A 57,671-nucleotide genomic window follows, 5' to 3' on the forward strand; every position below is an offset into this window, starting at 1 on the left:
ATGCCGACCACCATCTCATCGAGGTAGGCGCTCAGCGCCTCATCCAGCTTGCGCAGATGTGCGGGTGTCATCCCGACCGTAGATCATGACCGCTACCTGGATTCAAGTGACCGGGTAGTATTAGGCGTGCTATACAGGTTTGCCTGGAAGGCGAGACGCCCGCGGGGCGAGACAACCCCGCGAGCGAATACACCCACTCCAGTCTCAACACCGTTCACGGTCGGGGGTCCTTCTGGTCGACCCAAGGAATATCCATGTTCACGAAAAGTCTTGTCATTGCAGTGGGATGCAGTGCGTTGATGTTCGGATGTGCCGGACAGCCAGACGAGACGCAGGAGATTGTCGACAACCTGGTCGAGGCCGGGTTTCCAGCCGATGACATCATGGTCGTCGACGGGAAGGTGTACGTCGGCCGAGACGCCGAGGTCTCCCTGGTCGCGTCGCGCGAGATGCTCGCGCGGGACAACAGCACCGAGGAGCAGTACCGCACGACGAACCTCGTCAGCACGGCGGTGACGAAGATCTGCATCAACGGCTCGACGTTCACCGGCGCGTTCAGCACGGCGCTCGACCTGGCCATCCAGAACTATGACGAGCTGCCGCTCAGCTTCGCCATGGCGCGCACGCCGAGCTCCGACTGCAGCTTCACCATCAACGCGGTCATCCAGCCGGGTGTCGTCGGAGGCTCGGCGGGATTCCCCGCGGGCGGGCTGCCGTACGGCACCATCAATATCGGCGGCGGGCTTTCCTCTTACAGCGTCGACGTCATCGAGCACGTCATCACGCACGAGCTTGGCCACACCATCGGCTTCCGCCACACGGACTACTACAATCGCGTCATCAGTTGCGGCAGTGGCGGCAACGAAGGTGACGCGGGCGTCGGCGCCATCCACATCCCGGGCACGCCGACGACGGCGACCATCGGCGGCTCGCTCATGAACTCCTGCTTCCGCTCGGCCGAGACGGGGGAGTTCGCCTCCAGCGACCTCAGCGCGCTGACCTATCTGTACTCAGCGCAGGGCTACGCGTCGTTGAACTTCGAGTCCTCAGATGCGCGCCGCACCGCCTCCACCGGTGATTGGGCCTACGGCGACTTCAAGGCCGAGTGCGCCAGCGGTGAGTCGCTGACGGGTGTGTCCCTCAGCCCCACCTCGCGGAACAGCCGCATCGCGCTCTGCCGCGCCGACGGCGACGCCTGGCGCTACCCGCACGCCGGCTGCTACTCCCGGTTCTTCTCCACCTCCGACAGCCGAGGCACCACGGCCACCGGCGACTGGGATGTCGGCAGCTTGAAGGGAGAGTGCGGCACCAACGAGTTCGTCGCCGGTGTGGCCCAGAACACCGTGCATGAAGTCACCGCGTTGCTTTGCTGCCCTGGCAACGTCGCCCACAACTCCTGCACCCCTCGCGTCTTCGACGGCCAGGACTCACGCGAGTCCTCCACCTCGGGTGACTGGGACGTCGGCAATTGGAAGGGCGAGTGCGGTCCCGGCCGGTACATCGGAGGGATCTCCCGCAACGTCTCCGGTGGCGCGCCCCACGCGCTGCTCTGCTGCAGCCCGTGACGCAGCCCCGGTAGCACGGAGTCGATGAACAGACGCGGGCCGGCACCGGTGAGCTCCGGAGCCGGCCCGTGCTGTCTTTCCAGACAGTCTCGGCCTTGCGCCGCGGGACGAGGCTCGTCGCCGCCCGGGAAACCCACGAGCGGCGCAAGGGACGGCGACTACATGGCGCCGGAGCAGCTCCCGGTGTGGGCGCCCGGCGGGCACCAGTAGTTGGTGATGTTCAGCTGGGCCTTGGTGCCGGTGCGCGCGTCGCAGGCGCTGCCGCTGCTCCAGTTGGACTCATGAAGGGTGATGCGGTTGGGCTCAGCGGCGGTGTTCACGCTGTGCACGAACGCGGTGTGGCCGGCCGGATTCGACCCGAGGATCATTGCCACGCAGCCCACGTGCGCGTGGTTGCTGTTGATGATGGCCCTCTTGTCGGCCCAGGTGAACAAGCCGTAGGGCAGATTGATGCCGTAGGCATCCTGCTCCGTCCGACAGCGTGCGTAGAGGACGCATTCGTCGTCACAGGAAGCGGCGCAGGCACCGTCGAAGGCCATGGACGACACTTCGCCGTCGACCACCTCCGCCGCGATGGGCTCCGGCTGCGCGGGCACCTGCTCTTCGCTGGGGCCACAGCCGGTGAAGGACAGGCAAAGGGTGAGGGCGACCAGCTTGGACTTGAACGTCATGGGACTGCCTCCGTGAGGGAACGATGCGGAGCCAGCCTATCAGAGTATTTGCTGGATTGTCTTGAATTGATTGGTTGGCTGCTTGGTGTGCCCGACGTGTAGGACGTCAGGTCGTGTTGGCCAGGAGGGCGCGCAGTCGCGACTCTGCTTCCTTTGCCCTGCCCACCATCCCCCAATGTTGGAAGGAGCGATGCGCAAGTTCATAGGCTGCGCGGGCACCCGCGACATCTCCCTGCATCTGCCTGGCCTCCCCCAGAAGCATGCGACAAACCGCGGCCTCCCGGCGGGCGCTCTCCAGAGCAATGGCGTCAAGTGAGGTAAGTGCCTTGTCCAGCCACTCGACGGCCCGGACGGGCTGCCCTCGCCTCAGTGCAATTTCAGCAAGACTTTTCGCCAGCGAGGAGAGTGCCAAACGCGACTGCGAATGCGGGAGAAGCCTCCATGCCTTCAGGTAGTGCGTCTCGGCAGTGTCCACGTCGGCGCGGACATACACTGCGATTCGGCCCAGGGTGCCATGGCACCAAAGAGCGAATTCGGCATACGGACTTTCCTCCTTGCCCTCCAGCAACAGAAGGGCTGCCCGGTAGAAACCTTCCGCATCATCCTCAGCGGAGTCTGAGCAAGCCTCCGCAGCCCAGTAGAGCGCGACGCCCTCGTCTCCCCGTAGGCCCAACCCCCTGAAGCCCTCCGCGGCTTCTGTGGCATCCTTCAGGGCTTCCCTTCTCTCTTGAAGGTCTCCTGTCCTGGCGCCAATGCCGGCGAGCTCAACAAGGCACTCGCATGTGTGCCGGACGTCCCCCCGCTGGCGATAGAGGCGGACGGCCTCGCGGAGGGCCTGCGCCGCAGCAACAGAGTGCCAGTGCTTCAGGTGGTGGCTTGCCTGAGCGACAAGTTCGTCGGGATTGGATGTCGAATTGTCTTTCATTCAGGCGGAGCGCCTCGGCCCCGCTCAGCTTGGCGATAATTTCAGCCCTCGCGCAAGGGCCGCCCGGCGGGGAGCGACCAACGACTCCTTCCCAGGGGGGGCGCAGCAGGGGCCCTCGGTGTGTCGAGGGCCCGGCCTGTCCGCTCATCGAGAGGGCCCGAGTGGCCCCGAGAGCGCTCGCTCCAGCCGCGCCAGGAAGTCCTCGAGGCTTCCCTGCGCCAGCCGGGGGTATTCCCGCGCGAAGTTCGGCCAGTCCGCGCGGCTCGCCTCATGGAGCCACACGGCCTTGAGCGACTCGGTCGAGTCGCCCTGCTTCTCGGTGAACACACGTTCGAGGAAATCCAGGGACACCCTCACGTTCTCCGCGAGCAGGACCGCGTCGTAGAGGTCCTTGCCCTGGGGCCACATGTCGCTGACGAGCCAGACGCGCTGGACGGAGCGCCGCCAGCGGGGTTCGTCGCCCGATTTCGCGCCTCCCCGAGGCTGCGGCTTTCGTGGGCATGCCAGACGATTTGAAAGGAGGGGAATGACCCATCGCCTTCTCATGGCCTCCCTGTTGTGGGGGACTCTCGGCGGGCTGCTCACTGGCGCCGCCCCTGCCTCGGGGCTGGACGTGGAGCGCCCCACGCCTGTCGAGCTCCGGTGGAAGGTGCCCGCGGCGGCGCCGCTGCGCTACACCCTGACGGCGACGAGCCTGCCCGGGCGCGAGGGGCTGACGCAGTGGGACTCCACGCGCCCCGGGCTCTGGGGACTGTTGCCCCGCACGAGCAATCCGGGGCCCGAGCTGGTGCTCCTTCCTCGCGAGGTCGTGATGACGGCGGAGCTCGCGCGGGTGGCTGCGGATTGGAGAGATGGGATTCGAATGGCATGGCGCGCGTGAGCGCTTCGACCAGGCGCGGCTGACGACGCTCGAGCGCGATGCCGCCGGGAGGACCGTGGCCATCATCGACTTCACCCTCACGATTCGGGATGAGGGGTACTACGCCCCCCTGTTGTCGCGTCGGAGGTTCCCCGCCTCCGACACGGCGTCCTACGTGGGGCGCGGGGAGTTCCTCGTCGAGGAAGGCCGCTGGAAGCGCCTGTCGGGGGAGATATCCATCCAGGCCAAGGGTGTTGTCAGGGTGGACTCGGCCTACCGGTTCGTCCTGGAGCCGCTGGAGCCCGCACGCTTCCTGCCGTTGGCCGCGGAGTGAGGCGCGGAGGGTGCGAACGCCTCTGACGAGCTCGTCGGCTCGCGCGGTTCCGACTTGAGCGATCTTCGGCTCCGGCATCCTGGAGCGCGTGCCACAGCGCCCCTGTGGCGGCGCGGAGGGCAGGCAAGGGTAGAGTGGCCTCGGAGGTGGCATGCCCCTTCGTCTTCTCCATCACGCGTCGTGGGTCCTGTCGGTCCTGCTCCTGACGTCCGCGGTGGCCGAGGAGCCCTCGGCCAAGGGCCCCCATTTCATCGAGGGGCTCGTCGTCTCCTCCTCGGGGCCTGCGCCCGGCGTGGAGGTGCGAGCCACCTTCCGTGAGCACGTCGTGAGCACCCGCACCGACGCGCGGGGCCACTTCGTGTTCCGAGGCCTGGCCAGCGCGCCATGGGTCCTGACAGCGACGCGTGGCTCCGAACTGGGGACCCAGACAGTGACGATGGTGTCGGGCAACGAGCGCTCCGTGGGAATCGAGCTGGCACCGCCCCGGGTCGTGAAGGGCCGCGTGCGCGGAGCGGCCGGCACTTCCCTGAAGGGCGTTCGGGTCCGAGCAGGAATCCAGCAGCAACTCGGGCTGCTGAAGTATCAGGAGGTGCTCACCGGCGAGGACGGCGGGTTCGAGGTGCCTGTGCCCGGGTTCTCGCCCATCGCGGTCCTGGTGAAGGCCCCCGAGCACGTGTCCCGCTACATCGCCCCCGTCTCGGCGGTGGCCCCGCTGGACGTGGTCCTGGAGCGTTCGGAGACGCTGCGGGGCGAGGTCGTCGACAGTGAGGGGAAGCCCGTGGTCGGCGCCTGGATTCGCCTCAAGCACTACGGCCGGGTGGGCTTCCCCTCGACGTGTTTCTGGCCACCGCCGCTCTCGGCCCAGACGCGGGCCGATGGCTCCTTCGAGCTGCCGGAGCTGGAGCGGGGCCGCTATTCCTTCTGGGTCGAGCCCAAGGATCGGCTCTCCGCGCTGGGCGAGGTGGTGATTCCCTCACAGAAGGTGCGCTGGGAGGTGCCCGCGGGTGGGCGATTGACTGTCGCCGTCGTGCTCCCCAAGGGATTGATTCATCCGAGACGGGTGCACGTGGACGGGCCGCTCGGGCACCGCGACGTCCGAAGCGCCTCCAGGGCTCAGCGTCCGGATGAAGCAGGCAGCGCGAGCTTCGATGGGATGGTTCCCGGCCGGTACCACGTGTCCTTGAGCTTCGACACGCTGGAGGAGTATCGGACGGTCTCCCGTGAGTTTCGCTTCGAGGGCGAAGCGCGGACGCTCACGTTGGACCTCCTGGGCGCTCGCCACTTTCGTGGCCGGCTCGTCGACGAGCGCGGCGTGGCCATCCAGGGCGGGCACGCGGAACTCAACCTGGAGCTGACAGGAGGGACGAAGCTGCTGATTCGCCGGACGACGTCGCGCAACGGGAGCTTCGCGTTCGAGCACGTTCCGCCGGGCGAGGCGAGTGTGTTCGCGGACGCGCAGGGCCATGACGAGTCGCAGCGGGTGAAGGTCCTGGATGAGCAGCCCGAGCCGGTCCGGCTCGTATCGAAGCGCGCGGTGAGCGTCCGCGACGCGGTCCGGGCAAGTGGCCGGGTGGTGGATGCTCGGGGCCGCCCCATCCCGTCCTTCCAGGTGGCGCACCAGTCATTCAAGAACGCGCAGGGGCGCTTCTCCTTGTCCATTCCCGCCGAAGGGAACAAGCCCCTGTTCGTGAGCATCTCCGCGGAGGGGTTCGCTCCCGTGCTCCGGAAGCTCGAGCCTCGGGCCGGGGCGACAGTCCGTATCGGTGACGTCAAGCTGGGGATGGGGCGGCTGCTCACGGGGCGCGTGGAGGCACCGAACGGGCAGGGGCTCTGGGAGGCAACGGTGCGGTGCAAATGGCCCGAGCTGCCCGGACGTGACGGGCCGGATGTCTGCTTCGGAGCCACCTATCCGGATGGAAGTCTCCATCTCTCAGGCGTTCCCGATGAGCCCTTCCTGCTGGAGATCCAACATCACGAGTGGCCGAGGACGCGGCGGCTCATCCCCGCGGGTGTCGACGCCGCGCACGTGCGTCTGTCGCCCGGGCTCACGCTGGAAGGCGTGGTGAGGGATGCCCGGGGATTGCCACTGGAGTCGGGCGGCGTGCTCGCGCGAAGCGATGGAGAGGTCCACTTCGGGACGCTCTCGACGGACGGGACCTATGTCCTGCGGGTCCCGCCCGGGGCGGGTGCCATCGAGGTGCTCAATCGCCCCAGTGAGCCCGTTCCCTTCGAGGGCGCTGAAGGCCAGACGGTGCGCGCGAACCTGGTGGTGCTGACGGGAAATTGAGGTGGGGAAGGATGCATCCCCTGAACGCCGGCCGTCGGTCGCTTACCGCGAACGAGCCATGGCGCTGGGGGCAAGGCCCATGGCGGACCGTGCCCCAGAGAGAGCGGCGCGGCCCACGCATGGCACGAGGGTGAAACGGAAGGCCCGCACCGTTCGGCTCATGTCTTGTGCGCACTACGGGCTTTCCGTAGTGTTCATGAGTTTATGGAATTCGGCGAGACGGGAGTTCGTATGCACCCGCGGGTACGCAGGCGCTTCATGGAGACCCTGGCAGTGCTTGGGATCATCGCGACGACGCTCTTTGGCGCGTCGCCGGCTCGGGCTGACTACGCGGCGATGATGCAGCCGGCCTCGGGGAGGGTCACGTATGTCGTTGGCGGCTGTCCCTCCGACCCCAGGCCGACGCACATGGGAATCGACATCGCGGGCCCGGGGGGCGCGCCCATCGTGGCCGCGTACGACGGCGTCGTCACCACGCGCGTCGTCAACTTCGGCACGTCAGGCTATGGAAACCATGTGCTCATCACACACGCGTCCGGCTACACGACGCTCTACGCGCACATGCAGCAGGCTCCGGCCGTCGTCTTGAACCAGTTCGTGACGAAGGGCCAGACGATAGGCCTCATCGGCCACACTGGTAACTCCTTCGGAGATCACCTGCATTTCGAGCTCAAGCGGAACGGGGCGAACATCGCGAACCAGGGTTACTCGTGCGGCCAGACAGTCACGAGGGGGCATGCGATTGCCATGGACTTTCCCGGGCTCCAGTCCAACGCGACCAGGACGATCCACGAGACGGCGGTACACGGTGTCGCGTGGAAGAGGATGAGCACGGGGCAGCAGATCTCCTCGAGTGTCTTCACGACCGTGAACATGGGGACGGGATGGGGTGACATCCTCAGCAGCTCCGGCGGCTACCTCTGGCACACGCTCGTGAGCGGTGGACGGTGGGTCACCCTCAACTCCGGGCTCTCCTTGAACGCCACGAGCATGTCCGCTGTGAATGTCGGGCAGGCTTCGCCGCAGATCCTCGCGGTGGAGGATGGCCGGCTCATGCACATCTGGGGCGATTCGAACGGATGGCACAAGGGTTGGACCGGCATCCACACGACGGGCAAGGTCTCCGCTGTCGTGATGGCGAACAACTCCATCCAGGCGATGATCAATCAGGGTGGGACGCTGTACCAGGTGTGGACCGGCGGCGGCGCCTGGCACATCGCGTCCAGCGGACAGCCGGTCGGCGACGCGTTCGAGGCGGTGTACATGGGGGGCAGCGCACCTCAGGTGATGACCGTGTTGAACGGGCAACTCCATCAGATCTGGGCCACGAGCACGGAGTGGGTGACGATGTCGACGGGTATCGTGATTGCGCCCGGCGCGTCTTTGACGGCACTGAACATGGGCGGTGGGTGGCCGCAGGTGTTCACCGCTGAAGCCGGGAACCTGTACCAGACGGCCGTCATGAATGGCAGCTGGACGAGGATGGCGACCGGGACCCAGGCTTCCGGGCCCATTGACGCCGTCTACCTCGGAGGAGGTGAACAGCCCCGCGTGTATGCCGCGGAGTGAATCCTCCGGGAGCGCCAGCTCCTGGGCGATCCTGTCCGTGGACACACCGGAGGGCGCCTCCCGGATGACCGAGCTCGCGCTGCCGTGGGAGGGGAACGGGCTTCGGAGCAAGACATGACGTGGACGCGCCAGGCTGTGCAGACCCGTTCACGTCGACCTCTGGAATGTGCAAGGAATTGCACAGCCGTGACATGGGCGCCGTCGAGGACGAGGAGAATGGGACAGGGGCAAGCTTCTTGCTGTGTGACGGCGCATGAAAACCCTCAAGCAGCTGTCGACCTGGTCGTGGCTCGTGGCGCTCGGATGGGGCCTCCTCACCCCAGGGGTCGGCCTTGCATCGGAAGCCGAGGCGTCGCCCGGTGCGATGACGTCAAGCCCACAGCCTCTCAGCGCGGCCCCGCTGGTGGACGCGCCTCGGGGGGAGAGTGCTGGACGGCAGGTGGGGCGCATCGCGGCTGAGTTGGGACTCATGGCCGCGACATCGGTGGCGGCGGGCTTCCCCGGGATGCTCATCGGCGCAACGAGCTGGCGGGAGGACTCACAGTCCCGCTTCGACTTCCTGAACCTTGATGGAGCAGGGCGTGGGTTTCTCGTGGGGGCCGCGATAGGTGCTCCGCTGGGCGTCTGGCTGGGTGGGCGGGCCGTACAGGGGCAAGGGACCTTCGGGGGCGTATTGCTGGGAGCTGGAACCGGGGGCGGCCTTGGGCTGCTGGCCTCGACGCTGGTTCCACAGAAGCACGCGGATATCGCGCCGTTTCTCTTTCCGGCATTCGCCATGGCCGGCTCACTCATCGGCTACGAGGTGTCCCACGCCTCGAACATGGCGCCCCCTGCTCCCGCCGACGAGGTGACCCTCCTGCCGGTGCTGGCCCTCGACACGAAGGGAAGCGTGCTCGGCCTGTCGGGCCGGTTCTGACGACCACGACGAGCATGGGAAGGAAAGGGCGCTTCGACATGGATGGGCGCGTGGCGGTACAGCTCTTCGAGCGCAGCTTGGAAGTGGCGTTGAAGGGGCTCGCCGTCGGTGCTGGAAAGCCGGGCGCGCGCTACCTGGGGGCGGCGGAAGTCCGCTGGCGATTCCTGGGCGGGAAGCTCTATGCGATGGGGACGGGCGGCACCCTGTTGTTCCCGACAGCGGAAGGGGCATTGCGGCCGGGCGCCTGCGCCTCGATGGGGCTGGGGGTGGACAATTCGCGCTAACCGGCCCTGCAACGCGGGAGGGTTCGCACCCTGAAAGGGAGGCTCCGAGGCATGTCGGAGTGACGTTGCAAGATTCCTCCGCGCAGTCGGTTGCCATCCGTTTGTCAGACGGGAATGCCAGCATTCAACCCACTTGCCTTCCTTGGAGAGAGGCAGGGGGGTGAAGAATGCGTGGTGGCCTCTGGATACTGTGCGCCGTTCTCTTCGTCACGGGATGCTCTGGCGTTGAGCCCTCGACTCGCAGGAGGGGCACCTTCCAGCAGCGTTCCGCACTACTCGGGGAAGAGGGGCACTCCCGAGGACAGAGGACCGATGCGTTCGATGCGCTGCTTCGTGACGCGGGACTTGGGGACCAAGACGAGCGTCCCGTGGCAGGCAGTTCGCTCACGCCGACACACTCCGCGCGACTGCTGAAGGCGCTGAGCGTCAAGGACGTGACGCTGGGGCAGTTCCCGGCACGCGTCGCGGTGGGCTTCATGCTGCGCGAGGTGCTCGACGCGGGCGAAGTGTCGCGCGCCGAGTTGGTGCGGCGAGTCGGGCGCTTCACGCAACTGGCGGTCCTCCGTCCTGACGGTTGCCTCGCGTGGGTGCGCAGCGGGCAGACCCAGCAGCGCGTGGGCGCCGTGGAGTGGAAGGACGGCGCCTTTCGGGCGGGCGAGTTCGAGTTGGGCGTCTTCTACTCGGGCAAGGGCGGTGTCTTCCGGCAGTTGAACGCACGGCTGGAGGAGACGGGAGGAGGCGCCTTCGCGGACGTCCACGACGATGCCGACTACCTGAGCCGCACACTGGACGGAGCCGAAGAGGCTTTCGTCGGCCTGGCCTTGGCGGTGGGGCAGTTCTTCGCCACGTCCCCATCCGACAACCTCGCAGCGCTCCGACAGATGCCTGCCGCCGTGGCGGCGCTGCTGGCTTCGTCGCCTGAGTACCTGGAGCGCTTCCAGTACATGACGAGGGGCGAGCAGGTGCAAGCCGTCTCCAAGCTGGTGACGAACCTCATCGCCACCTGGGGCACGGCGTCGGCTGCAACTCGCACGCTGACAGGTGCGACGCTCGCTACAGCCGAGGTGCCGGTGCTGTCGCTCTCTGCCCAAGGCGCGCTCGTAATGGGTCGCGTCGCGGTGCCGGTGGGGCGAGCGGCGGCGGTACTGCGCGGTGGGCCTGGAGCGGCCATAATCCTTCAGCGGGTGGGGGGAGGGGGCGGTTCGGCCTCGACGCCGTCCACGGGTCCCAGCGGAGGGAAGTCCTATTCGTCGTTCAAGTCCTTCAAACGAGCGATGGGCCCAGCAGGACCGGGGAAGGAGTGGCACCACATCGTTGAGCAGACGGACGGCAATGTGGGGAAGTTCGGCCCGAAGGCGATCCACAACACGGAGAACATCGTCGCGCTCGATAAGGACCTTCACTCCAAGGTCAGTGCGTTCTATTCCTCCAAGCGATTCGACATCACCAACACGACGAAGACGGTAAGAGAGTGGCTGAGCACTCAGCCCTTTGATGCTCAGCGGGACTTTGGAATGAGGGCCATCGAGAACGTGAGGAAGGGGAATTGGTGATGAACCTTGACGAGCTTGTGGAGCAGTTCGCCCAGAGCATCGCCGCTCAGACCGATTGCATCCTTCGAGGAGACGCGAAGACCGGCAACAAGCATGCGGACAAGGCTCTTGCGGCCTTCTCGAAGCTGCGAAAGCACGGGGATGTAGGTCGCGATGCACTAGCCGCCCTGTTCTCGGCCCCTCGGATGGATGTCCGCGTAACTGCTGCGGCCTTCCTACTGAGGTACAGGACGGAGGAGGCGAGAGCGGTACTTGAGGACGCTGCCAAGGGAGAGGGCATGGCAGCCATGGGGGCCCAGCAGACCCTTAAGAACTGGGAGAATGGTGTCTGGGCCCTCGACCTGCCCGAGTAGGGCGGTTGCCCCTATAGCCCTACACTCGGGAGCAATTCTCAGCGAGGCCCTTCGGGGGCACCTAACTCCCCCCGTCCGCCATGTTGCACGTATGTCGCGCGAGCCTGCGGAATGGACTGGAACAGGGCGGGAGGAGACGGGACGCGGAGGGATACCGAAGTTGAGTCGCTCCGGACGGTTACGAGGTTGGGGCGCGACTCTGCTGGGTTTTCGCACCGTCCATACAGGGTTCGATTCCCGCGGCCTCATAGGCACGCGAAACCTCGCCCAACGCCCGCAATCAGTTCATCCACTCCGTCGAAACCATCACCTCCGCCCGACGGTTCTTCTCCAGCTCCGTCGTCGACAGGGGCCGTTCCTCGCCATACGACAGCGTCGACAGCCGCGCCGGTTCCACACCCAGTCGCCGCAGGTAATCCCGCACCACGGAAGCACGGCGCTGGCCCAGGGCCAGGTTGTACTCCGTCGTCCCCAATTCACAGGTGTGCCCGGTGATGTTGACGCGGGCCTGTGGCCTCTTGCGCAGCGCGTCCGCGAGCTGCGTCAACGTGTCCCGGAACTCCGGGCGCAGCGTCGTCGAGTCGAGCTCGAAATAGACAGGCTCCAACGCCAGGGGGAGCAGGTCCTTGTCTGGGTTCTCGGTCATGGAGGAGGGGCGCTCCGGCTCCGGCCTCACTGCCACCGGAGCATGGGGTGTTTGCGTATCCGTGGACGCGGTGGGGGTGGGCTGCCGCGCGGCACAACCCGCGAGTCCAACGACGACGAGAAGAGAGAAGAGGAGAGGGCGCATGCGCTCCTCACAGAGCACGTGCCATGCCGGGAGCCCGTTCCGTCGAGAGCCCCGCGAGTCCTCTCCGCGCGGCCTTGCAGAACGCCCAGGCACCTCTGGCTATTTGCCTTCCGAACGCTCCCGACGGTGGATGGTGGAGACGTCAATCCCGAGCAGCTCCGCCGCTCGCGTCTTGTTTCCGCCGCACCGCGCGACGGCCCATGCGATGTACTCGCTTTCCAGCCGGCGCAGGGGAATCACTTCCCGCTGGGCCTCCAGCAACGGGTGCTGCTCCGCGCCACCCTCGCTGACGTGTGGGCGCAGCTGCTCCAGGTCCACTGTGTCCCGGGTCCCCAGCACCACCAGCCGCTCCACCAGGTTCTCCAGCTCGCGCACATTCCCCGGCCACCGCTGCGCACACAGCGCCGACACCGCCTCCTGCGCGAAGCGCTGCACCGGTGACCTCGGATTCCGAGCCCGCGCCTGCTGGAGGAAGTGCTCCGCCAACGCCGGAATGTCCTCGGGCCGCTCCCTCAACGGCGGCGCCTGCAACGTCACGACATTCAACCGGTAGAACAAGTCCGCCCGGAAGCGGCCCTCCTTCACCCGGGCCTCCAAATCCTGGTGCGTCGCGGCCACCACCCGCACGTCCACCGTCCGCGAGCCGTCCGCCCCCACCGCCCGCACCTCGCCATCCGCCAGCACTCGCAACAACCGAGCCTGCAGCTCCGGCGCCATGTCCCCGATTTCATCCAGGAACAGCGTGCCCCCATCCGCCTCCACGAAGAGGCCACGCCGGGCGCTCGTCGCCCCGGAGAAGGCCCCCTTCACGTGGCCAAACAGCTCGCTCTCCAGCAGCGAGTGGGGCAGGGCGGTGCAGTTGACCGCCACGAATGGCCCCGCGCGCCGCGTCCCCTCGAAGTGCAGGGCCCGGGCAATCAGCTCCTTGCCACTGCCGCTCTCTCCTCGTACCAGCACCGGCGCGCTGGACCAGGCCACGCGCTCCACCAACGCATACAGCGCTCGCATCGCCGCGCTGCGCCCCACCATCGCCCCCAGCCGGCCCCGGTCCTCCGCCTGCGCCTTCAGCGTGCGGTGCTCGGAGCGCACCCGCCGCTCCTCCAGCGCGCGGCCCACGTACAGCCGCACTTCGTCCAGCCGGAAGGGCTTGGCGAAGTAGTGCCACGCCCCACGCTTCATCGCCTCCACGGCGTTCTCCACGCCGCCGAACGCAGTCATCATCAGCACCGGCAGGTCCGGGTCCAGCTTGCGCGCCGTCTCCAGCACGTCGAAGCCATCCACGTCCTGCATCCGCAAGTCGCAGATGACGGCGTCGTACACCCCGCCCCGGAGCTGCGCGATGGCATCCGCGCCTCCCGAGGCCACATCCACCGCGTAGCCCGCATCCGACAAGGGCTCGCGCAGCATCTGTCCCATCTCGACGTGGTCATCGACGACGAGAACCCGGGCTCTAACCGACATGTTGCTCCTCTCGCGCGGGGGCCGCGGCGGGCCATTGCAGCATCACACGCGTGCCCTGTCCGGGCGCGCTGTCCAGCTCGATGCGCCCGCCATGGTTCCGCACGATGTGCGCCACCATGGTCAGTCCCAGGCCCGTGCCCAGTCCGCGCTTCTTGGTGGTGAAGAATGGGTCGAACACTTGATGCAGATGTCTCGCGGCGATGCCGCACCCGTCGTCCTCGACGGTGATGCGCACCCGACCCCAGGCCCCCGAGGCATCCGCCTCGCCCGGCGTCGCCGTCAGCCGCACCTGTCCCCCCGGCTCACACGCATCACACGCGTTGAGCAGCAGGTTGACGAGCACCTGCTGGAGCTGGTCCGCGTCCGCCGCCAGCGCCGGCAACGGCTGTGACACGTCCAGGTGAAGGTCCACGCGCCGCCGCTCCACCTCGACGCGCAAGAGCTCCTGCACGCTCTTCACGACGGACGGCAGCGTCACCGCTCGCGACTCGGCGGGCTGCAGCCGCGAGAAGTCCAGCAACTGGCGGATGGTGCGGCTCACGCGGTCTATCTGCTCGACGATGGTCCCCAGCCCCGCGGACTGCGGATGCTCGGGGCCCAGCTTGTCCTGCACGTACTCGGCCCGGCCCCGGATGACTCCCAGCGGCGTGCCAATCTCATGCGCGATTCCCGCCGCCAGCACGCCCACCGTCGCCAGCTTCTCCGCGCGCAGCAGCTGTCCCTCCAGCGCGCGCAGGTTGCTCAGGTCCTCCAGCACCAGCAGCGTGCGCACGTCGGGCTGGAGAGGCTCCAGCGGCACCGCGTGGACGTTGTACTGCCCTTCCTCCGCGAAGAGCCGCAGCGGCTCGCCGTGCAGGCTGCGCACCCGGTTGTCTCCGCCCGCCGCGTTCACCAGCTCCTCCAGCCGCTGGATGACAGGCGCATGCGCCTGCGGAAACGCTGTCGCCAGCGTCGAGCCCACCACGTCCGGCGGCATCTTCGTGCTCAGCGCGCGATTCGCGGAGGTGATGCGGCCCGACGTCGACAGGGCCAGCACCCCCGTGGGGATGTGGTCGAGAATCTTCTGCGTCTTGTCATGCAGGTGGGCCAGGCGGCTCGCGTGGCGCAAGCTCTCCTGGAGCGCCACGGCGCGACTGCGCGCCAGCACCACGTACACGCCGAACGCGATGAGGAAGGACGAGAAGAGGAGGGCCGCGAACGACAGCCGCAGCACCAGGCTCCGCTCGTGCGAGCGCAGCCCGCGCGTGGAGGACAGCGTGGCGAGCGGCCACAGCGCGCCGTTCTTGATGCGCACCGGCACGAAGCTGGCCACCACCTCCGCGTCTCCCAGCCCCAGCTTCACCGCCTCCATCCGCTCAATCACCAGCGAGCCCGCTTCTCCGTCGAGCATCCGCCGTGACAGCGCCGCGAGCCCCGGAGTGGCGCTCGCATCCGTGCCGAGCCGCTGGTAGCGGGCCGCCAGCGTCGGGGCGCTCAACGCAGTGGGTGAGCCATGCGCGCCGAGCAGCAAGAGGTGCGTGTCGCTCTCCGCGGTGAGCAGCTTCAGCGGCGCGAACAAGGGCTCGGCGTCCACCAGTACGACTACGGCCCCGCCGCCGTCGGGCGCATCCTCCGGCAGCGCGGTGGCGAAGGCCCTCAGCCACCCTGTCGCATCTCCCGACAGGGGCGGCGAGGACGCGATGTGTCCCGAGGCTCCCTCCAGCACGCTCCTCGCGGTGCGGGCCAGCTCCTCCCCTGGATACTGCTTCGCGAGCGACGCGCCGGTGCGCTTGTCCAGGAGCCGCAGGCGCTCCTTCCCATCCGGCCCGAAGACGACGATGGCCTTGTACTGCCCCACGGCCTCGAGCAGCGCGCGCAGCTCACGCCGGTGCTCCTCGGCCGTGCCCGGCTGCGACAACAGCTCACCTGTGAAGCGCAGGTCCTCGCCCACGTCCTCCAGGGCCTCGGACACACCTCGGGCGGCCTCCTGGAGCTGGGCCTGTCGCTCGCGGGCGAACTGGTCCACCAGCGCCTGCCTGTCCCGCTGGATGAAATACACGGCGCCACCGATGACGCCGGTGAGCGCCGTGCACAGCAGCAACACGGGCAGGAGGGAGGAGCGCATGAGGGCAGATACCAACATCCCGGCGCGAGGAGGGGAGGGAAGCACTTCCCGCGCCTCGGGGGCCCGCCTGGGGGGCTGACGGGGCCTCAGGGCCTCGATGCCTGCTGGTTGAGCTTCTGGGACACCTCGCGGACCTTGCCCTGGATGTGGCGCAGGTTCGAAGGCCCCATCCGCAAGAGGTGCTTCTGCGCGGGCGTGAGTGCCTCCAGCGCCGGGTCCGCGTAGACATACAGCGCGCCCTTCGCCACCACCTCCACGTCACCGTCGATCACCGGCACCGCCAGCACCTGCTCGAAGGCGCGCCGCAGCGTCGCCTCGAAGGAGCTGCCCGGCGGGGCGCTCTCCTGATGGAGCCGCTCGGCCAGCCGGTGCACCTCGCGGTACGTGTCCACCAGCAGCGTGGAGTCGAGGCTGCCCACCACCCGGCCCAGGGTGTCGTATCGGGTGTACCCCTTCTTCGCGACGAGCGTACGGCCCTCGCGGGTGCTGCTCACCTGGAAGTCTCCGGACGGCGCCAGGAAGGCGACCACGGCCCGAGGGCTGTCGCCGTTGGCCATGTTGGAGACGACGGCGACGAAGCGGCGCAGGAGGTCCGCCTCCCGCAGCCAGGCGCCGAACTGCGACAGCGACGAGGCCCCGGCGAGCCGCGAGCGCAACAGCGCGTCCACCTCCGCCGCGGGCGGCAGGGGCGCGTCCGGTGCCCGGTCCACCACCGAGGGCGCCACCGGCACCTGGGCGATGGCCGTGGGTGCGTCCGGCGCTCCATGGAGCAGGCCGTGCCAGACGCCGGCTCCCGCCAGCACCGCCGCCACCAGAATCACCAGCCCCCAACCCCAGAGCGCGCCCCGTTCGAGCTTCACCATCGCACCGCCGCTGTCGTTGTCCATGTGTCCTCCGCGTCCGGACCCAGGGATTGCAGCGGCGATGCCAGCGACAGGGAGCAGGGTGGGCCGCGAGGCTTCACTCGGGAGCGCGTGCCCCCGGAGCCGTCAGCGTGCCCGCTCGCAAGCTTCGCGAGCATGGCGTTCCGCGCGCCACCCTGGCGGATTGCGCCGGGGGCGCGCGGGACTCACTCACGCACGCGGACGGGATGCGCCCGCGGAGCCGTCTTCAGGCGGCGGCATGGCCGACTCGGCCGTGACTTCCGCCCACCGGATGTGGAACGTCGCCGAAGTCCCGTCGAACTCCTCGGGTAGTGCAACCACCCGGAAGCCTCCACACAGCTCCACCGCCCGAGCCAGCAGCCCCGCCGAGAAGGTCGGCACGTCCGCCAGCACGTCATTCATTCGCAGCTCCAAGAAGGTGGGGCTGCGCTCAACGATTTCGACCACACTGAAGTTGTTGCCGGCACGAAAGCCCATCCCCGCGCGCAGCAGCATCCGCCGGGGGCCGGCCAGCCGGACGACGCCCAGGAGCGCGCGGCCGAAGAAGGTCCCGAAGTAGGCATCCATGAACCGCTCGCCCAGCGAGTAGTACGCGGCTTCGGCGGGAACTCCGCCGTAGACGTGCCCAGCGGCGATGCGGAGGAACTCCTTCCACTGCTCCAGCGAGTACGTCCTCCCAAGCTTCTGGTCGAGGTCCAGACCCGCACGGCGCAGGTGCTCCCGACACGCTGGCGTGAGGCGGTTCTCGAGGGCGCGCACGAAGAGCGCTTCCACGGTTTGCGTGAAAATCAGCTTCTCGGAAGAAGTCATAGGGTCGCACCCTACACCGGTCGGCCCATCGGATGCTCGCCTACAGGTGAATCGACGTTCAGTGCCTCTGTCGGTGATCGACAGCCGGGCTGTTTCGTCGGAAAAACCGTTGGACTCTCCAGGGGTTAGCGGGTGTTGCGCGGTGCGGCGGCGACGCGGGCGACCACGCCGCGCAGCCAGCGGTGGGCGGATTCGTCGTCGAAACGCTCGTGCCAGACCTGGAGGACGTCGAACGGGCGCAGGGGCACGGGCGGGGGGAGGAGGCGCAGGGGGAGGTGGTCGACGAACAGCTCGGCCAGCCGGCGAGGGGCGGTGAGGACGTGGTTGGAGCGGACCAACGAGAGGACGGCGGTGAGGAAGTAGGGCAGCCGCAGGCCGATGCGTCGGCTGCGCCCCACCCGTTCGAGCGCCATGTCCACCGTGCCTGCGCCCTCGCCCCGAGGGCTGACGAGGACATGCGGCAGGCTCAGGTACGTCTCCAGGTCCAGCTCCCGCTTCACCTGGGGGTTGTCGCGCCGGACGACGCAGACGAAGTCCTCGGTGAACAGCTTCACCTGGCGCAGCGCGGGGCTGGGGTCCGGGTAGGCGGCGATGACCAGGTCCACCTCGCCGCTCTCCAGTTGGGCTTCCACCTGGGAGATGACGAGGGGGCGGATGGTGAGGTCCACCCGGGGGGCCTCGTTGTCGAACAGCTCCAGCAGGGCGGGCAGGAACGCGGCGGCGAAGTAGTCACCCGAGGCGATGGTGAAGCGCCGCGCCGAGGTGCGGGCGTCGAAGACGGACTCGTTGCGCAGCGCTCGTTGGACCTCCAGCAGTCCCCGGTGGAGGGGGGCGGCCAGTTGCTCGGCGCGCGGGGTCCGAATCATCCCACCCCGGCCCCGGATGAGCAGGGCATCTCCGAGCTGCTCCCGGAGCTGCCGCAGGGCGTGGCTCATGGCGGACTGGGTGATGCCCACGCGCGTGGCAGCCCGGGTGACGTTGCCTTCCGTGAGCAGCGCATCCAGGGCCACGACGAGGTTGAGGTTGATGCCGGACAGGTCCAACCCCGTGCTCGACGGCTGGCTCGGCGCCGGAGCGGGGCGAGGTTTCCGTCGCGCGGGGACGCGGCCCTTGCCTTTGGCGACATGCGATTTGCTCATGGGTTCATGAGTAACATGCAGTGGCCTCATGTTGGGGGTGGGGACACTCTTGGCCCATCTCGAAGTCACTGGAGGCGTCCATGAGCGTCGTCATCAACACCCCGAATGGAAACATTGGCCGGAACCTCGCCCTGCGGTTGCTGGATGCGGGGCAGTCCATCACCGTCATCAGCCGGAGCGCGGACAAGGTGGCGGACCTGGCGAAGCGGGGCGCGAAGGTGGTGGAGGGGTCCTCCGACGACGCGGCCGTGCTGGACAAGGCCTTCGTGGGAGCCTCGGCGGTCTTCTGGCTGACGCCGCCCGCCATGCGGCCGGACTTCGCCGAGTGGACCCAGGGCATGGCGCGACTGGCGGCCGAGAAGGCGAAGCAGCACGGCGTGAAGCGGGTGGTGGTGCTGTCCAGCGTCGGGGCGCAGTCGGGTCCGGGGACGGGGCCGGTGGGGGTGCTGAAGGGAGTGGAGGAGGCCTTCAAGGCCGCCGTCGCCGACGTCACCATCCTGCGCCCGGGCTACTTCATGGAAAATCTCCTGCGCGACTTGCCGTCGCTCTTGAACGCGGGCTCCCTCTTCCAGACCACCTCCCCCGAGCGCAGGGCGCCCTTCGTCGCGACGGCGGACATCGCGCACAAGGCGGCGGACGTGCTGCTGGACGCGGGCTGGAAGGGGCATCGGTATGTCGGCGTCCACGGGCCCCAGGACCTCAATTACGCGGAGGTGGTGGACATCCTCTCGCGAGAGCTGGGGCGTCCCGTGCGCTACGTGCAGGTCTCCTTCGACGACGCGCGCAAGGCGATGCTGGGCATGGGCCTGCCCGGGTTCATGGTCGACCTCTACGTGCAGATGTACGAGGCCATCCCCAAGGGGCTGATGGACGCGGCCGAGCCCCGGTCGGCGGAGACCACCACGTCCACCACGCTGGCGCAGTGGACGCGCGAGGTCCTCAAGCCCGCACTGGAGCAGGCGCGCACGGCCGCGGCGTAACCGCCGAAGTGCCTGTCCTGTGTGTGTGGCTTCACACTTCGCCTTCACACTTCTTCATGGGCGCGTCATCTCAGTTCATCCCCAAGGGGGAGGGGGTGGAGTGAGAATGCGGCTGTCACCACACGTGGAGAAAGAAGCATGGCGTCGGGGCAGGCAATCATCGGCGGGCTGCTGGGGCGGTTCTTCTTCAGGGAGGCGCGAGTGGGGCAGGTCCGCGACGTGTCCCCCCACTTCCGTTGGATGGAGCTGGTGGGCGAGGGCCTTCGGGACATCGAATGGAGCCCTGGCGACAAGGTGCAGGTCTTCATCCCGGACGTGGGGATGCGGACGTACACGCCGCTGGGCTGGGACTCGACGCTGGGGTCCACGCGCTTCCTCGTCTACATGCACGGGGACGGCCCCGGTGCGCGGTGGGGGCGCGGCGTGAAGGTGGGGGACCGCTGCCAGTTCTTCGGGCCGCGAGGCTCCATCTCGCTCCCGTCGCTTCCCGGGCCGGTGGTCCTCTTCGGGGACGAGACGTCGTTCGCCGTCGCTCACGCCCTGAAGAACCTGAAGGCGGGCTCGGCGGACGTCGAGTACGTGTTCGAGGTCTCCTCGCGCACGGAGTCGGAGACGGTGCTGGGAGAGCTGGGCCTCGCGGGGGCTTCCGTGGTGGAGAAGCAGTCGGGTGAGGCGCACCTCGCGGACGTGGAGGCCCGGCTGCGGGCGGCGCTGGAGCGGCGGCGTGGCGCGCACCTGGTCCTGACAGGGCGGGCGCACGCCATCCAGGCCGTGAGGACCCGGCTCCGCGCGAGTGGAGTCCCTCACGCCGGGCAGAAGGTGAAGGCGTACTGGGCCGAGGGCAAGAGCGGCCTCGACTGAGCAATGGGGCAGGGGGGATGATGGCTGCCGCACGGTTGCCGGGCGAAGCGCTTGCGCGCGAGCGCGCGTCGTTTCAAAGACGATGCCCTCATGGACGAGCGCGCGCCTGGCCCCCGGAAGTCGGACCCTTCCTACAACGTGCTGCACCAGCAGGGCACCCGGCAGCCGCTGGATGTCCTCTTCAAGCCGCGCAGCGTGGCGGTGGTGGGGGCCAGTGAGCGTCCGGGCAGCGTGGGGCGCACCGTCCTCTGGAACCTCATCAGCAATCCCTTCGGCGGCACCGTCTATCCCATCAACCCGAAGCGCCCCAACGTGCTGGGCATTCGCGCGTGGCCGTCGCTGCGCTCGCTGCCGGAGCCGGTGGATCTGGCCGTCGTCGTCACCCCCGCGCCCGCCGTGCCCGACGTCATCCGCGAGTGCGCGGAGCTGGGCGTGCAGGGCGCCATCATCATCTCCGCGGGCTTCAAGGAGACGGGCGAGGCGGGCGCGAAGCTGGAGCAGGAGATTCTCCAGATTGCCCAGGCGGCGCGGATGCGCATCATCGGCCCCAACTGCCTGGGGGTGATGCGTCCGCCCACGGGCTTCAACGCGACGTTCGCCGGGTCGATGGCGCGGCCGGGCAACGTGGCCTTCATCAGCCAGAGCGGCGCGCTGCTCACCGCCATCCTCGACTGGAGCCTGCGCGAGTCGGTGGGCTTCAGCGCCTTCGTCTCCGTGGGCTCCATGCTGGACGTGGGCTGGGGCGACCTCATCGACTACCTGGCCGATGACCCGATGACGCGCTCCATCCTCATCTACATGGAGTCCATCGGCGACGCGCGGGCCTTCCTCTCGGCCGCGCGCGAGGTGGCGCTCACCAAGCCCATCATCGTCATCAAGGCGGGGCGCACGGCGCAGGCCGCGCAGGCCGCCGCGTCGCACACGGGCACGCTGACGGGCAGCGACGAGGTGCTCACCGCCGCGTTCCGCCGCACCGGCGTGCTGCGCGTGGACTCCATCTCCGACCTCTTCTACATGGCGGAGACGCTGGCCAAGCAGCCGCGCCCCGCGGGGCGTCGCCTCACCGTCGTCACCAACGCGGGCGGGCCGGGGGTGCTCGCCACGGATGCGCTGGTGTCGGGCGGCGGTGAGCTGGCGGTGCTCGGCGACGAGACGCGCAAGGCGCTGGATGGCTTCCTGCCGCCCCAGTGGAGTCACGGCAATCCGGTGGACGTATTGGGCGACGCGGACCCGGAGCGCTACGCGAAGGCGCTGGAGGTGGCGGGGAAGGACCCGAACAGCGACGGGCTCCTGGTCATCCTCACACCGCAGGACATGACGGAGCCCACGCAGACGGCGGACCGGCTCAAGCCCTACGCGAAGCTCTCCGGCAAGCCGGTGCTGGCGAGCTGGATGGGCGGCTCGGAAGTCGTGGCGGGCGAGCGCATCCTCAACGACGCGGGAATCCCCACGTTCGGCTATCCCGACACGGCCGCGCGCATCTTCAATTACATGTGGCGCTACTCGTACAACCTCGCGGGCCTGTACGAGACGCCGACGCTGGCGGAGGAGCCCACGGGCGGGCGGGACGTGGCCCGGCGACTGGTGGACGCGGCGCGCGCGCAAGGGCGCACGCTGCTGACGGAGCACGAGTCCAAGCAGCTCCTGGCCGCCTATGGCATCCCCACCGTGGAGACCCGGCTGGCGACGACGGAGGAGGGCGCGGTGGCCGAGGCCGAGGCGCTCGGCTATCCCGTGGTCCTCAAGCTCCACTCCTTCACCGTGACGCACAAGACGGACGTCGGGGGCGTGCGGCTCGACCTGCCGGACGCGGAGGCGGTGCGCGCGGCGTTCCAAGGCATCCGCGAGCGACTGGTGGAGTTGGGGCAGGGCGAGGCCTTCGACGGCGTCACCGTCCAGCCGATGGTGAAGCTGGGCGGCTACGAGCTGATTGTAGGCAGCAGCCTGGACCCCCAGTTCGGCCCGGTGCTGCTCTTCGGCGCGGGCGGGACGCTGGTGGAGGTGTTCAAGGACCGGGCGCTGGGGCTGCCGCCGCTGAACACGACGCTCGCGCGGCGGATGATGGAGCAGACCCGCATCCTCCAGGCGCTGCGCGGGGTGCGTGGCGCGAAGCCGGTGGACCTGCCGGCGCTGGAGCGGCTGCTCGTGCGCTTCGGGCAGCTCGTCGTCGAGCAACGGCTGGTGAAGGAGGTGGACATCAACCCGTTGCTGGCCTCGTCGGAGCGGTTGCTCGCGCTGGATGCGCGCGTGGTGTTGCACCCTCCGGACGTGACGGAAGCGGAGCTGCCCCGGCTGGCCATCGAGCCCTATCCGCAGCAGTACGTGGCCCCGTTCCGGATGAAGAGTGGCGAGGAGCTGATGCTCAGGCCCATCCGTCCGGAGGATGAGCCGAAGATGGAGCGCTTCCACCGGACGCTCTCCGAGCAGACGGTGTTCCTGCGCTATGCGGGGCTGATGCAGTTGAGCACGCGCGTGGCGCACGAGCGACTGGCTCGCATCTGCTTCAACGACTACGCGCGGGAGATGGCGCTGGTGGCCGAGCGGAGTGGCGGGGAGATTCTGGGGGTGGGGCGGCTGACGCGGCTGCGGGGAACTCGCGACGCGGAGTTCGCCATCCTCATCAGCGACCAGGTGCAGCACCAGGGCCTGGGCTCGGAGATGCTGCGGCGACTGGTGGAGGTGGGCCGCGCGTGGGGCATGCAGCGAATCGTCGCGGACATCCTCGCGGGCAACCGCGCCATGCAGAACGTCAGCAAGCGGCTGGGGTTCTCCATCCTCGCTCACGAGGAGCTGGCCCCGGACATGGTCAAAGCGGTGAGGGTGCTCTGACGCACATCCGGGACCGGGGGCGACGGCTAACGGGCTTCCAGGTTCAGCTCCAGGTCGAACGCCACGTCGCTCGACTCGGCGTTGGCCTGCTTCACCATCACCGCGATGATGTTCTCCCCGATGACGAAGGCGGAGCCGTCGAAGCTGGCGGTGCTGATGGCGGCGTCCTTCAGCACGCCGCTGGCGAAGGCGCCATGGCCGAGGCCGTTGTCGGCGTACCGGGAGTAGACGAGCTTCCCGTTCACCCAGATGGCCACGCCGTCGTCATGCAGCACGCGGAGGTTGGCGGTGCGGATGGCCTCGCCGAGCGTGAGCTTCTTGCGGAAGTAGACGCTGGACTGCAGGGGCGTCGTCTTGTTGAGCACGGTGTGCTCGTCCCCGTCGCCATAGCCGAGCTTCGCGGGGCCCGAGCGCCACTCGCTGTCATCGAAGTTGTTCGAGGTCCATGAGGTGCCCGGGTTCACGTTGCGGTCATCGAACTTCCAGTACTCGCCGAAGGCGATGGCCCGGAACTGGGGCGTCCGGCTGATGGTGAAGGGCAGGTCGGTGCGGTCCTCGACGTCCTGCCGCGAGGCATCCGAGACGCGCAGCACGCCGTTGGACGTCTCGGTGCCCGGCACCGTCCACTCGTAGAAGCCGATGTTGGGGACGCTCGGGTCGACCAGCGTCCAGTGGGCTCCGTTGTCGGGCGAGAACTGCACCTGCACGTTGTCGACCCCCGAGCCGTGGGTCATCCACTGGACCATCTGCACGTTGCCCGGGCGCAGCGTCTCGCCTCCGTTGGGGCTCTCCAGGAAGAGGGCGTCGTGCTGCATGCCGTCGGTGGTCACCTTCAGCTCCAGGTCGAAGGACAGGTCGCTGGAGGTGGCGTTCGCCTGCTTCACCATGACGGCCAGCGTGTTGTCTCCCATCATGAAGCGGGAGCCGGGGATGGTCGTCGTGCTCAGGGTGTTGTCTGCGCTGGTGCCGGAGGCGTAGGCGCCGTGCGCGGTGGAGCCGACGTACTTGGAGAACACCTGGGTGCCGTTGAGGAACACCGCCACGCCGTCGTCGTGAATCACCTGGAGCGTGGCCTGCTCCACCATGCCGTGGATGGTGAACTTGCGGCGGAAGTAGACGGAGGGCTGGGCGGGCGTCGTCTTCGTCATCACCGTCCGCTCGTCCGTCTCGCCGTAGCCGAGGTGCGCGAGGCCCTTCTTCCACGCCGCGTCATTGAAGCCCGGCGACGTCCACGTCGCGCCCGGGTCGACGTTGCGGTCGTCGTACTTCCACTCGGAGCCGAAGGCCACGGCGGTGAAGCCGGTGTTGGGAGGAGGGTCCGTCGGGCCCGGCGTGGTGCCCCCACCGCCGATGCGGATGATCTTCGCCACCGACGGCACCTTCTTCGAGTTGAGCAGGAACAGCATGTAGTGGCCGGGCGGCGCGACGTTCGGGTTGGGCGGCGCGACGACGTTGAGCCCACCGCCGCTGGCGGTGAAGCGCAGCTTCATGAAGCGCTGGTTCTCGTCGAAGGCGTGGGTGACGGAGCCCAGGCGAATCCAGGACGCCAGGGTGATGCTGGCCGCGTCGGGGGTGTTGACGCGGAACGTCTCGCCATAGGCGATGGCCTCCGGCGCGGACGAGATGACGGGGCGTGGGCCGTTGAAGAGGTAGGGCGGGGAGAAGACCTGCATCGTCTTCACGTTGCGGCTGCCCGCGGAGAGCACCCGGCCGTCCGGCAGCAGCAGGGTGGTGGAGTGGTAGCCGCGATAGGCGGAGGCCGGCGCCAGCAGGGACCACTGCTCGGTGACAGGGTTCCACAGCTCCGTCTCCAGCCGGGGGAACTTGGGGTTGTCCGTGCCGGGCCCGCTGTGGCCACCGGTGACGAGCACCGAGCCATCCGGCATCACGGTGCTGTTGTGCTGGCGGCGCACGTAACGCATGGGCGCCACCGAGCGCCAGGCGGGCTTCGCGGCGTTGAGGTCCAGAATCTCGACGTTGTTGGTGGGGGGATTGTCGCCGCCGGTGATGAGCACCTTGCCGTCGTCGTACATCACCGCGCTGCCCGCGTTGCGGCTGTTCGCGTAGGTGGTGCGCGGGCCGGAGGACCAGGCGCCGGTGCCCTCCGTGTCGAGGAACCGCGTGGGCTTCCAGTACCCCGCCATCAGCGTCTTGCCCGTGTTCGTCACGAACATCCACGGGTAGTACATGAGCTCCAGGCTCGCGCCCGTGAGGTTGCGCCAGGAGTTCTTCGACGACTGCCAGACCTGGGGAATCAGGTTCTTGGTCCGGTCCTCCTTGGCGCCGCCAATCACCAGCATGTCCCCGTTGGGGAGCGTGGTGACGGTGGGGTACCAGCGGCCGGCGTTCATGTTCGGCAGCCGCGTCCAGGTGAGCTTGAACGGGTCGAAGATGGCGGCGTAGGGCAGGCCGGAGTCATCCGTGATGTGGCCCCCGGCCACGAACAGCCGGCCGTCCGCCATGAAGGCGTGGCCCGCGCAGAAGATGTTGAAGCCCGCCTTGGGCAGCGTGGTGAGGACGTTGGTCGCCGGGTCCCAGAGCGTGGGGGTGTCTCCGTCGCCGAACTCGGAGAAGAACATCACCTTGCCCGTGGGCAGCAGGTGGGTGTGGACGGCGGAGTACGGCCACTGCTGGACCGGGGTCCATTGGCCCACGGAGGCGGGTTGGGCCTGGGCGACCGATAGCGAAGCCCAGACAGCGAGGAAGGCAAGACGCCACGGATGGAACATCACGCTGCCCCTTTGTTGGTCGAAAGGTCGCGCAACGGTAGGCACGGGCCCTGCGAGCCACATCGTTCCGGCGTGCGTGGACAATGACGCGGGGTGGACCGAGCCCCGGCGCCCGCGTCCGGGTCGGGACTGTTCGTGGGGCACGGGTGTCTGATTTCGCAGCGGACTCGAACCGATGGCTGCTCTAGAGTCCGCCGGGTGATGGACACCCCTGAGTCCCAAGCGCCGCTCGCCGCCCTGCTTCCCAAGAAAGGGGAGCCCCCGCTCGACGCTGACAGCATCCTGGACCGCTTCGTCGGCTACGTCTCCACGAACGGTCTCAGCCTCTACCCGGCCCAGGAGGAAGCCATCCTGGAACTGCTGGCGGGCAAGCACCTGTTCCTCAAGACACCCACCGGCTCGGGCAAGTCCCTGGTGGCCACCGCCCTCCACTTCAAGGCCATGGCCGAGGGCAAGGTCTCCTTCTACACCTGCCCCATCAAGGCGCTGGTGAACGAGAAGTTCTTCGCGCTCTGTGATGCCTTCGGCGCGGAGAACGTGGGCATGCTCACCGGCGACGCGAGCATCAACCGCGACGCGCCCATCATCTGCTGCACCGCCGAAATCCTCGCCAACCTGGCGCTGCGCGACGCGGGCGCCCGGGTCGACTACGTGGTGATGGACGAGTTCCATTACTACTCGGACAAGGAGCGTGGCGTGGCGTGGCAGATTCCGCTCATCGCCCTGCCCAAGGCGACGTTCCTCCTGATGTCGGCCACGCTGGGGCCCACTCACATCATTGAAGAGAGCCTCCAGAAGCTCACCGGCCGCGAAGTGGCGACGGTGCGCAGCACCCAGCGCCCGGTGCCGCTGGACTTCGACTACCGCGAGTCCGCGCTGCACGAGACGATTGAGGACCTCATCGCGCGCAAGAAGTACCCCATCTACCTGGTGAACTTCACCCAGCGCGCCGCCGCCGAGCAGGCGCAGAACCTCATGAGCGTGGACTTCTCCACCAAGGAGGAGAAGGAGGCCATCCGCCTGGCGCTGATGGACGCGCCCTTCGACACGCCCTACGGCAAGGACTTCCAGCGCTACCTGCGCCACGGCATCGGCATGCACCACGCGGGCTTGTTGCCCAAGTACCGCCTGCTGGTGGAGAAGCTGGCCCAGGGCGGCCACCTCAAGGTCATCAGCGGCACGGACACCCTGGGCGTGGGCGTCAACATCCCCATCCGCACGGTGCTCTTCACGCAGCTCTTCAAGTTCAACGGCGAGAAGCTCACCACGCTGAGCGTGCGCGACTTCCTGCAGATTTCAGGTCGCGCGGGCCGCAAGGGGTTCGACAACGAGGGCAGCGTCGTCGCCCAGGCGCCCGAGTACGTCGTCGAGAACGTCAAGCAGGCCGCCAAGGAAGCCGCGGGCAAGAAGAAGACGCCCAAGGCGAAGCCGCCGCAGAAGAACTTCGTCCAGTACGACAAGAGCACCTTCGAGCGGCTGCAGACGGGCATGCCCGAGCCGCTGGAGTCACGCTTCGCCGTGTCCCACGGCATGATTCTCAACCTGCTCCAGAGCGACCACGTCCGGGGCACCGGGGGCTACCACCGGCTGGTGGAGCTCATCCAGCGCTGCCATGACTCGGACTTCCTGAAGCGGAGGCACTTGAGGGAGGCGGCGCGGGACTTCCGCACGCTGCGCGGCGCGGGAATCGTGGAGGTGACGCGCGGCGAGGGTGGCTCGGGGGCCGCGGTGAAGGTGGCGCAGGAGCTCCAGTACGACTTCAGCCTCAACCACACGCTGTCGCTGTACCTGCTGGAGACGCTGGAGCTGTTGGACCCCACCACGGAGACGTACGCGCTGGACGTGGTGACGCTGGTGGAGTCCATCCTGGAGAACCCGGAGGTGGTGCTCTACGCGCAGTTGCACCAGCTCAAGGGCGAGAAGATCCAAGAGATGAAGGCGCGCGGCGTCGAATACGACGACCGGATGGAGGAGCTGGAGAAGCTGGAGTGGCCGAAGCCGAACCGCGAGTTCATCTACGGCACCTTCAACGCCTTCGCGCGCAAGCACCCGTGGGTGGGCGAGGAGAACATCCGTCCCAAGGCCGTGGTGCGCGACATGTTCGAGCGCTTCATGTCCTTCCACGACTACGTGCGCGAGTACGGGCTGCAGCGCAGCGAGGGCGTGCTGCTGCGCTACGTCAGCGACGTGTACAAGACGCTGTCGCAGACGGTGCCGGAGCGCTTCCGCACGGAGGAGGTGGAGGACATCATCGACCACCTGCGGGCCACGATTCGTCAGGTGGACTCCAGCCTGGTGGACGAGTGGGAGCGGATGAAGAACCCGGGCGCCGTCGTCGAGGCGAAGCCGGCCGTGGAGCTCAAGCCGAAGGAGCTCACCGAGGACCCTCGCGCCTTCGCGGCCCGCGTGCGCGAGGAGCTGCACCGGCTGCTGCGCGCGCTGGGGCAGAAGCGCTACGCGGATGCGCTGTCGCTCCTGGACAACGCGCTGGGAGAGTGGACCGCGCCGAAGCTGGAGCAGGCCATGGTGCCGTACCACGAGGAGCACAAAATCGTGGTGCTCACGCCCCAGGCTCGCAAGCCGGCCAACACGTTCCTCAAGGAGTCGGGGAAGCGGCTCTGGGAGGTCCAACAGCGCATCATGGACCCCGAGGGCCATGGCGACTGGATGATCGACTGCGAGATTGATTTGAGGGACAGGCGGCTGGACGAGGGCCCCATCCTCATCCTGCGCCGCATCGGCCCGTGAGGTTCAGCTCTCGGAGGCGGGCTTGGACAGCTCGCCTCCGGCCAGGGGGGCTTCTTCTTCGCCCAGGGTGGACTCCTCGACGTCGAAGTCGCCCTTGCCGTCGGGGATGAGGACCATCCTCCAGTCGTGGGTGGAGAGGATGACGTGCTCGGCGTCGCACTGGACGTTGACCTCCACGTCCTCGACGGTCCACGAGCCGACAAAGACGGTCATCTTGTCGATGCACTCGTTGTCGCCGCACTCCTCGGTGGAGGCGACCCACAGGCGGCCCTCCGGCGCGGCGATGCAGGACACGGGCTCGGCGTGGCGGAGGCGGGGCGGGGCCATCTCGTCGGGTGCGCCGGCGAAGTGGTCATCGAGTTCCGGCGTCCCCGCGTCGAAGAGGGACGGAGTCGTGTCTGCCTGCTCGGAGGGCTGAGCGAGCGTCGTCGGCTTCGCCAGGGCCCCGGGCGCGGCCAGAAAACCGCACATCGCCGCCACCTTCCAACACCGTGTCATCCACATGACCTTGTGCTCCTGAGCGGCACTGTCGGCCGCGTCTCGTGCACAGGGGTTTTGCAAGGCGCGGACCGAGGCTGGGTGCGGGCGCGGAGACACACCGTGGGCCTGTGTCTGGGGGGCGTTCAAGCCGCCAATCCGCTCCCGTGGTTCCGCTCGAGGCGACTGTCGCAGGCGAGGACTTCTCTCCGCCGACCGTGCTCCGTGGTTCCTCACGCGGCGGCCTTCGGGCCCTTCGCTCCGATTCAGGGGCTCGTTGAGGAGCGGGACTGCGGCGGGGCGGGTGGGGGCGGAATGGGGACTCCGGCGGGGCGCGCCTCGGCCAGCTCCTTGGCGAGCCTCGCGAGGGCCTCGTCATTCGGGGCGAGGGTGCTCGCGCGCGTCGCCAGCTCGCGTGCGAGTTCCAGGCGCCCCGCGCGGAGGTGATGCTCGGTGGCCACATTCAGCATGGCTTGAGCGTTGGGAGTCGCCGCGAGTCCCGCCGCCACCGCTTTCTCCAGGGGTGCGGTCTCGAAGTTGAATCCCGGAAGGGTCTGAAGCGCCCGTGCGTAGGCTCGAAGCGCATCGGGATATCGGCCAATGCCCGCGAGTGCGACGGCTCGCAGATGGTGGGTGACGGCGAGGTCGGGAACGGCGGCGAGCACCGCGTCCGCATCCTCCAGCGCGCCCGCGTACAGGCCCCAGCGCACGCGCGCCAGTCCTCGCGCATGTCGTGCGCTCAACAGGTCGTGCATCGCGAAGAGCTTCGACTCCCAGCGCACGCGTTGCTCGCCCGCTGCCTCGGGCAGCACCTCGGCTCCGACTACCGCGAAGGCCAGCGCATCCAGCGTTCCGCCTCGTTGCTCCAGGGACTCCTTCGCTGCCCTGAGTGCCCCCGCGCCGTCGCCCCGTGCGAGCAGGCAGTCCGCTATCACCAGGGCCGGGTCCAGGGAGGTGTCATAGAGCGCGCCCCGGTAGCCTGCGGCCTGGGCCGCCCTCGCCGCTTCTAGCGCCTGCTCACAGTGGCCCGCGCGCCGCGCCAGCTCCGAGGCGAAGTAGAGGTCCATGGGGGTGTCTACTCCGAGCTTCTCCACGGACAGCGCCCCGGAATGTTCGGCGACGGCAGGTGACTCGAAGGGGACGCCGCGCAAGGGACGGCCGAGCGCGGTGAATGGATGCGCCGCCTGGAGCTGCTCGAAGGCTCGGGTTGCCTCGTCATAGTGGCCCGCGCGCAGGGCCTCGCTCATCGCGGCGCCCGGGCTGCCGACGGCCTCAGTGCGCTCCAGCATCCGGTCCACGTCACGGACGAAGGGGAAGAACGACGGAAGCGCGAGGCACAGCACCACGGCCATCGCGATGGCGCCCAGCACTCGAGGCTGGCGCCGCGACTCGAACATCGTGACGGCGAGCGCGCTCGCGAGCAGGGCCCACGCGGGCAGGGCGGCCAGCCGGTAACGACTCACCACGTAGAAGCCCACGGCCAGCGCGGTGCTCGCCGCGAGGTACAGCACGATGAGCCCGATGGGACGTCGCCGCGCGAACAACACACCGAGCCCCGCCAGTCCCAGCAGCCCGAGGGCCTGGGCATTCAGGAGCGGCAGGCCCGCGAGTCCCGCCTCGGCCCGGCGCACTTCGACCAGGTCATGTCCCTCTGGGCCAAAGAGGAAGAACGCCAGCTTGCGGCCGACGAGACCCAGGAAGGTTCCCGGCTCCTCCAACGCGAAGTTCAGCGTCTTGCGCATCCAGTACAGCTCGGTGCGCGTGGGGGAGAGCTCCTCACCGGCCTCCGCGCGCGCGAACTGGCGGTAGAGGCTGTGGGCATGGTCGGGTCGCTCCGGAGAGCGGAGCTGGGCCTCGTATTGCTTGATGAGCGTGGGGGGCTGGGCGCCCAGGCCGGTGCCCTCGGGGCGGTTGCCCATGTGCAGCACCGCCCCCGCGCTCATGGTCGCGCCGAGATGCGAGCCGACTGTCGCGCGGATGACCTGCGCGGGCAGCCAGGAGGAGAAGAGCCCCGTGAGGAGCAACACCCCGGCCACCTTGAGGCCCGTGCGCCGCGCCGTGTGCCGGGTCTCCCAGAGCACCCAGCCCGAGGCGAGGACGAGGATGGCGAGCCCCGTGGGGCGTGTGGCCGCGGAGAGGCCGAGCAGCGCGCCCGCGCCCACCAGCCAGCGCGTCCGGAAACCGGGCCTCGCATGGGCGAGCAGCGCGAGAGCGCCCAGGTTGAGCACCATCACCAGGAGGTCCGGCTCCAGGGTGGCCTCATAGAGCAGCACCGGCGTCGTCACCGCGACGAGCGCGGCGGCGAGCAAGCCCACCGCTCGCGACAGCAGTCGGGCGCCGAGTACGTAGACAGCGAGGAGCCCGAAGGCGCCCGCGAGGCTCTGGACCCACCGCAGCGCAGTGGGGGACAGCGCGACGTTGAGGAGCAGGTACAGCGGACTGAAGTCCGCGCCCTGTTCGGGGAGCATCCGGTCCGTCATCAGCAGGCGGGCGCTGTCGGGATACTTGGCGAACATGCTCCCGGGGAGCAGCACCAGCCCCAGTGCGACGTGCGCGACGCACAGCACCAGCAGGACGAGGGGGACGAGCCCACGGGGGAGGGGGCGGCTCATTCTCACGAGGGGAACCATAGCGGATGTTTCCGCCCGAATCGTCGGTGCTCGCCTGGCCGGGTGGAGGGTAATAGGTGGTGTGAAGGCGCGCCGCTCCTGCTTATGGCCGGACCGCATCAGAGCCCCCCCCTTTGGCACGGAGCCTGGTCAGCTCGTTGCTGGCCGAGCCGTCGGCGCGGTGGCTCGCTGGCCGCCCCCCCACCAAGTCGGTTCATGTTGCCTTCAGCGCGGCCATCCCAATACGACGAATCGAACGAGGAGCTGGACCATGGGCTATCGCATCGAGCGACCTGCAGAGCTGTTCGAGTCCGTTCGCTACAACACCAAGACGACCCCGGACCTTCGCGGGGCAATGGGGAAGAAGGTCGAGGAACTTGAGAAGCGCATCGCAGAGCGCGAAGGCCGGCTGCAGCGAATTCGCGACGAGTACCAAATCGACCCCGAGCGTCTGGCCACCCTGGTCATCCAGTACCAGAACAAAGAGTCTGATTTCGTCTCCTACCAGGCGCAAGGCGGCTCTCCCCGTGACACCGTCGTGCCCGCTGGGGTCATCGCCAACATCATCCGTGAGCGGGAGATGATCGACTCGGAGCGAAGTCAAATCCGCAAGCTGGAGTTGGTCCTGCGCAACCTCCCCGAGTCGGAGCTGTACAACGACCCCAGGACGGGAGAGGTCAAGAGCCGGCAGCCGTTGCATCAGCTGACGGATGACGAGCTCGAGTACCTTGGGTTCTGAGCTGGACGAGAAGTTGCGAGCCCGGAGGTGCGCCGGCTGGCCATCCCGCGACGTTGAGGATCAGGTAGAGCGGGCTGAAGTCCGCGCCCTGCTCGGGGAGCATCGGCGTGGGGCAGGGCGCGCGGCACCCAGGCCTCCCTGACAAGAATCAGGGCCGCATGGCCTCCGGGGGCCGAGCACGCAGGAAGTCGACCAGCGCGCGCAGCTTGGGTGGCAGTTGGGTCCGGCTCGGGTAGTAGAGGAACAGTCCGGGGAAGGGAGCGCAGAAGCGGGAGAGGACTCGGATGAGGCGACCGTCGGCCAGCTCCTGCGCCACCGTGTGCTCCATGACGTTGGCGAGGCCGACCCCATCGAGCGCCGCGCGAACCTGCAGCGCGTTGTCGTTGGTGACCAGCCGCCCCTCCACGGCGACGGTGATGTCGCGGCCCTTGTCGGTGAACTCCCAGCGGTACACCGTGCCGCTCCGGAGATAGCGGAAGTTGATGCAGTCGTGCGCGTGCAGGTCTCTCGGGTGCTTCGGCCGCCCGCGCGCCGCGAGATACGCGGGCGAGCCGACCACCGCCATCCGCAGGTCACTCGTGAGTCGCAACGCCACGACGTCCTTGTCGAGCGTCTCGCCCAGGCGGATGCCCGCATCGAAATCCTGCTCGACGATGTTGGTGAGGCCGTCATCCACGACGATGTCGAGCCGGAGCTCCGGGTAGGTGGCGAGGAACGCCGCCAGGAGGGGTTCGAGCACGGGGGTGATGGCCAGGCGTGGCACGTTGATTCGCAACGTCCCCGACGGACGACCCCGGACCGCGTCGAGCGACTCGAACGCGGCATGGATGCTGGCCATCGCGGGCCTGAGCTGCGCGAGGAACCGCGCGCCCGCCTCTGTCAGTCCCACGCTCCGTGTCGTGCGCTGGAGCAGCCGCACGCCGACCCGCTCCTCAAGCGCGCGGATGCTCTGGCTGAGTGCCGACGGCGTCACGCGCAACATCGTCGCGGCGGCCGTGAAGCTGCGCTTGTCCGCCACCGCCGCCAGCGCGGTCAGCCCCGAGTAGTCGTCCCTCATGTCTCCATCTTTTAGTAAAACTTAAAAACCCATCGCGATTTCAACGATAACCGGACAGGTACGAGGCCCCTACCTTGTGTCGCGAACTCGAAGTCGAGGGAGTCCGCCCATGAGCAGCCAAGCTTCATCCCAGTTGTCCAAGGTCTGGTTCGTCACGGGAGCGTCGTCGGGGTTGGGGCGCGCGCTCGTAGAGGAGGTGCTGCGTCGCGGAGACCGTGTGGTCGCCACCGCGCGACGGCCCCAGGTCCTCGCGGAGCTCGCGGAGCGTGCCGATGGGCGTCTACGACTCATCGAACTGGACGTGACGCGTCCCGAGCAGGTGCGTGAGGCTGTCGCGGCGGCCCTCTCGCACTTCGGGCAGCTCGACGTCCTGGTCAACAACGCCGGCTTCAGCATCCTGGGCGCGGTCGAGGAGACGGACGAGGAGGCCCTGCGCGCGACGATGGAGTTGATGTTCTTCGCCACCATCACGACCACGCGCGAGGTCCTGCCCCACATGCGGGCGCGCGGGAGCGGCACCATCGTCCAGATCTCCAGCGTCGCGGGGCTCTCCACCGCGCCGGGCTTCGGTGCCTACTGCGCGGCGAAGCATGCGCTGGAGGGCGTGTCCGAGAGCCTCGCGCAGGAGGTGAAGCCGCTGGGCATCCGCGTGCTGGTGGTGGAGCCGGGGAGCTTCCGGACCTCGCTGTTCGGCTCGGCGTTCCGACACGTGCCCGCCATGGAGGCGTATGGCGCGACGGTGGGGCAGATGCGCGACTGGGTGAAGCAGATGGACGGCAAGCAGGCCGGGGACCCCGCGAAGGCCGCTCGCGCCATCGCCGACGTCGTCGCGCGGCCGAGCGAAGCGCTGCCGTTCCGGCTGCCTCTGGGGGGCGACGCGGTCGAACAGCTTCGCGCCAAGCTCGCGTTCATCGCGGCCGACGTCGACCGGATGGAGGCCATCGCCCGAGCGACAGCGTTCGACGCGAAGCCCTGACTGTCAGGTCCTCTGCGGAGAAGTGGAGGGTGCCCGGACATTGCCCGCGCGAACCTTGGCGGAAGCGGTTACGGTCCACGTCATATGGCTCGTATGCGCGCCGTGGATCAGCCGCTTCGTCGTGATGTCCGCCTGCTGGGGCGGCTGTTGGGAGAAGTGCTCGTCGAGCAGGAAGGGCAGGAGCTGTTCGACCTGGAGGAAGAGGTGCGCCGGCTGGCCATTCAGCGGCGACGGGGCCCGGTGCCGGGGCGACGTGCCTCCGCGGCCGAGCTGGCGGACATCCTGAAACGCCTGCCCCTGGAGCAGGCCGAGCCCGTGCTTCGCGCCTTCTCTGTCTACTTCCAGCTGGTCAACCTGGCCGAGCAGCACCATCGCATCCGCCGCGCCCGAGCCCACGCCGGCGCCGAGTCCCCCAGCCCTCAGCGAGGCTCGCTGGAGGCGACGCTGCTGTCACTCAAGGACGCGGGCATCCCCGCGTCACGCGTGCGCGAGGCGCTCCAAAAGATGCAGGTGACGCTGACGCTCACCGCGCATCCCACGCAGGCCGTGCGCCGCACGCTGCTGGAGAAGCTCTACCGGATGGCGGGGCTGCTCGAGGAGCGAGACCGCTGTGAGCTCACCCCTCGGGAGAGCGCCGACAACGTCGAGTCCCTCCGCGAGGAGATCACCACGCTGTGGCAGACGGATGAGCTGCGCCGCGAGCGGCCCACCGTGGGCGACGAGGTGAAGAACATCCTCTGGTACGTGGAGGAGGTGCTCGCTGAGCAGCTCTCGGAGCTGCCCGAGGTGCTGGAGTGGGCCTTCGAGCGCGCCTATGGCGAGCCGCTGGGGCAGGTGGACACGCCGGTGCGCGTCCACTCGTGGGTGGGCGGGGACATGGATGGCAACCCGCTGGTGACGCCCGAAGTCTTTGGCGACACGCTGCGCGCGCACCGTGCTCGCGGGCTGCGGCTCTTGATTCAGGGCCTGGAGCGCCTGGGCGGAATGCTCTCGCAGTCGGACCGGCACGCGAAGCCGTCGCAGGAGCTGCTCGCCTCGCTGGCGCGCGATGCGGCGCAGCTTCCCGAGGCCGAGCAACGCCTGGGGCCGCGCACCGTGGGCGAGCCCTGGCGCCGCAAGCTGCGCTTCATGGAGGAGCGGCTGAACCAGGCCCTGCGCCACGTGCTGGCCCAGCGCACCGGAGAATCGGGGGCCATGCCCGAGAGCGCGTACCGGACGCCGGAGGCCCTGCTGGCCGACCTGGATTTGCTGGCGCGCTCGCTCACGGAGGCGAAGGCCGGCAACGCGGGACTCCGTCAGGTGCGACGCATGCGCGAGCGGGTGTGCGCGCTGGGCCTGGCCCTGGCCGAGCTGGAGGCGCGTGTGCCGGCCGAGGACGCGGTGAGCGCGGCGGCCTCGCTGGAGGAGGGTGGTCCCCCACCGTCGGAAGGTGGAAAGCGCCTGCTCGCGGTGCTGGAGAAGCTGCGCGAGGCCCAGTCCGAGGCGGGTGAGCCCGCCTGCCGCACCCTCATCCTCAGCATGGCGAGCACCGCCGAGGACGTGCTCGCGGCCTTCCGCTGCATCAAGCACGCGGGCCTGTGGGACGCCGCGCGCGGCTGCGCCACCGTGGACGTGGTGCCCCTGTTCGAGCAGTTGGGCGCGCTGGACTCCGGGCCGGACGTGCTGCGAACGCTCTTCGCGCATCCCGAGTACCGGAAGCACGTCGATGCCCGCGGCGCGCAGGAGGTCATGGTCGGCTACAGCGACTCCGGCAAGGAGGTGGGCCTGCTGGCCGCCAGCGCCGCGCTCTATCGCGCGCAGGTGGCGCTCACCGAGGCAGCGCGCGAGGCGGGAGTCCCGCTGCGGCTGTTCCATGGACGAGGTGAGTCGGTGGCGCGCGGTGGAGGCCCGGCGCAGGAGGCCATCCTCGCGCTGCCCCCGGGCGCGGTGGCCGGTGGCTACAAGGCCACGGAGCAGGGCGAGGCGCTGGACCACAAGTACGCGCGCCCGGAGCTGGCCCGCCGCACGCTGGAGCTCATCGTCGGTGGAGTGCTGCCGCACCTGCTGGATGCGCAGCCGCGCCCGACGCCCGAGGACGAGAAGGAGTTCCGCACCGCGTTCGACACGCTGGCGGAGACGGGCCGCAAGGCATACCGCGCCCTGGTGTGGGAAGACCCCCGGTTCCTGGAGCTCTTCACCGCCGCGACGCCGGTGGAGGAGATCTCCGCGCTGCCCATCGGCTCGCGCCCCAGCAAGCGCAAGGCGGGAGGCCTGGAGTCGCTGCGCGCGATTCCATGGGTGTTCGCCTGGACGCAGAACCGGGCCATCATCCCCGGCTGGTATGGCGTGGGCTCCGCGCTGGAGGCTTTCGCGAAGGAGCCCGGAGGGCCCGCGCTGCTCAAGCGCATGTACCGCCAGTGGCCCTTCTTCAAGGCCGTCATCGACAACGTCACCATGGTGCTGGCCAAGTCGGACATGGCCATCGCGGGGCGCTACGCGGCGCTCGCTCCTACTTCCACGCGTCCGCTGTGGCGCATGATTCAACAGGAGCATCGGCGCACGCGTCGGCAGGTGAAGCGCCTGACGGGAGAGGCCCGGCTGCTGGACCACAACCCCCAGCTCCAGCGCGCCATCTCCCTGCGCAACCCCTACGTGGACCCGATGTCCTTCCTCCAGGTGGAGCTGATGCGCCGCAAGCGCGAGAACGCCAGTGACTGCGACAGGCCCTTGTTGCTGTCGCTCAACGGTATCGCGGCCGGCATGCGCAACACGGGGTAGGGCGTCTTTCATCGAGGAGGCGACGGATGGCCAGGGACACATTCACGGTGGAGGACGTCAACCCGAAGCACGGCTTCGCACGGCTGCGTCCGGACTCGGGCGAGGGGCTCTTCAACGCACCCCTCTATCCAGAGCCGGAGTCCGGCGCGCCGCCGTTCCAGCTCCGCGCGGGAGACCGGGTGACGGGCCAGCGGCGGGGGCAGTCCGTGGCGGACGTGGCCTGGGTGTCACGCGTGGAGCCTCCGTACGAGCTGGTGGAGCGCATGGGCGAGCTGCTCGCGAAGCTGGAGCCCTGGGAGCTGAAGGTCCCCGCCACGGCCATGGAGCTGGCGGAGCACCACTGGCGCGACAGCCGCGAGGACCCGCTGCGCCAGGAGCTGTTGTCCCAGCTCCCGACGTTTTTTGACTGGGAGCTGTCCCACCCCTTCAAGGACGCCGCGCTGCTGGAGCGACTGGAGGCGGCGATGCAGCCCTACCTCCCGGGCTTCGCCGTGAAGCCGCTGCAGGGGCGCAACGCCTTCGTCCTGGACCCGGGAAGCGTGGAGGTCGAGGTCGGCGAGGGGGACTGGGACGCGCCCGCGACGACGTTCGCGCCGTTGCTCCTGCGCGTGAATGCGCTGCTGGAGTCCGCGGGCGCGCCGGTGCGCTGGGTGCCCGCGGAGAACGACTGGCTGCTGACTCCGCCGGGGCTGGCGGAGCTGCTCGTGCTGCACGGCGTGCTCGGTCCTCGCTGAGCGGGCCGCCGCACTGACTCAAACGGGGGCGCGGCTACAGCTGGCCGCGCTCGCGCAGGGTGCGCACCACCTCGGCCGCCATCACCTTGTGGCCCTCGGTGCTCGGGTGGATGCCGTCCACGCCCAGCCCTTCCAGGTAGAGGTGCACGTTGCCCGTGCGTCGCATCACCGACTCCAGGTCGATGACCTCCGCGCCCGTGCCTCCGGCGCGCAGCCACGCGTTGAAGCTGAGCCGCTGCGACTTCACGTACTCATAGGCGCCGTAGTTCGTCTTCTCCTTCGGCAAGAGCGTGCTCACCCAGACGTGGCAGAAGGGCTCCAGCCGCTGCACCAGCAGCAGCATCCGCGTCTCCATCTGCTCCTCCGCGCCCGCGTCGCCCAAGTCGTTGGTGCCCAGGAGGACCAGGCAGTCGGTGATGCCCTTCACCGCGAGCACCTCGTCGTCGAGCAGCATCAGCGCGTCGTAGAAGCCCTGGCCGCTGACGCCCGCGTTGACCACGGGCACGCCGAGCTGCGACTCCACCAGCGCGGGCCACGCATTGCGCGTGTCGTTGCGCAGGTCGACGTAGCCCTCGGTGATGCTGTCGCCCATGGCCAGGAAGGCCCGGCCCGTGGGGCCTTCCACGTCCACCGTCGCCACGCCCACGGAGCGCTCGAAGGTGTCGCCGCCGAGCGCCGTCATCGCCTGGGAGTGGGTGCCGACCCGAGCGAAGCTGCCAGGGAACGCGTTGATGGCGCTGGCCGCCAGTGCACCTCGCACCTCGAAGGTGATGGCCAGGTCATCCCGGAACTTCATCGGAAAGGCCACCGGGTCCGAAGTCACGAGGGCGCGCGCCCCCGCGGAGAAGCCCGGCTTGCCCTCGAAGCTCAAGGGCACGGGCGTGGACAGGAGCGAGCCGTCCGCGCCCGCGCGAGCCACGGTGGCGCGCTGGAGCGTGAGCGCTCCATCTCCGGAGCGGAACGTCACCTGTATCCGGTCGCCAGTGCGCGCCACCGGCACTCGCATCCGGAACGTCGTGACGCTGCTCACGCTGTAGGACCAGCGCAGCGCCTGGTGGAAGCCGGGCTGGAAGCCGATGGCCGGCAGCGGCGGTGGCGAGGGTGGGGGCAGTGTCCGCACCTGGCCTTCGTCGTTCAGCACGAGCGCTGGCGCCACGTCGACGGAAGCGTCCGGCGCGCTCGAGGTCTCACTCTGCTCTTCTTGAGAGGGCTCTTCCCATACGGGGTCATCAGCGCTGCTGGGAGCGCACGCCCATTGCGCACTCCCCACACACGCCAGGACTCCGAGCCACGTCCGCCACATTCGCATCGTCGCTCCCTCCCGAGGACGCACGATGCTCACCGCGCATTCCCGCGACGACCACCCAACACACACGCAAGTCCCGAGTCGCGCGGCGCACGCCCCCCTGGTCTCCGGGCGAGACGGAGCCAGGATTTCCTTCGCGTGCGCACTTACGGCCCTTGCGAGGCCCCCGGCGCGCCCGCTGGGTCGACGGAGTTACCCAGCGTGGGCACCGCGCTTCAGGGGATGCAGGCCCCCACCCCTGGATTGTCATTCAGTGGACGACACGTCCCGGCGGTGCATGCGGGCGAGCCCGAGGGCCGGCACAGGGGCCGGCAGTTGAGCCCTCGCCCCGTATTCACGCACGCGCTGCCCGGCGCGCACTGGTTGCTGAAGTCGCACGCCTCGCCCGTGCCGTGCGTGCCGCTGCCCGCGCACACGGGGCCGGACGAGGACGGATAGCAGCTCAGCGGCGCGGTGCAGCCCTGCGCGAAGGGGTCACACCCCTGCGAGCGCGGCCCGCATAGCAGCGGCAGCTCCGACGTGCCCGCCAGCCGCAGCACCGTGTTGCACTCGCCCGCGTCTCCACACTGCGTCGTCGCGTGGCACAGCCGGCGACAGAAGAAGCCCGTGCCGCCGTCCTCCTGCCGCTCGTCCTTGCAGAACAGGCCCGCCGCGCACGTGTCGTATTCGACGCCGCCGTCCGCCGCCGCCAGCGTGCACCGCGCGCCCTCCGCGCCCGTGCCCGCCTCCACGCACCGCCGCTCCGTCGTCGCGCCCACGCCCACGTAGGTGCAGCGCTGTCCCTGCGCGCAGTTCTGCTGCACGACATCGCACGCCGCAGCGAAGCACCGGCTGCCCGTCTTGCCGCCGCCCAGGTCCGCGAAGTGGCAGCTCTGGCCCGTTCCACAGCCTTCCTGCCTTGCGACGTTGCATGCGAAGTCTGGATTCGTCCCGCCATCTCCCGTCGGCCCGCCGCCGCCGTCCGGGTCTCCAGGCACCCCCGAGTCGCCATTGTTCGGACCGGGCTTGTTGTCGTCACTACACCCGGGCGCCCAGAGCGCCAGGAAGAGGGTCCCCGTCAACATCGCGAGCCACGCGCGCATCCATGCTCCCCAATCGAAGTCAGCGGGGACTTAGCTGATGGACTTCATTCTGGGGGACCCTCTTGAATCGTGCCTGGAAAGCAGCGGACACTTGCCGGATGACCGATGCCCAAGGGGTGGCTCGGCGCGTCAGAATCCCTGAGGTTGGGATGGCAGCGGGTCGCCAGCAGTGGCCAGGGGGTAGCGGGTGCACATGACTAGCAAGGTGGCGGAAGCAGAGATGGCACCAGGGGATCCTTCCGCGTACGCGAACCGGCGTGCCGACGAGCGCGTGGCGGCGAAGTTCGCGGTTCGCTTCGAGCACACGGCGGATGCCGCGCGAGCGCTGCGCGTGTTCTCCATCAACGTGTCCGCGGGTGGCCTGTGCCTGCGCACGCGCAAGGCCTACGACGTGGGCTCGCAGGTGCGGCTGTCCATGGACATCGCGGGCGAGGAGTTCCATCTCAATGGCGTCATCGCGTGGGTGCGCGATGAGGAGGAGGCCATTGGCGTGCGCTTCACGGACGTGAATGACGAGGACCGCGCGCGGCTCCACCGGGTGGTGGAGAGCTTCAAGCGCTGACACCCGGCGGGAGTCGAGACGGGGCAGGCCCTAGCGGCCGCCCTCCGTCTCCGCATGGCGGAAGACGCCCGCGTCGATTTCGGAGAAGCCGCACGCCGTATAGAAATTGCGCGCCTCCGGAGTGATGGTCATCGGCGAGACGAGCTGGAGCTGACGGGCGCTGAGCACCTTGCAGCGCTCCAGGATCTGCTTGATGAGCGCGCGCCCCACGCCTCGGCGGCGCCAGGTCTCCGTCACCACCAGCTCGTCGATGGTGGCCACGCGCCCGCGCAGCCGCAGCTGCGGCCGGTGGGAGAACGACAGCATGCCCACGGGTTTGTCCTGCGGGTCTCCCGCGACGAAGATTTCAATCTCCGGATGGCTGACCACCCAGTGCACGGTCTGCTGGTCCGTGCCCTGTGGATAACCCAGCTCGCGAAGCAGCAAGGCCATGGCCTCGGCGTCGCCCCGACGGGCGCGGCGAATGCGGAAGGCGGGAGCATCTGCACCCGCGGGGGTGACGGTCCGGACGATTGGCTGTGACAAGGCAGTTGGGAGTCTAACGAAAGGGCCGCCGCTCCTCCAAAGAGGAACGGCGGCCCGGAACTTTCCGTGGTGCGGGAACCACGGCGTACTTGTGGGTGCGACGCTTACGGCTGCTCGCCAGCGAGTGAGCGCAGGGCGTCGGTGATGTCGTTCTGCTGGGGCACGGAGGCCATCTCCAGCGTGTCGGCCAGGCCGATGCCGGGGACGAACTTGCCGGCCACGAGGCGGGGCGGCGCGAGCAGCGAGTAGAAGAGCTCCTCCACCGTGCGGCGCAGCAGGTGCTCACCGAAGTTGGTGACTTCGGTGTCCTCGTTGACGAACAGGACGCGGCCCGTCTTCTGGACGGAGGTCTTGATCATCTCCCAGTCGTAGGGCCACAGCGAGCGCAGGTCGATGACCTCCACGCTGATGCCCTCGTCGGCGAGCGTCTGCGCGGCGCGCGCGCACAGGGGCAGGGTGCGGCCGTAGCTGACGACGGTGAGCTGCGTGCCCTCGCGCAGGAGCTTGCCCTTGCCGATGGGGATGGCGAAGGCCTCCAGCTCCGCGGGCCACTGCGGCTTCCACTGCGAGCGGTCACCCAGGGGCGCGTCGATCATCTTCGACAGCGCGCGGTCATCGTCCGGCTCGCCGGGGATGCGCTCGTCGCCCTTCACGCGCAGCAGCGCCTTGGGCTCCAGGAACATGACGGGGTTCTGTTCCTTGCACGCGGAGATGAGCAGCCCGTACGCGTCCAGCGGCGTGGAGGGCATGACCACCTTCCAGCCGGGGATGTGCGTCATCGTCGCGTCGAACGAGTGCGAGTGGTAGATGGACCCGCGGATGCCGCTGCCCACCGGCGTGCGCACCACCATGGGCAGGTTCCAGTCGCCGTTGCTCGCCCAGCAGGTGTTGCCCGCCAGCTTGAGCAGGTCGATGGTGTTGTAGACGTAGTCGCAGAACTGAATCTCCGCGACGGGCCGGCCCCCGCCCAGGGCGATTCCCATGGCCGCGCCGATGATGCCGCGCTCATCCAGGGGCGAGTTCCACGCCGTCTTCAAGCCCTGCGTGCAGGTGAAGACGCCGCCCAGCGGAGCGCCGACGTCCTCTCCGAAGATGTCCGTCACACCGAGGTTCTCCTCGGCGTAGTGGAGGGCCATGCGAATGGCCTGTGCCATGTTGGCCATGGGTTACTTGTCCTCCGCGAAGATGTGCTTCCAGATGGTCTCGGGGGCGGGCAGCGGCTCGTCCCGGGCGATGCGGGCGGCGGCGGCCATGTCCTCGGTGTAGCGGTTGCGCAGCTCGTCCATCTGCTGGCGCGTCAGGACGCCGTCCGCCTCCAGCCGGGTCTCGAACTGCTTGAGGCAGTCGAGCTCCTCGGACACGTAGTTGGCGCCGGACGCGGACGAGTGCCCGTACAGGCGCGACACGTTGGCCTCCAGGAGGAACGGCTTGCGCTCGGTGCGCACGTACTCCATCGCCTCCTTCAGCTCGTTGTACGCCTCCACCGGGTCATTGCCGTTGATGGTCTTCGAGCGGATGTTGAACGCCTTGCCGCGCTCACTCACGCGCGGCTCACCGTGCTGGCCCTCCGCCGACGTGGAGATGCCCCACTTGTTGTTGGTGACGATGATGAGCACCGGCAGCGGGTTGGCGGGGCGGCTGCTCCAGATGAGGCAGGTGGCGAAATCGCCCTCGGCCGTGCCGGCGTCGCCGCCGGTGACGATGGTGATGGCGTCACCGCCCACGCGCTTCTGCATCATGGCCGTCCCCGGTGCGATGGAGTACTGGACCTCGATGGGGGAGCTGACGGGGGCGACGTTGTACTTTCGCAGCGAGAAGTGGCCCGCGAAGTTGCGGCCACCGGAGTACGGGTCCGACGCGGTGTTCTTCATCTGCCGCAGCGCGCCGATGGGCTCCTCGCCCAGGGCGAGCAGCGTGCCGGACTGGCGGTAGTGGGCGTGGAGGTAGTCGTACTCGGGGCCCTGGCCCTTCTTCATCAGCAGGCCGAGCGGGACGTTGAACGCCTCCTCGCCCGGGCCGCCAATCCAGAAGTAGCCGTGGCCCTGCTTGTACATCTGGATGAGGCGCTCCTCGAGGACGCGCGTTTTGACCATGAGGTCGTGGATACGGACCAGCAGCTCCCTGTCGAGCGGGAGCGGCGCGGACGATTCTTTGATGAGTCGGGGTCTGGACACGCGCTGGCTTCCTCTGGCTGGAGGGGACGCCCCTATAACCCGGATGCGCCCCCTTTTCTCAAGCCTGCAGATGGCCTCCTGCCGGCCCCCCCACTCAAACAGGGCCCGGTGGCGCGGCGCGGCAATCAGCCTTGCTCATCCAACTTAGGAGCGGCGGCGCGTCGCAGCACCGTGACGCGGCCCGTTAACGCCTCGTCTCCGCCAGCGCGCGCTTCGATGGCACCCAGCGTCTCCAAGGAGAGGTGCGCGGACCGGGGACTGGTGAGCAGCGCGCCCAGCTCCGCCGTGCGGCCCGTCTCCAGGAGCGCCAGGACGAGCGTGTGTCCGGCGCGAGGGGAGGGCGCCCGGGCGAAGGCCTCCTGGAGGGGCTTCACCGCCATCCCCGCGAGGCCGCTGTCCAGCAGGAGCTGGCCCACCGCGGCCGGGTCGTGAGGGGCCTCGGGCTCCTCTTGGTGTCGAGTGTCCTCGGGCGCGCGTCGGGCGAGGACCGGGGCCATCGCCTCGGAGGCCCCAATCTCGGTGAGGGTGGCGGCGGGCGGAGGGGGGCCCCGGCCCAGCAGTTCGTCGAGTGTGACGGCGCCCGCCACGGAGGCGCGTCGCGTGGCCGTCTTTCGAGGGGGCGAGGCGGGCTGGAAGGGGACTTCTCGAGGGAGCTGTCGCAGCTGCTCCAGATTCATCACCCCGAACATCAGGGCCATCACTCCGACCCAGACGGTGCGCTGCCAGATGGCGAGTCCCACCATCCCCATCGCCGTGATGATGCCGATGACGCGCAGGGCGCGCTCATATCGGTAGCCCTTTCGCGCTCGCACGAGCGACGCGAGCAGGTTGCCTCCATCCAGGGGCTGCACGGGCAGCAGGTTGAAGAGCCCCCAGCCGATGTTCACCCAGAGCAGCTGTCTCACCGCCAGACCCACCAGACCGCCCTGCTCGCCCAGCGGCGTGAGGACCGAGGTGCCCCACACCAGCCCGCCCAGCAGGAAGCCGACCCCGGGGCCCGCGAAGCTCACCCACGCGGACTGACGGTGCGTGAGCCGGTCCGTGCCTTGCGCGGTTCCGCCCATCCCGTGCAGGGAGATGCTCGCGGTAGAGCCGAACCGTCGGTACGCCCACGCGTGGCCCAGCTCGTGGAGGAGCACCGAGGCGAACACCACCACGACCCACAGCGCCAGGCTCCCCAGCTCGGAGGCGAAGTCCCAACCCGTCGCCAGGGTCGTGAGGAAGAAGAGCGGATGGACGCGGACGGGAAACCCATCCACGTGGAAGTGGGGCCTCATGGGACGGGGATGCTAACGGACGCCCCGCGTGGACGCGCGGTGAAGGGCCGGGGCCGCATCGCACCGGATGTGAAGTGTCCAGCGGGCCAACACGCGCACCCGACCTCAAGGGACGTCCCCAGGCCGGGACGCGTCGTGACGTGGTGTGGGGGCAAGGTCTCGCGAAGTAGGAGAAGTGCGCTAGAGTCGGCACTCTTTCCCGCTCCCCGCCGCGCGTTGGCGTGGCCTTCCGGGTGTGTCCTTGTCCAGCACGAACACGCGTCTGAACCCCACACCCGAGCCCGGTACCTCTCCGGGCACGTCCCCCGGTGGCACGTCGCCGCAGGCCGAGCGGACGGGCTCCCGGGAAATCACCGGCACCCGCGAGTCCACCGCCACGCGGCTGACCGCCAACGTCGGGCTGCCCCATGTCGAGGCGACGGGCACGCTCATCGCTCCGCTGGAGGCGGGCGAGCTGCCCAACGTGGCCGCCATCCGCGGCCTCCGGTTGGACCAGATTCTCCTGCTCACGACGACCGCGCTGGTGGTGGTCATCGTGGGCCTGCTCGCGGCGCTGTCCGTCGCGTCGACGCAGTCCCAGTTCGAGGAGACCGCCCGCCGCTCCACCGAGCGCATCCAGGAGCAGGCCCGCGAGCTGGGGCGGACGGTGGGCCAGACGCTGGCGCTCACCTCCGTCACCAACCTGCGCGACAACAACTACGCCTTCCTGGAGGGCGTGGCCGGCTCCATCGTCTCCACCAACCCCAACATCCTCCGCGTCCAGATTCTCGACCCGGAGGGCCTGGTGATGGCGGACAGCGAGCCGAAGGCCGCGGACGCCCCCGCCGAGGCCGAGGCGCCCGAGAACGCCCCCAGCGGACGCGCCGCCGAGCAGCGGCTGGTGCAGGCGTTCTACCGGAACCAGGCCGTGTACGAGATTCAGGAGCCCATCGACTACGGCTCCACCAGTGGCAAGGGGCTGGTGGTCATCAGCTACTCGCTGCGCGCCCTCCAGGAGCAGCTGGAGGTCCTGGAGCGCGACAAGCGCGCCACCGTGAGGGCCAACACCGTGCGCATGCTCGGCCTGGGGCTGGGCTTCGTGGTGCTGGCGGGCGTGGTCGCCGCGTTCCAGAGTCGAAGAATCACCCGGCCGTTGGGCGTGCTCACCCACAAGGTGATGCAGCTGGCCGCCGGAGACCTGGGCGCGCGCACCCAGTCCGCCAGCGGCGCCGGCCGCGAGGTGAAGACGCTGGGCGTGGTGTTCAACCACATGGCCGAGCGCATCAAGGTGCTGCTCGACGACGTGCGCGCCAAGGCCCAGCTGGAGCGCGAGGTGTCGCTGGCGCGCACGGTTCAGGAGACGCTGCTGCCCGGCCGTGACGCCGTGCAGGTGGGGCCGCTGCGCATCGCCGGCCTCGTCGTCACCGCCGACGCGTGTGGTGGCGACTGGTGGTTTCGCGCGGTGCTGGACGAGCAGCGGGTGGTCATCGGCATTGGCGACGTGACGGGCCATGGCCTGTCCACCTCGCTGGTGGCCACGAGCGCCACCAGCGGCTTCGCGTCCGCGATGACGCTGCGCGAGCCCACCGAGGTCAACGCGCAGATGCTCATCACCGCGCTGAACGTGACGCTGGCCAACGTGGGCCGCGGCGAGCACCAGATGTCCAGCTCCCTGGCCGTCATCGACGTGTCCAACGGCCTGGTGGACTACGCGGCGGGCGCGCACCCCAGCCCGCTCGTCTTCAACAAGCACAGCGGGCAGGTGGCCTCGCTGCCCGCGCGTGGGCCGCTGCTCGGCGCGTCCGTGACGTCGCAGTTCACCTCCCGCCAGGCGCAGCTCCGGCCGGGCGACATCATCGTCTGGTACACCGACGGCATCACCGAGGCGCGGGATGGGACGGGGCGCATGTACGGCACCCAGCGTCTGGCCGCGGCGGTGCAAACCCATGCCCACCTGTCCGCGGAGGCGCTGCGCGACGCGCTGCTCGCGGACGCCCGCGCGTACAGCGCGGGCCAGCCCCAGCGCGATGACATCACCGTCGTCGTGGCCGAGTACAGCCCCGCCTGACCCTGGACGACCCCCGCATGCGCCGCACACCCCACACCCCCATGCGACGCCTCGTCCCGGCGCTCGCCCTGCTGGCCTCGCTGGCCGGCCCTCCCGCCCTGGCGCAGTACCGCCCTCCCCCCATGTCCGAGTCGCAGCGGCTGGTGAAGGAGGGCGAGACGGCCCAGGTGTCCGCCAGCGCCGCCAGCGCGTCCGGCAACAAGAAGGAAGCGGAGGAGAAGTACCGCAAGGCGCTGGGCCTCTTCGAACAGGCCCTGGCCGCCGAGCCGGGCTCCGTCGCCGCCGCCGCGGGCGTGGGCTCCTCCGCCAACGCGCTCCAGGACTGGGCGCGCACCGTGGACAAGCTGAAGCCCGTCCAGGCCGCCAACCCGTCCGAGCTGTCGCTTTCGTACCCGCTGGGCGTGGCCCTCTTCAAGCTGCGCCGCTTCCCGGAGGGCGTACCGCTGCTGGAGCAGGTGGCCGGCGCGGACCAGGCCGAGCACCTCATCGTCCACTACTACCTGGCCAGCTACTACCTCTTCGCCCAGCAGGGCGACGCGGCGGTGACGCGGTTGCAGAAGTATCTGGCCATGCGTCCCGCGAAGCTCTCCACCAACGACTTCCAGGTGCACGAGCTGCTGGGCCGCGCCCACGTGCTGCGCCGCGACGCGGTGGCCGCGCGCGCGTCCTTCACCCAGGCGCAGGCGGGCCGGCCGGAGTCGCCCACCGTGCAGCTGGGGCTCGCCAGCGTGCTGGAGCTGGAGGGCAAGCCGGGCGAGGCGCGGACGCTGCTCGAGGGCGTCACCACGCGCTTCCCGCAGGCGGCCGAGCCGAAGGAGAAGCTGGCCCGGCTGTACCTCGCCTCGGGCGACGTGCCCCGCGCGGAGGCGCAGGCGGTGGCCCTGGTGAAGGTGGGCGCGACGCCCGCCGCTTACCTGCTCTTGGGTGACGTGCGGCTGGCGCAGAAGCAGGCCCCCGCCGCCGAGGAGGCCTACCGCAAGGTGCTGGAGCTCCAGCCCGGCCTGGTGCTGGGGCAGATGGCGGTGGGCAAGGCGCTCCAGGCGCAGGGACGTCACGAGGAGGCCATCCAGTTCCTGGAGGCCGCGGTGCGCTCGGGCGCCAGCAGCGTGGAGCTGTGGGCGTCGCTCGGCTCCGTCAACCGCCGCGCCGGCCGCTACCAGCGCGCGGTGGAGGTGCACCGGCGCGTCGTGGAGATGGTGCCCCGTCAGGCCCTGGGCTGGATGCTGCTGGGCGCGGACCACTTCGCCACCGGCCAGTGGGACCAGGCCATCGAGGACTACGGCAACGCGCTCCAGGTGGACCCCGCGCACGCCGGTGCCAAGCAGTGGCTGGCCCGCGCGCTCGCGCACCGTGCCCGCGACAGGGGCGGGGCGGGGCGGGCGGATGACGCCGTTCGCGACTTGCGCCGGGCCTACGATCTGGACCGCAGTGCGCTCATGGCCCGCCGGCTGACGGCGGCGCTGATGGAGACGCGTGCCTACGCGGACGCGCGCAAGGTGATGGAGCAGGGCGCCACGCTCCCCGGCGCGACGTGGCGGGAGCAACTGCTCCTGGGCTACGCGCGGCTGGGCGCGGGGGATGCGCAGGCGGCGCTGGAGGCCTTCGGCCTCGCGGGCAAGCAGACGGAGGAGCCGGACCAGCAGGCCGAGGCCTCCGTGGGCGCCGCGCTCGCCGAGGTGGAGCTGGGCCAGGTGGACGCCGCCGTGCAGCGGCTCACGGAAGTCGGCCCGTCGCGCACGGCCGCGAGCGTGGCGCAGGCCAACCTGCCACGCGTGCTGGTGCGCCGCGCGCTGGCCCGCCTGGAGGCGGGGGATGTCGAGGGCGCCGACCGCGACCTGGACGCCGTGGACAAGCTGGGCACCGGCAAGCGCGCGGACCTGACGAAGCTGGCCCTCTTCGCTCGCGGACTGTCTCGCGCGGAGGCTGGCCGTCACGCGGAGGCGAGCGCCGCGCTGAAGAAGGCGCTCACCCCGGCGCAGCCCTGGGCGTGGCCCAACACCCGCGCCCTGGCGGACGCCTTCGTCCTCTACAAGAAGGGGCAGGTGGCCGCCTCGCGCAAGCAGCTGACGGCCGCGGCCAAGAAGCCCATGCCCGGCCAGCCCAAGTGGCTCGCGTCCCTGACGGGCGCGCTTCATCGGCGCGAGGCCTCGCTGGCCTACGCCTCCGGCAACATGAAGGGCGCGGAGAAGGCCCTCAAGGCCGCGCTCGCCGCCGAGCCCGAGGACGCGCTGCTCCAGCACAACCAGGCCTGCGTCGACTGGCGCAAGGGCAAGGCGTCCGAGGCCCTGGCCACGTGGCGCCGCCTGGAGTCCACCGTGTCCGTCGCCGCGCTCAACCTGGGCATCGACGCCCAGGAGCGCCGCCACGAGCCCGCCGAGGCCGTGGACGCCTGGCGCCGCTACCTCGCCTCCGGCCCCGGCCCCCGCCAGGCCCAGGTGCGTGAGTGGAAGGAACGCCTGCAGAGCCTCCATGGCCTCGCCGAGCCCTCGGGCGCGTCGCCGGCCGGAGCCACCGTGGAGGAGACCACCCCATGAAGACGCTCCGCTTGCTGCTGGCCGGCCTCGCGCTGGCCCTCTGTGTCATCACCCCCGCCGCCGCGGCCCCGAAGAAGGCCACGCTGGGCGTCTTCCTGGCCACGACGCTGAGCGACGGCCAGGAGCGCTTCCAGTACGCGGAGGCCCTGGCCGCGAAGCTGTCACAGGCGATGGACCGCCCCATCGCCGCCAAGAGCTTCGGCCGCTACGAGGACTTCGCGCGCGCCATCTCCGACGGAGGGGTGGACTTCGCCGTGGTGGAGGGGTGGGCCGCCGTGCAGCTCGGCGCCAAGGCCACCCCGCTGGCCTGGGCGTCCCGTCCCGGCGAGTCCCAGCAGCGCTGGGCCATCGTCTCCACTCACAAAGGCGTGGTGAAGGACCTCTCCGGCAAGCGCCTGGCCCTGGTGAAGGGCGCGGGCCCCGCCGACCCCAAGTTCGTCACCCACGCGGTGCTCGGAGGAGACCTGGACGCGCAGCGCCACTTCAAGCTCACCCCCGTCCCCAACGTGGAGTCCGCCCTGAAGATGCTGGAGGCCAAGGGCGCCGAGGCGGCCCTGGTGCCCATGTCCCATGTCCCCAAGGACAAGGACCTGCGCGTCCTCTTCCGCAGCTCCCGGCTGCCGGGCGCCGTCCTGGTGGACCTGCGCAACCACAAGGAGTCACTGGACTCCGCGCTGTCCTCCGTGGGTGCGGTCGCCCCGTTCGAGTCCTTCGTTCGCATCCAGGGCAAGGACTTCGAGGATTTCCGGCGACTCGTCACCCAAGGCCCCCCGCGCCGCCAGCCCGTCTTCGCCGACGCGCCGGAGCTGCGCGTGGACGCCGAAGTCCTGGTCCGAGCCGAGGAGCTGGGCCCCTCCCTGCCTTCATTCGGCGGGGACCTCGCCGTGGCCGCCGAACAGCCCGACGACTGATTTGACGCAACCTTCGGCGCGCTGGCCCGAAACACTCTTGAGTTTCCAGGGAATGAGAATCATCAACTTGGCCCCGCTGGGCCGCTGGGGTAGCTTGTTTTCTTACGGCGCGAGCGTGCAGGTGAGCGAATTCGTCCAAAAGAACGAGTGCCCTGGCGTCGCGCCGGCCAACAGGGGCGTATAGGACCGCGGGGGCTCTTCCCATTCGCGGATGTGAGAACGATGCACTCCAAAGTGTCTGCTGATCCGCTGCGAGGTGCGGTGGGAGCTCACGCAGGGCGCCGGGGTATCCGCGCCTACATGGCGATGTCCGTCCTCTTCAGCGCGCTGGCCCTGGCCCACCCCACGGTGGCCCAGGCTCAGGATTCCGGCGCGGCGGGTGAGGCGCCAGCGAAAGTGAAGCGAAAGAAGCGCGTCGTTCCGCCCGGGACGAAGGTCCCCGGCGCCACGAAGACGCCCTCGACCAAGCCTCCGCGCACGGCGAAGAAGCCGCCGAAGACTCGCAAGAACAGCAAGCCGGTGGAGCCGGCGCCCGTCGAGCCGGAGATTCCCGTCCTGGGAGCCGGCACCGAGACGGATGATCCAACGGCCCCCGAGGCCGTGACGGCGGAGCCGCCCGTCCCGGTGACTCCCGCGCCCACGGTGGAGACCCACCCGGCCGGTCCTCCTTCGCACGCCCCTCTGGCCAGCCCCTCGCTGGACCCCGTGCTCTCCGCGGATCCGCTGAGCACGCCGCCCGCCTCGCACGGCGCGGTGCTGCCCGCGACGGGGAGCCAGAAGCCCGCGCCTGGCGACAACGTCCCCATCTCCGCGCCCTTCGCCCAGCCCACCACGGACCGGCCGATGCCGCCTCCGTCCGGCCTGGCGAGCCTGCCCGGTGAGGATCCGCTGGGTGGCGCGGACGCCCTGGAGGAGTCGGTCAACCGCGTGCTGAGCGAGGCGGTGGTGACGACGGCCTCCAAGCGCAACCAGCGCATCGCGGATGTGCCCCTGACGGTGTCGTGGATTCCGGCGGAGGAGCTGGAGGGCACCGGCCAGTTCACGCTGTGCGAGGCCATCCAGTACTTCCCCGGCATGGAGTGCCGCCGCGGGTCCATGCGCAAGGCGGCGGTGAGCGCGCGTGGCCTGGGCTCCAACTACCTGTCCAACCGCCTGCTGTTGCTCAAGGACGGCCGGCCGCTGACGGACCCGTGGACGGGTCAGTTCTACGCGGACGAGACGACGCCGCTCGTCAACCTCAAGCAGGTGGAGGTCATCCGGGGCCCGGGCTCGTCGCTGTACGGCTCCAACGCCTTCAGCGGCGTCATCAACATCATCGAGCGCCAGCCGGCGGACCTCATCGCCGCGGGACGCAACGTGGGCGCCGAGGCGCGCATCCTCGCGGGCCAGGACCAGACGTGGCGCCTGCACGGCAACGTGGCGGGACGCGGCGGCCCCGTGGAGGCGCTGTTGGGCTACTACGGCTATGGCTCGGACGGGCCGCAGCTCTTCAGTGACCCCGCCAGGGGCGTGGTGGACGAGAACCAGGACTCGATGGTGCACCAGGTGAACGGCAAGGTGCGCGTGGGGCCGCTGGCGCTGGACGCGGACTTCACGGACGCGACGATTGGCCGCCCGGGTGGCTCGCACACGCAGATTTCGACGGTGGGCAACTGCGGCCGCTGCCACTACACGCCGGACGACGAGGAGTCCGTCCAGAACTTCAACGCCTCCGCTCAGGTGGACCAACAGATTACGGACAACCTGCGCCTGTTCGGTCAGGCGTACGGCTTCTTCAAGCGCCGCGACGTGGTGATGGAGAACGCCTTCGGTGGCGACCCTACGCGCGCGCTGGGCAAGCGGCGCCGGCTGGGCGGTGAGGTTCGCGCGCTGTACTCGGCGGGCCCGTTGTCGGTGACGTTCGGCGGCGACTTGAAGCTGGACAACGTCAACGTGCCCAACATCCTGCCGGGGCTGACGCTGGACGACACCAAGCAGACCATCCTCGGTGGCTTCGTGGACGCGGAGTACCGCCTGACGGAGCGCCTGGTGCTGAGCGGAGGCGCCCGGTATGACCGCTACCAGATTCCGGAAGCTGTCTGGCGCGAGCGCACCGACCAGCTCTCTCCGCGCGCGAGCATCGTCTTCCACGCGGTGCCGGAGCTGCTCACGCTGCGCACCAACTACGGCCGCGCCTTCCGCGCGCCCACCCTGGCGGAGTTGGCCATCAACCAGCAGATGTACGCCTCCACGCTGGTGGGCAACGCCGACCTTCGCGCGGAGACGCTGGACACGTTCGAGGGCTCCGTGGACTTCTGGCCCTTCGACCGGCGCGTGCGCCTGACGGCGACGGGCTTCTACAACGTGGCCAAGAACTTCATCAATCAGGAGCTCGTCTTCGGCTCGGTGTCCCAGTTCCGCAACATGGGCGACGCGCGCATCGCCGGCCTGGAGCTGGAGGCGGCGGCGCAGATTCCGTCCATCAACTCGTCGTTCGACGTGGCCTACCAGCTCCTCGACGCGAAGAACGTGCCCTTCGACGACAGCCCGGAGACGCCGCTGGACTACGCGCCCACGCACCGCATCTACGCGCGTGGCCGCACCAACATCGGCAAGGTGGCCTTCGTGGAGCTGTACGCGCTCTTCGTCGGGCCGCGCTTCGACCCGGGCTTCCAGGTGGACGAGGTGACGGGCCTGCCCACCTCCCGCGTGCAACTGCCCAGCTACCTGACGGCCAGCGCGCGGGTGGGCTTCAACATCTACGACGGCATCGCCGTGTCGTTCCTCGGCTCCAACCTCTTCAACGCGGCCTACGAGGAGTCTCACGGCTTCCCCGCGCCGCCCCAATCCTTCTTCAGTGAAGTCAAGGTACGCTATTAGGCACCGCGTTTGAGTACCGCTCCTCACCTGGAGGCCGGGGGCCTCCTGCTGATTGCAGATGCTTCCCTGCCCGCGGCCTCGCTCGAGCAGGCGGTGCCGCTGCTGGCCCAGGGTGAGGTGGGCGGCCAGGGAGCGCTGGTGTTGTTCGACGGCGTGCTCAAGCCCGAGCACGCGCAGTGGCTGCGGCGAGAGCCGCCGGCCCTGCTCCTGGCCACGCGCGAGCGCGACGGGGGACCTTCCATGTGGGAGGTCCGCCTGTTGGGCTCGCTGTGGAAGCAGGGCTCGTTGCTCCCGGACCAGGCGGAGGTGAAGCGCCATCCGCTGCGCCGCGTGGCGGACATCCACGCCGCGGCCACGGCGGCGGCGGTGGCGGTGGGCGACGCGGAGGGCAGCCGCGTGTCGGCCGGGCTGGTGGCGGACGTGGTGCATGAAATCGCCGCCAACGCGCTCCTGGATGCACCGGTGGATGCGCGGGGCGAGCCTCGCTACGCGCACCGGCGCACCGAGGTGCGGGAAGTGGAGCCGGAGGACGCCTGCGAGCTGACGTTCGCGGTGGAGGACGGCCGGATGTGGCTGGAAGTGGCGGACCGCTTCGGCGGCCTGCGGCCGGGCTCGTTCGCCCGGGCGCTGGAGGGGTGGGGCCAGCGCGTGAAGGTGGATGCGTCTGGCGGAGGGGCGGGTCTTGGATTGCGTCGCATCCTCGAGCACTGCGACACGGTGGCGGTCCGGGTGACCGCTGGCCGGGAGTCGCGAGTCGTGTGCGTGGTGGACCTGGGAGACGCGCGCCGCCGCGCGGCCCAGCCCAAGTCACTGATGTTCTGTCTGCATGAGGTCAGGGCCGGTGGATAGCCAGGGTTCCAACGCCATCATCAGCCGGCTCCGCGTGGGTACCATCACCCACGTCCGGATCGCCGGGGTCATCGACGAGACCTTCCCGTTGACGTCGACGAGCCAGGAGCTCAGTGGGCTCCTCGTCGTCGACCTCGGCCGGGTGGAGCGCATCAGCTCCTTCGGGGTCCGTCGGTGGATTGAGTTCGCCGCGAAGCTGCCTCCGGGCGCGCTGGGGCTGTACGTCGTGCACGCGCCCCCCGTCGTGGTGGATCAGCTCAACATGGTGGAGGGCTTCGCGGGAGTCGCCCGCGTGCTCTCCGTCCTCGCCCCCTATACGTGTCGCACCTGCAACGAAGACCGGATGCGGGTGGTGAACCTGGTGGACGAAGCCCAGGTCATCGCCGAGGAGCGCGCGCCCGAGCACACCTGTCCCGTCTGCTCCAACCCGCTGGAGTTCGCGGACCTGCCGGGCGAGTTCTTCGACTACGCGCGCCGTCAGCAGTTCGGCACCGTGGACCCGGTGGTGATGCGCTACCTGCGCGCGAGCATGCCGACGGACCAGTCGGAGCTGCCGCAGCACCTGAAAATCGTCCAGGACGACGTCACGTTCATCTCGCTGGCCAGCACGCTCAAGGGCGACCTCAACGTGCGCCGGCTCGCGTCCGGGTTGGAGGGGCGCGTCGCGTTCGACTTCAGCCACGTCAGGACGGTGGAGCCGGAGGCGCTGCCCAAGCTGGAACAGGTGCTGGACACCGCGGCGCAGGCCGCGCAGGTGGTGCTGTGCCGCGTGCCTCCGCCGGCGCTGGCCGTGCTGGCGCGCTCGTCCAAGATGATGCCGGGGCGGCTGGCCACGCTGTGGCTGCCGTGCGAGTGCCGCAACTGTGGCCAGGTGAGCCACCAGCGCATCCAGGCCCACGAGTACCTGGCGCAGCTTCGCGCGCACCAGACGACCACCTCCATCGAGTGCCCCATCTGCGGCGGCAGCGCCCAGGTGCCGCACATGCCGCAGCTCCAGGGGTTCCTGGCGCGCGTGCAGCTCACGGACCGGCCGCTGGACGACATTCAAGGGCTGGAGTCGCGCGCCCTCAGTCAGTACCTGTTCGGGTCCACCAACGTCGACCCGCAGGCGAACAAGGGCTCGCCCACCGACATCTCCAACTCGCTGGGCAGCACCAAGCTCAACATCATCCGACGGCTGGGCCAGGGCGGCATGGCCGAAGTCTTCCTCGCCAAGCAGGTGGGCGTGAAGGGCTTCGAGAAGTTCGTGGTGATGAAGAAGATTCTGCCGCAGTTCGCGCAGAACCCCGAGTTCGTGGACATGCTGTTCGCGGAGGCTCGCGCCAACGCGCGCCTCACGCATCCCAACGTCGTGCAGACCTTCGACGTGGGCGTGTCCGACGGGGTGGCGTACATCCTGATGGAGTACGTGCGCGGGCCGGACATGAAGCGGCTGGTGAACGAGCTGCGCCGCAAGGGGCTCGCGCTGCCGCTGGAGCACGCGCTGCGCATCGTCGCGGAGGTGGCCGCGGGGCTGCACTACGCGCACGCGTACGTGGACCCGGCGGGCACGCCGCACCCCGTGGTGCACCGCGACGTCAGCCCGCACAACGTCCTCATCTCGCTGGACGGCGCCATCAAGCTGAGCGACTTCGGCATCGCCAAGGTGGCGGGCGAGGAGAACACGCAGGCGGGCGTGCTGAAGGGGAAGATTTCGTACATCTCCCCGGAGGCCGCGTCGGGCCGCACGCTGGACGCGCGCAACGACGTCTTCGCGCTCGGTGTCGTCCTCTTCGAGCTGCTCACCGGACAGCTTCCGTTCCGCAGGGACCACGACGCGGCCACGCTCAACGCCATCGTCCGTGAGCCCGCGCCCGTGCCCTCGCAGCTGCGTCCGCAGATTCCGCAGGACGTCTCCGACCTCATCCTCCGCGCGCTCGTGAAGGACCCGGCGCGCCGCACGCCGTCCGCCGCGGCGATGCGCGAGGAGATTGAAGCGGTGATGGCGCACCACCGCCTCAACTCGTCCCCGGCGGCGGTGGCCCAGTTCTTCAAGGACACGCTGGGAGATCGGCTGGTGGAGTACACGCCCGCGACCTCGTCGGGAACGGGCAGCCATCCCAAGCCCGTCCCCAGCGGCACGGGCAGCGGCAGCGTTGGCAGCGGGGACATGGTGGCCCCCGTCGACGCCAGGACGCCCAACAAGGGCACGGGCAGTGGCCTGAAGCCGACCACGGCGGGCAGTGGCAACATCCCGCGTCCGACGACGGGCACGGGCAGCGGCAACGTGGCCGCGCGCCCCGCGACGCCTCCGCCCGTGGCGACCCGCCCGGCGACGCCTCCGCCGGTGGCGACCCGTCCCGCGACACCTCCGCCCGTGGCGACCCGGCCCGCGACGCCTCCGCCCGTGGCGATCCGGCCTCCGCCTCCGCCGCCCACCATGACTCCGCTGCCGATGCTTCCGGAGCTGGAAGCGGGGGACCGGACCGAGGTGGTGCTGCTGCAGGGGGGCGCGCAGTTGCCTCCTCCCGCGCCAGCGCAGTTGGCTCCCACGCCGCGTCCCTCGCAGCCGGGCCACACCGCGGTGCCCGTGCCTCAGCGTCCTTCCTCCACCGCGCTGCCCGCCTCGGCGGCGCCCCGTCCCGCGCCGGCGCCCAGGCCGTCCTCGCCAGGACACCAGAGCCCCGTGCCCGCCGCGCGCCCCGCGCCTCCCGCGCCCGCGCACGTGGAGCCCGCCGCTTCCGAGTCCGGGAAGGGCACGTGGAAGTGGGCGGCCCTGGGTGGTGGTCTCTTGCTGGTGGTGGCCGTGGTGGCGGTGGTGATGCTGCGCGGTCCCGGCTCCATGTTCCTCAACCTGGAGGAGGGCGAGCACGTGTACGTCGGTGGCGTGCGGCTGGAGTCCGGCTCGCAGTCGCTGCCGGCGCCGCCCACCGGGCCGATGCTCATCGCCACGGCGGTGAACGGGAAGCTGCGGCGGTTCGGCACCACGCAGCTTCGCGAGGACATCGACGTGCGGACGCTGGCGGATGCGATGCCCCAGCCTGGGACGCGCGGGGTGCTGAGCGTGACGAGCGGCGCGCCGGGCTGCCAGGTCCAGGTGGACGGGGCTCCGCTGGCCAACCGCACGCCGGTGACGAAGGCCTCCATCGAGGCCGGCAGGGAGCTGGAAGTGGTGGTGAGCTGTCCTGGTGCCGCGAGCAAGCAGTGGGTGCTGGCGGTGCCCGGGCAGGAGATTGTCGTGACGGCTCGGCAGCAAGACTGAGTGGCTGGCCTCGGGCCTCCTTCGGGGGGGCCCACGAGGTTGAAGGACATGTGACCCATGAAGGGCTGGACCTTCTTTCCTCACCTCGTCGTGCGGACGACGGGTTTCTCATTCGACTGGTTGGAGCGGTTGGGGTGCCCGGAGTCGGCGGCGTGGGCGCGTCGGCTCGAATCGGAGCGACGCGGGCTGGAGGCGCTGCGTGCCCAGGGGCCGCGCGTGCGTCGCCCTCCGCGAGAGCTGCTGGCCGCGCTCAAGGCGGGACGTCCCGTCAACACCGAGGGCCTGGAATCTCCGGAGCGCTTCG

Annotated in this window: 43 protein-coding genes and 1 pseudogene (1 of these 44 running past the window's edge); 25 read left to right on the forward strand and 19 right to left on the reverse strand. The window is 69.4% G+C overall.

Annotated features, from left to right (window positions below):
• The first annotated feature begins 299 nt into the window (after positions 1-299).
• Positions 300-1,565: a zinc-dependent metalloprotease gene (locus tag LZ199_RS46860; protein ID WP_323390253.1), complete on the forward strand. Its 1,266-nt coding sequence runs from the start codon at positions 300-302 to the stop codon at positions 1,563-1,565.
• Positions 1,566-1,723: 158 nt separating this feature from the next.
• Here LZ199_RS46860 and LZ199_RS40405 read toward each other — a convergent pair whose 3' ends face one another.
• The 3 genes from LZ199_RS40405 to LZ199_RS40415 form a co-directional block, all read right to left on the reverse strand.
• On the reverse strand, positions 1,724-2,236 hold the full coding sequence (locus LZ199_RS40405) for a hypothetical protein (protein WP_253999142.1): 513 nt from the start codon (positions 2,234-2,236) through the stop codon (positions 1,724-1,726).
• Positions 2,237-2,342: 106 nt separating this feature from the next.
• Positions 2,343-3,161: a hypothetical protein gene (locus LZ199_RS40410; protein WP_253999143.1), complete on the reverse strand. Its 819-nt coding sequence runs from the start codon at positions 3,159-3,161 to the stop codon at positions 2,343-2,345.
• Between the two features lie 144 nt (positions 3,162-3,305).
• A complete protein-coding gene (locus LZ199_RS40415; protein WP_253999144.1) occupies positions 3,306-3,569 on the reverse strand; it encodes a hypothetical protein in 264 nt (87 codons plus the stop codon).
• Positions 3,570-3,687: 118 nt separating this feature from the next.
• On the opposite strand from LZ199_RS40415, the gene LZ199_RS40420 reads away from it, so the two are divergent.
• The 8 genes and pseudogenes from LZ199_RS40420 (at position 3,688) to LZ199_RS40455 (ending at position 11,316) form a co-directional block, all read left to right on the forward strand.
• The gene (locus tag LZ199_RS40420; protein ID WP_253999145.1) at positions 3,688-4,041 is read left to right on the forward strand and encodes a hypothetical protein; all 354 of its coding nucleotides are present in this window, start codon (positions 3,688-3,690) and stop codon (positions 4,039-4,041) included.
• A complete protein-coding gene (locus LZ199_RS40425) occupies positions 4,013-4,354 on the forward strand; it encodes a hypothetical protein (RefSeq protein ID WP_253999146.1) in 342 nt (113 codons plus the stop codon). The genes LZ199_RS40420 and LZ199_RS40425 overlap by 29 nt, the downstream gene beginning before the upstream one ends.
• 151 nt (positions 4,355-4,505) lie before the next feature.
• A complete protein-coding gene (locus LZ199_RS40430; protein ID WP_253999147.1) occupies positions 4,506-6,641 on the forward strand; it encodes a carboxypeptidase-like regulatory domain-containing protein in 2,136 nt (711 codons plus the stop codon).
• Positions 6,642-6,899: 258 nt separating this feature from the next.
• Positions 6,900-8,210, forward strand: a complete 1,311-nt coding sequence (locus LZ199_RS40435; protein WP_253999148.1) for a M23 family metallopeptidase — start codon at positions 6,900-6,902, stop codon at positions 8,208-8,210.
• Positions 8,211-8,679: 469 nt separating this feature from the next.
• Positions 8,680-9,126: a hypothetical protein gene (locus tag LZ199_RS40440; protein ID WP_253999149.1), complete on the forward strand. Its 447-nt coding sequence runs from the start codon at positions 8,680-8,682 to the stop codon at positions 9,124-9,126.
• Positions 9,127-9,152: 26 nt separating this feature from the next.
• A pseudogene (locus tag LZ199_RS40445) lies at positions 9,153-9,410 on the forward strand (hypothetical protein); the annotation flags it as partial.
• A 368-nt stretch (positions 9,411-9,778) separates the two neighbouring features.
• Positions 9,779-10,963, forward strand: coding sequence for a hypothetical protein (locus LZ199_RS40450; RefSeq protein WP_323390255.1), 1,185 nt, complete (start codon positions 9,779-9,781; stop codon positions 10,961-10,963).
• Entirely contained in the window at positions 10,963-11,316 is a 354-nt protein-coding gene (locus LZ199_RS40455; RefSeq protein WP_253999215.1) for a DUF2019 domain-containing protein, read from the forward strand. Before LZ199_RS40450 ends, LZ199_RS40455 begins: the two co-directional genes overlap by 1 nt.
• Before the next feature lie 280 nt (positions 11,317-11,596).
• Here LZ199_RS40455 and LZ199_RS40460 read toward each other — a convergent pair whose 3' ends face one another.
• The 6 genes from LZ199_RS40460 to LZ199_RS40485 form a co-directional block, all read right to left on the reverse strand.
• Complete coding sequence (locus tag LZ199_RS40460) at positions 11,597-11,962, reverse strand: OmpA family protein (protein WP_253999150.1); 366 nt, start codon at positions 11,960-11,962, stop codon at positions 11,597-11,599.
• 243 nt (positions 11,963-12,205) lie between these two features.
• Positions 12,206-13,567 carry a sigma-54-dependent transcriptional regulator gene (locus tag LZ199_RS40465; RefSeq protein ID WP_253999151.1) on the reverse strand — a complete coding sequence of 454 codons (1,362 nt, stop codon included), beginning with the start codon at positions 13,565-13,567 and terminating at the stop codon, positions 12,206-12,208.
• Positions 13,557-15,671 carry a two-component system sensor histidine kinase NtrB gene (locus tag LZ199_RS40470; protein ID WP_253999152.1) on the reverse strand — a complete coding sequence of 705 codons (2,115 nt, stop codon included), beginning with the start codon at positions 15,669-15,671 and terminating at the stop codon, positions 13,557-13,559. The genes LZ199_RS40465 and LZ199_RS40470 overlap by 11 nt, the downstream gene beginning before the upstream one ends.
• An 86-nt stretch (positions 15,672-15,757) precedes the next feature.
• Positions 15,758-16,558 carry a DUF3014 domain-containing protein gene (locus LZ199_RS40475; protein WP_253999153.1) on the reverse strand — a complete coding sequence of 267 codons (801 nt, stop codon included), beginning with the start codon at positions 16,556-16,558 and terminating at the stop codon, positions 15,758-15,760.
• 186 nt (positions 16,559-16,744) lie between these two features.
• Positions 16,745-17,365 (reverse strand): DUF2378 family protein, encoded by a 621-nt coding sequence (locus LZ199_RS40480; protein WP_253999154.1) that lies wholly within the window; start codon positions 17,363-17,365, stop codon positions 16,745-16,747.
• Positions 17,366-17,490: 125 nt separating this feature from the next.
• The gene (locus LZ199_RS40485) at positions 17,491-18,504 is read right to left on the reverse strand and encodes a LysR family transcriptional regulator (protein WP_253999155.1); all 1,014 of its coding nucleotides are present in this window, start codon (positions 18,502-18,504) and stop codon (positions 17,491-17,493) included.
• Between the two features lie 80 nt (positions 18,505-18,584).
• On the opposite strand from LZ199_RS40485, the gene LZ199_RS40490 reads away from it, so the two are divergent.
• The 3 genes from LZ199_RS40490 (at position 18,585) to LZ199_RS40500 (ending at position 23,174) form a co-directional block, all read left to right on the forward strand.
• Positions 18,585-19,484, forward strand: coding sequence for an NmrA family NAD(P)-binding protein (locus LZ199_RS40490; protein WP_253999156.1), 900 nt, complete (start codon positions 18,585-18,587; stop codon positions 19,482-19,484).
• A gap of 138 nt (positions 19,485-19,622) precedes the next feature.
• A complete protein-coding gene (locus LZ199_RS40495) occupies positions 19,623-20,345 on the forward strand; it encodes a siderophore-interacting protein (protein WP_253999157.1) in 723 nt (240 codons plus the stop codon).
• Between the two features lie 90 nt (positions 20,346-20,435).
• The gene (locus tag LZ199_RS40500) at positions 20,436-23,174 is read left to right on the forward strand and encodes a bifunctional acetate--CoA ligase family protein/GNAT family N-acetyltransferase (RefSeq protein ID WP_253999158.1); all 2,739 of its coding nucleotides are present in this window, start codon (positions 20,436-20,438) and stop codon (positions 23,172-23,174) included.
• Positions 23,175-23,200: 26 nt separating this feature from the next.
• Here LZ199_RS40500 and LZ199_RS40505 read toward each other — a convergent pair whose 3' ends face one another.
• The gene (locus LZ199_RS40505; protein ID WP_253999159.1) at positions 23,201-25,903 is read right to left on the reverse strand and encodes a galactose oxidase-like domain-containing protein; all 2,703 of its coding nucleotides are present in this window, start codon (positions 25,901-25,903) and stop codon (positions 23,201-23,203) included.
• 201 nt (positions 25,904-26,104) lie between these two features.
• Here LZ199_RS40505 and LZ199_RS40510 point away from each other — a divergent pair, with 201 nt between their 5' ends.
• Positions 26,105-28,651 carry a DEAD/DEAH box helicase gene (locus tag LZ199_RS40510; RefSeq protein ID WP_253999216.1) on the forward strand — a complete coding sequence of 849 codons (2,547 nt, stop codon included), beginning with the start codon at positions 26,105-26,107 and terminating at the stop codon, positions 28,649-28,651.
• 3 nt (positions 28,652-28,654) lie between these two features.
• Here LZ199_RS40510 and LZ199_RS40515 read toward each other — a convergent pair whose 3' ends face one another.
• Positions 28,655-29,149: a hypothetical protein gene (locus LZ199_RS40515; RefSeq protein WP_253999160.1), complete on the reverse strand. Its 495-nt coding sequence runs from the start codon at positions 29,147-29,149 to the stop codon at positions 28,655-28,657.
• 245 nt (positions 29,150-29,394) lie between these two features.
• Positions 29,395-31,740: a glycosyltransferase family 39 protein gene (locus LZ199_RS40520; protein ID WP_253999161.1), complete on the reverse strand. Its 2,346-nt coding sequence runs from the start codon at positions 31,738-31,740 to the stop codon at positions 29,395-29,397.
• Between the two features lie 268 nt (positions 31,741-32,008).
• Between LZ199_RS40520 and LZ199_RS40525 the strand changes: the two genes are divergently transcribed.
• Complete coding sequence (locus tag LZ199_RS40525; RefSeq protein ID WP_253999162.1) at positions 32,009-32,476, forward strand: hypothetical protein; 468 nt, start codon at positions 32,009-32,011, stop codon at positions 32,474-32,476.
• A 148-nt stretch (positions 32,477-32,624) separates the two neighbouring features.
• On the opposite strand, the gene LZ199_RS40530 is transcribed toward LZ199_RS40525, so the two are convergent.
• Positions 32,625-33,533, reverse strand: a complete 909-nt coding sequence (locus tag LZ199_RS40530; RefSeq protein WP_253999163.1) for a LysR family transcriptional regulator — start codon at positions 33,531-33,533, stop codon at positions 32,625-32,627.
• 109 nt (positions 33,534-33,642) lie between these two features.
• Between LZ199_RS40530 and LZ199_RS40535 the strand changes: the two genes are divergently transcribed.
• The 3 genes from LZ199_RS40535 to LZ199_RS40545 all read left to right on the forward strand — a co-directional run bounded on the left by LZ199_RS40535 (position 33,643) and on the right by LZ199_RS40545 (position 38,000).
• Positions 33,643-34,509: an SDR family NAD(P)-dependent oxidoreductase gene (locus LZ199_RS40535; protein ID WP_253999164.1), complete on the forward strand. Its 867-nt coding sequence runs from the start codon at positions 33,643-33,645 to the stop codon at positions 34,507-34,509.
• A gap of 84 nt (positions 34,510-34,593) precedes the next feature.
• A complete protein-coding gene (locus tag LZ199_RS40540) occupies positions 34,594-37,266 on the forward strand; it encodes a phosphoenolpyruvate carboxylase (protein WP_253999165.1) in 2,673 nt (890 codons plus the stop codon).
• 26 nt (positions 37,267-37,292) lie between these two features.
• The gene (locus LZ199_RS40545) at positions 37,293-38,000 is read left to right on the forward strand and encodes a hypothetical protein (protein WP_253999166.1); all 708 of its coding nucleotides are present in this window, start codon (positions 37,293-37,295) and stop codon (positions 37,998-38,000) included.
• A 34-nt stretch (positions 38,001-38,034) separates the two neighbouring features.
• Here LZ199_RS40545 and LZ199_RS40550 read toward each other — a convergent pair whose 3' ends face one another.
• Both LZ199_RS40550 and LZ199_RS40555 read right to left on the reverse strand, forming a co-directional pair.
• Positions 38,035-39,156: an SGNH/GDSL hydrolase family protein gene (locus tag LZ199_RS40550; RefSeq protein WP_323390257.1), complete on the reverse strand. Its 1,122-nt coding sequence runs from the start codon at positions 39,154-39,156 to the stop codon at positions 38,035-38,037.
• Positions 39,157-39,521: 365 nt separating this feature from the next.
• The gene (locus LZ199_RS40555) at positions 39,522-40,388 is read right to left on the reverse strand and encodes a hypothetical protein (RefSeq protein WP_253999168.1); all 867 of its coding nucleotides are present in this window, start codon (positions 40,386-40,388) and stop codon (positions 39,522-39,524) included.
• A 193-nt stretch (positions 40,389-40,581) separates the two neighbouring features.
• Here LZ199_RS40555 and LZ199_RS40560 point away from each other — a divergent pair, with 193 nt between their 5' ends.
• The gene (locus tag LZ199_RS40560) at positions 40,582-40,950 is read left to right on the forward strand and encodes a TIGR02266 family protein (protein WP_253999169.1); all 369 of its coding nucleotides are present in this window, start codon (positions 40,582-40,584) and stop codon (positions 40,948-40,950) included.
• A gap of 30 nt (positions 40,951-40,980) precedes the next feature.
• On the opposite strand, the gene LZ199_RS40565 is transcribed toward LZ199_RS40560, so the two are convergent.
• From LZ199_RS40565 to LZ199_RS40580, 4 genes are all read right to left on the reverse strand, one after another.
• Entirely contained in the window at positions 40,981-41,382 is a 402-nt protein-coding gene (locus tag LZ199_RS40565) for a GNAT family N-acetyltransferase (RefSeq protein ID WP_240356299.1), read from the reverse strand.
• A 197-nt stretch (positions 41,383-41,579) separates the two neighbouring features.
• The gene (locus LZ199_RS40570; protein ID WP_253999170.1) at positions 41,580-42,638 is read right to left on the reverse strand and encodes an alpha-ketoacid dehydrogenase subunit beta; all 1,059 of its coding nucleotides are present in this window, start codon (positions 42,636-42,638) and stop codon (positions 41,580-41,582) included.
• 3 nt (positions 42,639-42,641) lie between these two features.
• Positions 42,642-43,649, reverse strand: a complete 1,008-nt coding sequence (locus LZ199_RS40575; protein ID WP_253999171.1) for a thiamine pyrophosphate-dependent dehydrogenase E1 component subunit alpha — start codon at positions 43,647-43,649, stop codon at positions 42,642-42,644.
• A 125-nt stretch (positions 43,650-43,774) separates the two neighbouring features.
• A complete protein-coding gene (locus tag LZ199_RS40580) occupies positions 43,775-44,926 on the reverse strand; it encodes a M50 family metallopeptidase (protein WP_253999172.1) in 1,152 nt (383 codons plus the stop codon).
• Between the two features lie 241 nt (positions 44,927-45,167).
• Here LZ199_RS40580 and LZ199_RS40585 point away from each other — a divergent pair, with 241 nt between their 5' ends.
• The 7 genes from LZ199_RS40585 to LZ199_RS40615 form a co-directional block, all read left to right on the forward strand.
• On the forward strand, positions 45,168-46,973 hold the full coding sequence (locus LZ199_RS40585) for a PP2C family protein-serine/threonine phosphatase (RefSeq protein ID WP_253999173.1): 1,806 nt from the start codon (positions 45,168-45,170) through the stop codon (positions 46,971-46,973).
• Positions 46,974-46,990: 17 nt separating this feature from the next.
• Positions 46,991-49,507: a tetratricopeptide repeat protein gene (locus LZ199_RS40590; protein WP_253999174.1), complete on the forward strand. Its 2,517-nt coding sequence runs from the start codon at positions 46,991-46,993 to the stop codon at positions 49,505-49,507.
• A complete protein-coding gene (locus tag LZ199_RS40595) occupies positions 49,504-50,418 on the forward strand; it encodes a PhnD/SsuA/transferrin family substrate-binding protein (protein WP_253999175.1) in 915 nt (304 codons plus the stop codon). Before LZ199_RS40590 ends, LZ199_RS40595 begins: the two co-directional genes overlap by 4 nt.
• 222 nt (positions 50,419-50,640) lie before the next feature.
• Positions 50,641-53,277: a TonB-dependent receptor plug domain-containing protein gene (locus tag LZ199_RS40600; protein ID WP_407667333.1), complete on the forward strand. Its 2,637-nt coding sequence runs from the start codon at positions 50,641-50,643 to the stop codon at positions 53,275-53,277.
• Positions 53,278-53,286: 9 nt separating this feature from the next.
• A complete protein-coding gene (locus LZ199_RS40605) occupies positions 53,287-54,126 on the forward strand; it encodes a hypothetical protein (protein ID WP_253999177.1) in 840 nt (279 codons plus the stop codon).
• A complete protein-coding gene (locus LZ199_RS40610; protein WP_253999178.1) occupies positions 54,119-57,367 on the forward strand; it encodes a serine/threonine-protein kinase in 3,249 nt (1,082 codons plus the stop codon). The genes LZ199_RS40605 and LZ199_RS40610 overlap by 8 nt, the downstream gene beginning before the upstream one ends.
• 57 nt (positions 57,368-57,424) lie before the next feature.
• On the forward strand, positions 57,425-57,671 hold the start of the coding sequence (locus tag LZ199_RS40615) for a lantibiotic dehydratase (RefSeq protein ID WP_253999179.1). 2,090 nt of this gene lie beyond the right edge of the window; 247 of the gene's 2,337 nt are visible here — the first part of the coding sequence; the start codon lies at positions 57,425-57,427; its stop codon lies beyond the right edge, outside the window.

Origin of the sequence: Myxococcus qinghaiensis (assembly GCF_024198215.1) — a bacterium.
In the GTDB taxonomy this organism is placed as follows: domain Bacteria; phylum Myxococcota; class Myxococcia; order Myxococcales; family Myxococcaceae; genus Myxococcus; species Myxococcus qinghaiensis.

Coding starts and splice junctions, on each gene's coding strand:
- LZ199_RS46860 (WP_323390253.1), top strand. CDS start 300: ATGTTCGGATGTGCCGGACAGCCAGACGAGACGCAGGAGATTGTCGAC.
- LZ199_RS40405 (WP_253999142.1), bottom strand. CDS start 2,236: ATGACGTTCAAGTCCAAGCTGGTCGCCCTCACCCTTTGCCTGTCCTTC.
- LZ199_RS40410 (WP_253999143.1), bottom strand. CDS start 3,161: ATGAAAGACAATTCGACATCCAATCCCGACGAACTTGTCGCTCAGGCA.
- LZ199_RS40415 (WP_253999144.1), bottom strand. CDS start 3,569: ATGTGGCCCCAGGGCAAGGACCTCTACGACGCGGTCCTGCTCGCGGAG.
- LZ199_RS40420 (WP_253999145.1), top strand. CDS start 3,688: ATGACCCATCGCCTTCTCATGGCCTCCCTGTTGTGGGGGACTCTCGGC.
- LZ199_RS40425 (WP_253999146.1), top strand. CDS start 4,013: ATGGGATTCGAATGGCATGGCGCGCGTGAGCGCTTCGACCAGGCGCGG.
- LZ199_RS40430 (WP_253999147.1), top strand. CDS start 4,506: ATGCCCCTTCGTCTTCTCCATCACGCGTCGTGGGTCCTGTCGGTCCTG.
- LZ199_RS40435 (WP_253999148.1), top strand. CDS start 6,900: ATGGAGACCCTGGCAGTGCTTGGGATCATCGCGACGACGCTCTTTGGC.
- LZ199_RS40440 (WP_253999149.1), top strand. CDS start 8,680: ATGGCCGCGACATCGGTGGCGGCGGGCTTCCCCGGGATGCTCATCGGC.
- LZ199_RS40455 (WP_253999215.1), top strand. CDS start 10,963: ATGAACCTTGACGAGCTTGTGGAGCAGTTCGCCCAGAGCATCGCCGCT.
- LZ199_RS40460 (WP_253999150.1), bottom strand. CDS start 11,962: ATGACCGAGAACCCAGACAAGGACCTGCTCCCCCTGGCGTTGGAGCCT.
- LZ199_RS40465 (WP_253999151.1), bottom strand. CDS start 13,567: ATGTCGGTTAGAGCCCGGGTTCTCGTCGTCGATGACCACGTCGAGATG.
- LZ199_RS40470 (WP_253999152.1), bottom strand. CDS start 15,671: ATGCGCTCCTCCCTCCTGCCCGTGTTGCTGCTGTGCACGGCGCTCACC.
- LZ199_RS40475 (WP_253999153.1), bottom strand. CDS start 16,558: ATGGACAACGACAGCGGCGGTGCGATGGTGAAGCTCGAACGGGGCGCG.
- LZ199_RS40480 (WP_253999154.1), bottom strand. CDS start 17,365: ATGACTTCTTCCGAGAAGCTGATTTTCACGCAAACCGTGGAAGCGCTC.
- LZ199_RS40485 (WP_253999155.1), bottom strand. CDS start 18,504: ATGAGCAAATCGCATGTCGCCAAAGGCAAGGGCCGCGTCCCCGCGCGA.
- LZ199_RS40490 (WP_253999156.1), top strand. CDS start 18,585: ATGAGCGTCGTCATCAACACCCCGAATGGAAACATTGGCCGGAACCTC.
- LZ199_RS40495 (WP_253999157.1), top strand. CDS start 19,623: ATGGCGTCGGGGCAGGCAATCATCGGCGGGCTGCTGGGGCGGTTCTTC.
- LZ199_RS40500 (WP_253999158.1), top strand. CDS start 20,436: ATGGACGAGCGCGCGCCTGGCCCCCGGAAGTCGGACCCTTCCTACAAC.
- LZ199_RS40505 (WP_253999159.1), bottom strand. CDS start 25,903: ATGTTCCATCCGTGGCGTCTTGCCTTCCTCGCTGTCTGGGCTTCGCTA.
- LZ199_RS40510 (WP_253999216.1), top strand. CDS start 26,105: ATGGACACCCCTGAGTCCCAAGCGCCGCTCGCCGCCCTGCTTCCCAAG.
- LZ199_RS40515 (WP_253999160.1), bottom strand. CDS start 29,149: ATGACACGGTGTTGGAAGGTGGCGGCGATGTGCGGTTTTCTGGCCGCG.
- LZ199_RS40520 (WP_253999161.1), bottom strand. CDS start 31,740: ATGAGCCGCCCCCTCCCCCGTGGGCTCGTCCCCCTCGTCCTGCTGGTG.
- LZ199_RS40525 (WP_253999162.1), top strand. CDS start 32,009: ATGGGCTATCGCATCGAGCGACCTGCAGAGCTGTTCGAGTCCGTTCGC.
- LZ199_RS40530 (WP_253999163.1), bottom strand. CDS start 33,533: ATGAGGGACGACTACTCGGGGCTGACCGCGCTGGCGGCGGTGGCGGAC.
- LZ199_RS40535 (WP_253999164.1), top strand. CDS start 33,643: ATGAGCAGCCAAGCTTCATCCCAGTTGTCCAAGGTCTGGTTCGTCACG.
- LZ199_RS40540 (WP_253999165.1), top strand. CDS start 34,594: ATGGCTCGTATGCGCGCCGTGGATCAGCCGCTTCGTCGTGATGTCCGC.
- LZ199_RS40545 (WP_253999166.1), top strand. CDS start 37,293: ATGGCCAGGGACACATTCACGGTGGAGGACGTCAACCCGAAGCACGGC.
- LZ199_RS40555 (WP_253999168.1), bottom strand. CDS start 40,388: ATGCGCGCGTGGCTCGCGATGTTGACGGGGACCCTCTTCCTGGCGCTC.
- LZ199_RS40560 (WP_253999169.1), top strand. CDS start 40,582: ATGACTAGCAAGGTGGCGGAAGCAGAGATGGCACCAGGGGATCCTTCC.
- LZ199_RS40565 (WP_240356299.1), bottom strand. CDS start 41,382: ATGGCCTTGCTGCTTCGCGAGCTGGGTTATCCACAGGGCACGGACCAG.
- LZ199_RS40570 (WP_253999170.1), bottom strand. CDS start 42,638: ATGGCCAACATGGCACAGGCCATTCGCATGGCCCTCCACTACGCCGAG.
- LZ199_RS40580 (WP_253999172.1), bottom strand. CDS start 44,926: ATGAGGCCCCACTTCCACGTGGATGGGTTTCCCGTCCGCGTCCATCCG.
- LZ199_RS40590 (WP_253999174.1), top strand. CDS start 46,991: ATGCGCCGCACACCCCACACCCCCATGCGACGCCTCGTCCCGGCGCTC.
- LZ199_RS40595 (WP_253999175.1), top strand. CDS start 49,504: ATGAAGACGCTCCGCTTGCTGCTGGCCGGCCTCGCGCTGGCCCTCTGT.
- LZ199_RS40600 (WP_407667333.1), top strand. CDS start 50,641: ATGCACTCCAAAGTGTCTGCTGATCCGCTGCGAGGTGCGGTGGGAGCT.